The 57,283-nt window shown below is 64.2% G+C and carries 51 protein-coding genes and 1 pseudogene (1 of these 52 cut by a window edge); 34 read left to right on the top strand and 18 right to left on the bottom strand.

Going from position 1 to position 57,283, the window contains the following annotated elements; translation table 11 throughout:
• The 5 genes from FJQ54_RS04255 to gltB form a co-directional block, all read left to right on the top strand.
• Nucleotides 1-691 carry the 3' portion of a complex I NDUFA9 subunit family protein gene (locus tag FJQ54_RS04255; RefSeq protein ID WP_140927193.1) on the top strand. Its footprint begins 251 nt before the window's first position, so 691 of the gene's 942 nt are visible here — the last part of the coding sequence; its start codon lies off the left edge, out of view; its stop codon occupies nt 689-691.
• A gap of 10 nt (nt 692-701) precedes the next feature.
• Nucleotides 702-1,508 carry an undecaprenyl-diphosphate phosphatase gene (locus FJQ54_RS04250; protein ID WP_140927192.1) on the top strand — a complete coding sequence of 269 codons (807 nt, stop codon included), beginning with the start codon at nt 702-704 and terminating at the stop codon, nt 1,506-1,508.
• 160 nt (nt 1,509-1,668) lie between these two features.
• The gene (locus tag FJQ54_RS04245; RefSeq protein WP_140927191.1) at nt 1,669-3,141 is read left to right on the top strand and encodes an NAD(P)-dependent oxidoreductase; all 1,473 of its coding nucleotides are present in this window, start codon (nt 1,669-1,671) and stop codon (nt 3,139-3,141) included.
• Nucleotides 3,138-3,710, top strand: a complete 573-nt coding sequence (locus FJQ54_RS04240) for a DUF2059 domain-containing protein (RefSeq protein ID WP_140927190.1) — start codon at nt 3,138-3,140, stop codon at nt 3,708-3,710. Before FJQ54_RS04245 ends, FJQ54_RS04240 begins: the two co-directional genes overlap by 4 nt.
• Nucleotides 3,711-3,726: 16 nt before the next feature.
• Complete coding sequence (gltB, locus tag FJQ54_RS04235) at nt 3,727-8,271, top strand: glutamate synthase large subunit (protein WP_235890309.1); 4,545 nt, start codon at nt 3,727-3,729, stop codon at nt 8,269-8,271.
• Nucleotides 8,272-8,294: 23 nt separating this feature from the next.
• Here gltB and FJQ54_RS04230 read toward each other — a convergent pair whose 3' ends face one another.
• The gene (locus FJQ54_RS04230) at nt 8,295-8,981 is read right to left on the bottom strand and encodes a FadR/GntR family transcriptional regulator (RefSeq protein WP_181159969.1); all 687 of its coding nucleotides are present in this window, start codon (nt 8,979-8,981) and stop codon (nt 8,295-8,297) included.
• Nucleotides 8,982-9,234: 253 nt separating this feature from the next.
• Here FJQ54_RS04230 and FJQ54_RS04225 point away from each other — a divergent pair, with 253 nt between their 5' ends.
• The 4 genes from FJQ54_RS04225 (at nt 9,235) to FJQ54_RS04210 (ending at nt 14,722) form a co-directional block, all read left to right on the top strand.
• The gene (locus FJQ54_RS04225; protein ID WP_140927188.1) at nt 9,235-10,800 is read left to right on the top strand and encodes an aldehyde dehydrogenase (NADP(+)); all 1,566 of its coding nucleotides are present in this window, start codon (nt 9,235-9,237) and stop codon (nt 10,798-10,800) included.
• Nucleotides 10,801-10,927: 127 nt separating this feature from the next.
• Entirely contained in the window at nt 10,928-11,833 is a 906-nt protein-coding gene (locus FJQ54_RS04220; RefSeq protein ID WP_207790357.1) for a glycosyltransferase family 2 protein, read from the top strand.
• Between the two features lie 16 nt (nt 11,834-11,849).
• The gene (locus tag FJQ54_RS04215) at nt 11,850-13,091 is read left to right on the top strand and encodes a right-handed parallel beta-helix repeat-containing protein (protein ID WP_140927187.1); all 1,242 of its coding nucleotides are present in this window, start codon (nt 11,850-11,852) and stop codon (nt 13,089-13,091) included.
• A gap of 164 nt (nt 13,092-13,255) precedes the next feature.
• The gene (locus FJQ54_RS04210) at nt 13,256-14,722 is read left to right on the top strand and encodes a lipopolysaccharide biosynthesis protein (protein ID WP_140927186.1); all 1,467 of its coding nucleotides are present in this window, start codon (nt 13,256-13,258) and stop codon (nt 14,720-14,722) included.
• Between the two features lie 398 nt (nt 14,723-15,120).
• On the opposite strand, the gene FJQ54_RS04205 is transcribed toward FJQ54_RS04210, so the two are convergent.
• From FJQ54_RS04205 to murA, 4 genes are all read right to left on the bottom strand, one after another.
• Nucleotides 15,121-16,725 (bottom strand): O-antigen ligase family protein, encoded by a 1,605-nt coding sequence (locus tag FJQ54_RS04205; RefSeq protein ID WP_140927185.1) that lies wholly within the window; start codon nt 16,723-16,725, stop codon nt 15,121-15,123.
• 150 nt (nt 16,726-16,875) lie between these two features.
• Nucleotides 16,876-18,984 (bottom strand): right-handed parallel beta-helix repeat-containing protein, encoded by a 2,109-nt coding sequence (locus FJQ54_RS04200; RefSeq protein WP_140927184.1) that lies wholly within the window; start codon nt 18,982-18,984, stop codon nt 16,876-16,878.
• A 336-nt stretch (nt 18,985-19,320) separates the two neighbouring features.
• Complete coding sequence (locus FJQ54_RS04195) at nt 19,321-19,728, bottom strand: DUF2948 family protein (RefSeq protein WP_140927183.1); 408 nt, start codon at nt 19,726-19,728, stop codon at nt 19,321-19,323.
• A gap of 5 nt (nt 19,729-19,733) precedes the next feature.
• Nucleotides 19,734-21,017, bottom strand: coding sequence for a UDP-N-acetylglucosamine 1-carboxyvinyltransferase (gene murA / locus FJQ54_RS04190; RefSeq protein ID WP_140927182.1), 1,284 nt, complete (start codon nt 21,015-21,017; stop codon nt 19,734-19,736).
• Between the two features lie 64 nt (nt 21,018-21,081).
• Here murA and FJQ54_RS04185 point away from each other — a divergent pair, with 64 nt between their 5' ends.
• Entirely contained in the window at nt 21,082-21,711 is a 630-nt protein-coding gene (locus tag FJQ54_RS04185; protein WP_140927181.1) for a glutathione S-transferase family protein, read from the top strand.
• A gap of 193 nt (nt 21,712-21,904) precedes the next feature.
• Nucleotides 21,905-23,248 carry a right-handed parallel beta-helix repeat-containing protein gene (locus tag FJQ54_RS04180; protein ID WP_140927180.1) on the top strand — a complete coding sequence of 448 codons (1,344 nt, stop codon included), beginning with the start codon at nt 21,905-21,907 and terminating at the stop codon, nt 23,246-23,248.
• Between the two features lie 20 nt (nt 23,249-23,268).
• On the opposite strand, the gene FJQ54_RS04175 is transcribed toward FJQ54_RS04180, so the two are convergent.
• Nucleotides 23,269-23,568 (bottom strand): DUF952 domain-containing protein, encoded by a 300-nt coding sequence (locus FJQ54_RS04175; protein WP_140927179.1) that lies wholly within the window; start codon nt 23,566-23,568, stop codon nt 23,269-23,271.
• Between the two features lie 84 nt (nt 23,569-23,652).
• On the opposite strand from FJQ54_RS04175, the gene FJQ54_RS04170 reads away from it, so the two are divergent.
• The gene (locus FJQ54_RS04170) at nt 23,653-24,453 is read left to right on the top strand and encodes a glycosyltransferase family 2 protein (RefSeq protein ID WP_140927178.1); all 801 of its coding nucleotides are present in this window, start codon (nt 23,653-23,655) and stop codon (nt 24,451-24,453) included.
• A gap of 1,061 nt (nt 24,454-25,514) precedes the next feature.
• Here FJQ54_RS04170 and FJQ54_RS04165 read toward each other — a convergent pair.
• Nucleotides 25,515-26,972, bottom strand: a complete 1,458-nt coding sequence (locus FJQ54_RS04165; RefSeq protein ID WP_140927177.1) for an alpha/beta hydrolase — start codon at nt 26,970-26,972, stop codon at nt 25,515-25,517.
• 141 nt (nt 26,973-27,113) lie between these two features.
• Between FJQ54_RS04165 and FJQ54_RS04160 the strand changes: the two genes are divergently transcribed.
• From FJQ54_RS04160 to FJQ54_RS04150, 3 genes are all read left to right on the top strand, one after another.
• Nucleotides 27,114-27,605 (top strand): hypothetical protein, encoded by a 492-nt coding sequence (locus tag FJQ54_RS04160; protein ID WP_140927176.1) that lies wholly within the window; start codon nt 27,114-27,116, stop codon nt 27,603-27,605.
• Between the two features lie 146 nt (nt 27,606-27,751).
• Nucleotides 27,752-30,643, top strand: coding sequence for an excinuclease ABC subunit UvrA (uvrA, locus tag FJQ54_RS04155; RefSeq protein WP_140927175.1), 2,892 nt, complete (start codon nt 27,752-27,754; stop codon nt 30,641-30,643).
• 52 nt (nt 30,644-30,695) lie between these two features.
• A complete protein-coding gene (locus FJQ54_RS04150) occupies nt 30,696-31,739 on the top strand; it encodes a DUF4238 domain-containing protein (RefSeq protein ID WP_140927174.1) in 1,044 nt (347 codons plus the stop codon).
• A 76-nt stretch (nt 31,740-31,815) separates the two neighbouring features.
• On the opposite strand, the gene FJQ54_RS04145 is transcribed toward FJQ54_RS04150, so the two are convergent.
• Complete coding sequence (locus tag FJQ54_RS04145) at nt 31,816-32,094, bottom strand: GNAT family N-acetyltransferase (protein ID WP_181159968.1); 279 nt, start codon at nt 32,092-32,094, stop codon at nt 31,816-31,818.
• Between the two features lie 434 nt (nt 32,095-32,528).
• Nucleotides 32,529-32,876 carry a UrcA family protein gene (locus tag FJQ54_RS04140; protein WP_140927173.1) on the bottom strand — a complete coding sequence of 116 codons (348 nt, stop codon included), beginning with the start codon at nt 32,874-32,876 and terminating at the stop codon, nt 32,529-32,531.
• Between the two features lie 288 nt (nt 32,877-33,164).
• Between FJQ54_RS04140 and FJQ54_RS04135 the strand changes: the two genes are divergently transcribed.
• The 11 genes from FJQ54_RS04135 (at nt 33,165) to FJQ54_RS04085 (ending at nt 43,315) form a co-directional block, all read left to right on the top strand.
• The gene (locus FJQ54_RS04135) at nt 33,165-33,413 is read left to right on the top strand and encodes a YdcH family protein (protein WP_140927172.1); all 249 of its coding nucleotides are present in this window, start codon (nt 33,165-33,167) and stop codon (nt 33,411-33,413) included.
• 10 nt (nt 33,414-33,423) lie between these two features.
• Nucleotides 33,424-33,741: a TraR/DksA family transcriptional regulator gene (locus FJQ54_RS04130; protein WP_140927171.1), complete on the top strand. Its 318-nt coding sequence runs from the start codon at nt 33,424-33,426 to the stop codon at nt 33,739-33,741.
• Between the two features lie 59 nt (nt 33,742-33,800).
• Nucleotides 33,801-34,292 (top strand): DUF2721 domain-containing protein, encoded by a 492-nt coding sequence (locus FJQ54_RS04125; protein ID WP_140927170.1) that lies wholly within the window; start codon nt 33,801-33,803, stop codon nt 34,290-34,292.
• Between the two features lie 26 nt (nt 34,293-34,318).
• Entirely contained in the window at nt 34,319-34,594 is a 276-nt protein-coding gene (locus tag FJQ54_RS04120) for a DUF6489 family protein (protein ID WP_140927169.1), read from the top strand.
• Between the two features lie 115 nt (nt 34,595-34,709).
• On the top strand, nt 34,710-35,267 hold the full coding sequence (locus FJQ54_RS04115) for an ECF-type sigma factor (protein ID WP_140927168.1): 558 nt from the start codon (nt 34,710-34,712) through the stop codon (nt 35,265-35,267).
• The gene (locus tag FJQ54_RS04110) at nt 35,260-37,605 is read left to right on the top strand and encodes a protein kinase domain-containing protein (RefSeq protein WP_140927167.1); all 2,346 of its coding nucleotides are present in this window, start codon (nt 35,260-35,262) and stop codon (nt 37,603-37,605) included. Before FJQ54_RS04115 ends, FJQ54_RS04110 begins: the two co-directional genes overlap by 8 nt.
• A gap of 45 nt (nt 37,606-37,650) precedes the next feature.
• Nucleotides 37,651-38,931, top strand: coding sequence for a tRNA uridine-5-carboxymethylaminomethyl(34) synthesis GTPase MnmE (gene mnmE, locus FJQ54_RS04105; RefSeq protein WP_140927166.1), 1,281 nt, complete (start codon nt 37,651-37,653; stop codon nt 38,929-38,931).
• Nucleotides 38,932-39,115: 184 nt separating this feature from the next.
• Nucleotides 39,116-40,939, top strand: coding sequence for a tRNA uridine-5-carboxymethylaminomethyl(34) synthesis enzyme MnmG (gene mnmG / locus FJQ54_RS04100; RefSeq protein ID WP_207790356.1), 1,824 nt, complete (start codon nt 39,116-39,118; stop codon nt 40,937-40,939).
• Nucleotides 40,940-41,029: 90 nt separating this feature from the next.
• Entirely contained in the window at nt 41,030-41,638 is a 609-nt protein-coding gene (gene rsmG, locus FJQ54_RS04095; RefSeq protein ID WP_140927164.1) for a 16S rRNA (guanine(527)-N(7))-methyltransferase RsmG, read from the top strand.
• On the top strand, nt 41,638-42,405 hold the full coding sequence (locus FJQ54_RS04090) for a ParA family protein (RefSeq protein ID WP_140927163.1): 768 nt from the start codon (nt 41,638-41,640) through the stop codon (nt 42,403-42,405). The genes rsmG and FJQ54_RS04090 overlap by 1 nt, the downstream gene beginning before the upstream one ends.
• Before the next feature lie 49 nt (nt 42,406-42,454).
• Entirely contained in the window at nt 42,455-43,315 is an 861-nt protein-coding gene (locus FJQ54_RS04085) for a ParB/RepB/Spo0J family partition protein (RefSeq protein ID WP_140927162.1), read from the top strand.
• Between the two features lie 469 nt (nt 43,316-43,784).
• Here FJQ54_RS04085 and FJQ54_RS04080 read toward each other — a convergent pair whose 3' ends face one another.
• The 7 genes from FJQ54_RS04080 to FJQ54_RS04050 form a co-directional block, all read right to left on the bottom strand.
• On the bottom strand, nt 43,785-44,456 hold the full coding sequence (locus FJQ54_RS04080; RefSeq protein WP_235890308.1) for a class I SAM-dependent methyltransferase: 672 nt from the start codon (nt 44,454-44,456) through the stop codon (nt 43,785-43,787).
• A gap of 159 nt (nt 44,457-44,615) precedes the next feature.
• Nucleotides 44,616-45,860, bottom strand: a complete 1,245-nt coding sequence (locus tag FJQ54_RS04075; protein WP_140927160.1) for a dipeptidase — start codon at nt 45,858-45,860, stop codon at nt 44,616-44,618.
• 683 nt (nt 45,861-46,543) lie between these two features.
• Nucleotides 46,544-46,912 carry a SpoIIAA family protein gene (locus tag FJQ54_RS04070; protein WP_140927159.1) on the bottom strand — a complete coding sequence of 123 codons (369 nt, stop codon included), beginning with the start codon at nt 46,910-46,912 and terminating at the stop codon, nt 46,544-46,546.
• A 33-nt stretch (nt 46,913-46,945) separates the two neighbouring features.
• Nucleotides 46,946-47,548, bottom strand: a complete 603-nt coding sequence (gene coaE / locus FJQ54_RS04065) for a dephospho-CoA kinase (RefSeq protein ID WP_140927158.1) — start codon at nt 47,546-47,548, stop codon at nt 46,946-46,948.
• Nucleotides 47,545-48,417 carry a shikimate dehydrogenase gene (aroE, locus tag FJQ54_RS04060; RefSeq protein ID WP_140927157.1) on the bottom strand — a complete coding sequence of 291 codons (873 nt, stop codon included), beginning with the start codon at nt 48,415-48,417 and terminating at the stop codon, nt 47,545-47,547. Before aroE ends, coaE begins: the two co-directional genes overlap by 4 nt.
• The gene (locus FJQ54_RS04055) at nt 48,414-48,962 is read right to left on the bottom strand and encodes a Maf family protein (protein WP_235890307.1); all 549 of its coding nucleotides are present in this window, start codon (nt 48,960-48,962) and stop codon (nt 48,414-48,416) included. Before FJQ54_RS04055 ends, aroE begins: the two co-directional genes overlap by 4 nt.
• Nucleotides 48,963-49,388: 426 nt before the next feature.
• Nucleotides 49,389-50,222, bottom strand: coding sequence for a pyruvate, water dikinase regulatory protein (locus FJQ54_RS04050; RefSeq protein WP_140927155.1), 834 nt, complete (start codon nt 50,220-50,222; stop codon nt 49,389-49,391).
• 367 nt (nt 50,223-50,589) lie between these two features.
• Between FJQ54_RS04050 and hemE the strand changes: the two genes are divergently transcribed.
• The 7 genes from hemE to FJQ54_RS04015 all read left to right on the top strand — a co-directional run bounded on the left by hemE (nt 50,590) and on the right by FJQ54_RS04015 (nt 55,635).
• Nucleotides 50,590-51,615 (top strand): uroporphyrinogen decarboxylase, encoded by a 1,026-nt coding sequence (hemE, locus tag FJQ54_RS04045; protein ID WP_140927154.1) that lies wholly within the window; start codon nt 50,590-50,592, stop codon nt 51,613-51,615.
• A 573-nt stretch (nt 51,616-52,188) separates the two neighbouring features.
• Entirely contained in the window at nt 52,189-52,869 is a 681-nt protein-coding gene (dnaQ, locus tag FJQ54_RS04040; RefSeq protein WP_268920557.1) for a DNA polymerase III subunit epsilon, read from the top strand.
• Nucleotides 52,870-52,894: 25 nt separating this feature from the next.
• The gene (gene hpf, locus FJQ54_RS04035; RefSeq protein ID WP_140927151.1) at nt 52,895-53,473 is read left to right on the top strand and encodes a ribosome hibernation-promoting factor, HPF/YfiA family; all 579 of its coding nucleotides are present in this window, start codon (nt 52,895-52,897) and stop codon (nt 53,471-53,473) included.
• Between the two features lie 67 nt (nt 53,474-53,540).
• A complete protein-coding gene (locus tag FJQ54_RS04030) occupies nt 53,541-54,002 on the top strand; it encodes a PTS sugar transporter subunit IIA (protein WP_140927149.1) in 462 nt (153 codons plus the stop codon).
• Nucleotides 53,999-54,451: a PaaI family thioesterase gene (locus tag FJQ54_RS04025; RefSeq protein ID WP_140927147.1), complete on the top strand. Its 453-nt coding sequence runs from the start codon at nt 53,999-54,001 to the stop codon at nt 54,449-54,451. Before FJQ54_RS04030 ends, FJQ54_RS04025 begins: the two co-directional genes overlap by 4 nt.
• Nucleotides 54,438-54,773 (top strand): DUF1491 family protein, encoded by a 336-nt coding sequence (locus tag FJQ54_RS04020; protein ID WP_181159967.1) that lies wholly within the window; start codon nt 54,438-54,440, stop codon nt 54,771-54,773. The genes FJQ54_RS04025 and FJQ54_RS04020 overlap by 14 nt, the downstream gene beginning before the upstream one ends.
• 244 nt (nt 54,774-55,017) lie before the next feature.
• Nucleotides 55,018-55,635 (top strand): cell wall hydrolase, encoded by a 618-nt coding sequence (locus tag FJQ54_RS04015; protein WP_181159966.1) that lies wholly within the window; start codon nt 55,018-55,020, stop codon nt 55,633-55,635.
• Nucleotides 55,636-55,953: 318 nt separating this feature from the next.
• On the opposite strand, the gene FJQ54_RS04010 is transcribed toward FJQ54_RS04015, so the two are convergent.
• Both FJQ54_RS04010 and FJQ54_RS17410 read right to left on the bottom strand, forming a co-directional pair.
• Entirely contained in the window at nt 55,954-56,475 is a 522-nt protein-coding gene (locus FJQ54_RS04010; RefSeq protein ID WP_207790355.1) for a hypothetical protein, read from the bottom strand.
• Between the two features lie 44 nt (nt 56,476-56,519).
• A complete protein-coding gene (locus FJQ54_RS17410; protein WP_181159965.1) occupies nt 56,520-56,663 on the bottom strand; it encodes a hypothetical protein in 144 nt (47 codons plus the stop codon).
• A gap of 100 nt (nt 56,664-56,763) precedes the next feature.
• Between FJQ54_RS17410 and FJQ54_RS04005 the strand changes: the two are divergent.
• Nucleotides 56,764-57,283: pseudogene (locus FJQ54_RS04005) on the top strand (transposase); the annotation flags it as partial.

The following is a 57,283-nucleotide window of genomic DNA, read 5'->3' as shown; positions in this document are numbered from 1 at the left end:
CCTGCTGGACGAAAAGGGCGGGCAGAGCTTCGAGGATGTGCATGTGAAGGGCGCGGCGGCCGCCGCAACCGCCGCCGCGCAGGCGGGCGCGAAGGCGTTCGTGCACCTTTCCGCCATCGGCGCGGATGCCGCCAGTGCGTCTGCCTATGGCCGCAGCAAGGCGGCTGGCGAGGCTGCCGTGAAGGCTGCCTTCCCGGCCGCCGCCATCGTCCGCCCCAGCCTTGTGTTCGGCGCAGAGGATGGCTTCACCAACCGATTCGCCAGTCTGATCGCCTCTGCCCCGGCGGTTCCCGTGATCGCACCGGGCAGCCGCTTCCAGCCGGTGTATGTGAAAGATCTGGCCGCTGCGCTGAAGGCCATCATCGAACAATCCGCCAGCGGCATTTTCGAGATCGGCGGCCCGGAAGTGCTGAGCATGAAGCAGATTCTGGGCTTCATCGCGCAGGAAACCGGCCATGGCGAAAAGCTGCTGGTGGATGCGCCTGATTTCGGCGCGCGCCTGCTGGCGGGCCTGGGCTTCCTGCCCGGCGCACCGCTGACGAAAGATCAATATTTGATGCTGAAGCAGGACAATGTGGTGTCCGGCGCGTATCCCGGCCTTGCCGGGCTCGGTATCGCCGCCACCCCGCTGGAGGCCGTCTCTGGCCAATGGCTTGCCCGCTATCGCGCGGGCGGCCGATTCGCAGCCTGAAAGCCGCTTCATGGACAATATCGCGATTCTGCAGGCCTTCCTGCTCGGCCTGCTTGAGGGATTGACGGAGTTCATCCCCGTCTCCTCCACCGGCCACCTCATCCTTGCCTCCGAATTGATGGGCTTCACCGGCGACGGCTCGGTGGCGTTCAAGATCGCGATCCAGCTGGGGGCGATCCTTGCCGTGCTGGTCGCCTATCGGGAGCGCTTCCTGCATATCGCGCAGGGCGCACTGAGGCAGGAGCCGGCGGCGATCTCGTTCATCCGCAACATCCTGCTGGGCTTCCTGCCGGCGATGGTGGTGGGCGTGTTTGCCTACTCGGCGATTCGCGCGCTGCTGGAAAACCCCATGGTGGTGGCCATCGCGCTGATCGTGGGCGGCATCCTGATCCTGCTGATCGAGCGGCTGGTGAAGCCGCGCGTCGAGGGCACGGTGGAGGATATGCCGTGGAAAACGGCGCTGGGCGTCGGCGCGGTGCAGTGCATCGCCATGATCCCCGGCGTCTCCCGCTCTGGCGCGACGATCATGGGCGGCTTGCTGATGGGGCTGGACCGCAAGACGGCGGCCGAATTCAGCTTCTTCCTCGCGGTTCCCACCATGGCGGCGGCTACGGTCTATTCGCTGTATAAAGAACGGGATTTGCTCAGCTTCGATGATCTGGGGCTGATCGCAATCGGCTTTGTCACTGCCTTCATCTCGGCGCTGATGGTGGTGCGCTGGCTGGTGGGCTTTGTGGGCCGCCACGGCTTTGCGCCGTTCGCATGGTATCGGATCGTGCTGGGCGGGGTGTCGCTGATCTGGTTGCTCAGCAGATAATACCGAAACGGAACTAATAATCGTTCGCAAATAGCATTGAGGCGCGAAACGGGCTCGCGAGGATCGACAATAGGTCAACAATATTGACCTATCCTCTATCCAAGCAAGAAAATGGCTGTTAAGGCCCCCCGGACTTTCCGATTCCGGGGGATATCGCCAGGTGGCCAACAGCCGAATGCTCAGCTTCATCCACACAGATCAGGCCTTCCCGGAGAAGCGCTCGCCGGAAGACCGTGCGCATGATTTCCACGAGATCAGCCGCAGCTTCCTCGTCGCCAAGGCGGAAGAGCAGGCGTCGCGCTGCTCGCAGTGCGGCGTGCCCTTCTGTCAGGTGCACTGCCCCCTGAACAACAACATCCCGGATTGGCTGAAGCTGGCCGCCGAGGGCCGGTTGCGCGAAGCCTATGAGCTGTCCGCCGCCACCTCCACCATGCCGGAAATCTGCGGCCGCATCTGCCCGCAGGATCGGCTGTGCGAGGGCAGCTGCGTCATCGAGCAATCGGGCCATGGTGCCGTCACCATCGGCTCGGTGGAGAAATTCATCACCGATACCGCGTGGAAAGAAGGCTGGGTGGAGCCGCTGCAACCGCTGGCGGATCGCTCGCGCCAGTCGGTCGGTATCATCGGTTCCGGCCCGGCGGGGCTGACGGCGGCGGAACTGCTGCGCGTGCGCGGTTACGAAGTGCATGTCTATGAACGGGAGGATCGCGCGGGCGGCCTGCTGATCTATGGCATCCCCGGCTTCAAGCTTGAGAAAGAGGTGGTGGAGCGCCGCACCCGCCGGCTGGCCGAAGGCGGGGTGCAGTTCCATTTCAACACCGAAGTGGGCAGCGACGTGTCCTTCGCAGAGCTGCGCAAACGCCACGACGGGCTGCTGATCGCGACGGGCGTCTACAAGCCCCGGCCGCTGGGCCTTGCCGGTTCCGAACTGCCCGGCGTGGTGAAGGCGCTGGACTATCTGATCGCCTCCAACCGCAAGGGGCTGGGCGATGATGTGCCCGCCTTCGAATCCGGCGAACTGAACGCGCTGGGCCGCAATGTGGTGGTGATCGGCGGCGGCGACACGGCGATGGATTGCGTGCGCACCGCCATCCGGCAGGGCGCGCTCAACGTGACCTGCCTCTATCGGCGGGATCGCGCCAACATGCCGGGCTCGCAGCGGGAAACGCTGAACGCCGAGGAAGAGGGCGTGCATTTCGAATGGCTCGCCGCTCCCGCCGCCTTTGCGTCCGGTCCTGATGGCCGCGTCGCCACCGTCACGGCGCGGCGCATGCGGCTTGGCGCACCCGATGCTTCGGGCCGCCGCCAGCCGGAACCGGAACCGGGGCAGGATTTCACCCTGCCCGCCGAACTGGTGATCGAAGCGCTGGGTTTCGATCCCGAAGATCTGCCCGTCACCTTCGAAGCCCCCGATCTCGCCACCACCCGCTGGGGCACGGTGAAGGCCGATGGCGCGCGCTTTTCCACCAGCCTGCCGGGCGTTTTCGCGGCCGGAGACATTGTGCGCGGGGCCAGCCTTGTCGTCTGGGCTGTTCGCGAAGGCCGCGATGTCGCACAGTCGATGCACGCCTGGTTGAAAACGCAGGCGAGCACGGCCGCCGCAAAGAGCGCGGCCACCAAGGAGGTAGCATGACGATCCTGTTCCGGGCCGCGACTCTCGCCGCCCTTCCCGCATTGCTGGCAGCCCAGCCGCTGCTCGCTCAGACAGACGCGAAAACCGCAGCCGCCGCCGTGGTGGACATCACCAACCCCATGCCGCGTTCCAAGGCGCAGCTGGATGCGCAGCTCGCCGCCATGCGCAAGGGGGAGATGATCCGTGCCGCGCTCAACCAGAACCCCGGGTTCCGCGCGCTGGCGCAGCAGAAACCGGCCGAAGTGAACGCCACCATGGCCCGTGTCGGCGCGATGCAGGCGGATGCGCTTGGCCCGATCCAGCGCGAGATGCTGGCTGCCTCTCGTCAGGCGGCGATCGACATCTACGCCCGCGATTTCACCGTGGACGAGCTGAACGCCATCACCGCTTTCTACAAGACTCCGGCGGGCGCGAAGATGCTGGCCCGCCAACCCGCGGTGAACGCCGAAGTCGCCAAGACGATGCAGGCGAAGTTCGGCCCACGCGTGCAGGCCGCCGAAAAAGCCGTCGGCCCCAAGATCGACGCCGAACTGCGCAAGCTCGGCCCGCAGCAACCGCCCGCCAAATAGCGCGCAAAAGGTATTGATGATGCACCACCCCGCCGACATCCTGTTGCCCGAACATGCCGCCCGCCGCCGTCTGGCTGAGGAAGGGCTGTATCGCCCCGATCTCGAATCGGATGCCTGCGGCGTGGGCCTTGTCGCCGCGATCGACGGCAAGCCCAGCCGCCGCGTGGTGGAAGCGGGGATCGAGGCGCTGAAGGCGGTGTGGCATCGCGGCGCGGTGGACGCGGATGGGAAAACGGGCGACGGCGCTGGCATCCATCTGGACCTGCCCGTCGCCTTCTTCCACGATGCGATCGATCGGGCCGGACAGCGTCCGCGCCCGAACCTGTTGGCGGTGGGCATGGTGTTTATGCCGCGCACCGATCTCGCCGCGCAGGAAAGCTGCCGCTCCATCGTCGAGGCGGAGATCATCGCCGAGGGCCATTTCATCTATGGCTGGCGGCAGGTGCCGGTGGATGTCTCGGTGATCGGCACCAAGGCGCAGGCGCTGCGCCCCGATATCGAGCAGATCATGATCGCGGGGCCGGCAGACACCTCGGAAGCCGCCCGCGATGCCTTCGAAAAGCAGCTGTATATCCTGCGCCGCCGCATCGAGAAGAAGGTGATCGAAGCGCAGATTCAGGGCTTCTACATCTGCTCGCTCAGCTGCCGCTCCATCATCTACAAGGGGCTGTTCCTCGCCGAGAGCCTGTCTCTTTTCTACCCCGATCTCACGGACGAGCGGTTCGAAAGCCGCTGCGCCATTTATCACCAGCGCTACTCCACCAACACCTTCCCGCAATGGTGGCTGGCGCAGCCCTTCCGCTGCCTGGCCCATAACGGCGAAATCAACACCATCCGCGGCAACAGCAACTGGATGAAAAGCCACGAGATCAAGATGGCGGCCTCCGCGTTCGGGGACCATAGCGAGGATATCAAGCCGCTGATCCCGGCGGGCAGTTCCGATACCGCCGCGCTGGACGCCGTGTTCGAAGCCATCGTCCGCTCGGGCCGCGACGCGCCGACGGCCAAGACGATGCTGGTGCCCGAAGCCTGGGCGAAAGACGCGGACATGCCGCCCGCGCACAAGAGCATGTACGCCTATTTCGCCAGCGTGATGGAGCCGTGGGACGGCCCCGCTGCGCTGGCGATGACGGATGGCCGCTGGATCGTCGCCGGGCTGGATCGAAACGCGCTGCGGCCGATGCGCTACACCCGCACGAAAGACGGTCTGCTGATCGTCGGCTCGGAAACCGGCATGGTGTTCACGCTGGAGGAAAATGTGGTGGAAAAGGGCCGTCTAGGCCCGGGCCAGATGATCGGCATCGATCTGGGCGAAGGCCGGCTGTTCCACGACCGCGACCTGAAGGATCGCCTCTCTGCCGCGCAGCCTTATGCGGACTGGGTGGGGGATTTCACCTCGCTCGCAGGCCTCCCGGCCGCAAAGGAAACGCCCGCCTATCCCGGCGGCCCGGAGCTGCGCCGCCTGCAGATCGCGGCGGGCCGCACGCTAGAGGATATGGAACTGATCCTGGGGCCCATGGTGGAGGATGCCAAGGAAGCCATCGGCTCCATGGGCGATGACACGCCGCTGGCCGTTATCAGCGCCAACTCGCGCTCCATGGCGGATTTCTTCCGGCAGAATTTCAGCCAGGTGACGAACCCGCCCATCGACAGCCTGCGTGAATCGCGGGTGATGAGCCTGAAGACCCGCTTCGGCAACCATGGCAACATCCTCGATTCCGACGAACAGCAGAAGGGCGTGATGGTGCTGGACAGCCCCGTCATTTCCTCGGCGGAATGGGGCGCGCTGAAATCTCACTTCGGCTCCGCCGCCGCCGAGATCGACTGCACCTTCGACTATGCCGACGGCGCGGACGGCCTGCGCGCCGCCATCGCCCGCATCCGCGCCGAGGCGGAGGAAGCCGTGCGCTCGGGCAAGAGCCAGCTGTTCCTGACGGATGAGCATCAGTCGGCGGATCGCTGCGCCGTCACCATGATCCTCGCGGCCGCCGGGGTGCACACCCACCTCGTGCGCAAGGGGCTGCGCACCTTCGCCTCCATCAACGTCCGCTCCGCCGAATGCCTGGATACGCATTATTTCGCGGTGCTGATCGGCGTGGGGGCGACCACGGTGAACGCATGGCTGGCGGAAGCCTCCATCGCCGATCGCCACGCGCGCGGCCTGTTCGGGCCGATCAGCCTGAACGATTGCGTTGCCCGCTATCGCAAGGCGGTGGACGATGGCATTCTGAAGATCATGGCGAAGATGGGGATTGCGGTGATCTCCTCCTATCGCGGCGGCTATAATTTCGAAGCGGTCGGCCTCAGCCGCGCGCTGGTCGCCGATTTCTTCCCCGGAATGCCCACCAAGATCTCCGGCGAAGGCTATCACAGCCTGTTCCTCTCCGCGCAGGAACGGCATGAGCGCGCCTTCGACGAAACCGCAACGGCGCTGCCGGTGGGCGGCCTCTACCGCTTCCGCTCCGGCGGGGAACCGCATGTCTGGCAGGCGGGCCTCATCCACATCCTGCAAGAAGCCGTCGCGAACGACAGCTACAGCCATTACAAGCGCTTCTCCGACGGGCTGCGCAAGCAACCGCCCATCTTCCTGCGCGACCTGCTGGAGTTCAATTACGCCGACAAGCCGCTGCCCATCGAGGAAGTGGAAAGCATTTCGGAAATCCGCAAGCGCTTCGTCACGCCGGGCATGTCGCTGGGCGCGCTCAGCCCGGAGGCGCATGAAACGCTGGCCATCGCCATGAACCGCATCGGCGCCAAGGCGGTGTCGGGCGAGGGCGGCGAGGATGCGATCCGCTACAAGCCCTATGCCAATGGCGACAACGCCAATTCCAACATCAAGCAGATCGCCTCCGGCCGCTTCGGCGTCACGGCGGAATATCTGAACGCCTGCAACGAGATCGAGATCAAGGTGGCGCAAGGGGCGAAGCCCGGCGAGGGCGGCCAGCTGCCCGGCTTCAAGGTGACCGAGATGATCGCCCGGCTGCGCCACGCCACGCCGGGCGTGATGCTGATCTCGCCGCCGCCGCACCATGATATCTATTCCATCGAGGATCTCGCCCAGCTGATCTACGATCTGAAGCAGATAAACCCGGATGCGAAGGTCTGTGTGAAGCTGGTCTCCTCGGCGGGGATCGGCACCGTGGCGGCGGGCGTCGCCAAGGCACATGCCGATGTGATTCTTGTGGCCGGCAATGTCGGCGGCACCGGCGCTTCGCCCCAGACGTCCGTCAAATATGCGGGCACGCCGTGGGAAATGGGGCTGTCCGAAGTCAATCAGGTGCTCACGCTGAACGGCCTTCGCCAGAAGGTGAAGCTGCGCACCGATGGCGGCCTGAAAACCGGCCGCGACATCGTGATTGCCGCCATCCTCGGTGCCGAAGAATTCGGCATCGGCACGCTCAGCCTCGTCGCCATGGGCTGCATCATGGTGCGGCAATGCCATAGCAACACCTGTCCCGTCGGCGTCTGCACGCAGGACGAAGCGCTCAGGCAGAAGTTCAGCGGCACGCCGGAAAAGGTCATCAACCTGATGAGCTTCATCGCCGAGGAAACCCGCGACATCCTCGCCCGGCTGGGGGTGCGATCACTGGACGAAGTGATCGGCCGCACCGAGCTGCTGCGGCAGGTGAGCCGGGGCGCGGAGCATCTGGACGATCTGGATCTGAACCCGATCCTCGCCAAGGTGGACGCTGCCGATTCCATGCGCCGCTCCACCAAAGACGCGCCGCGCAACCCCGTGCCGGACAGTCTGGATGCAGATATCCTGCGCGATGCGGGGCCGGTGTTCGAACGTGGCGAGAAGATGCAGCTCACCTATTCGGTGCGCAACACCCACCGCGCGGTGGGCACCCGGCTGTCGGCGATGATCACCCGCAAATATGGCATGAACGGCCTCGCGCCCGGCCATGTGCATGTGCGGCTGCGCGGCTCGGCGGGCCAGTCGCTCGGCGCGTTCGCGGTGCAGGGCGTGCATCTGGAAGTGTTCGGCGATTCGAACGATTATGTCGGCAAGGGCCTGTCCGGCGCGACCATCGTCGTCCGCCCCATGGTCTCCTCGCCGCTCGCCACGCAGAAGAACGCCATCATCGGCAACACCTGTCTTTATGGCGCGACCAGCGGCGAACTGTTCGCGGCCGGGCAGGCGGGCGAGCGCTTCGCCGTGCGCAACTCCGGCGCAACCACGGTGATCGAAGGCTGCGGCGCCAACGGTTGCGAATATATGACGGGCGGCACCGCCGTGATTCTGGGCCAGATCGGCGACAATTTCGCCGCCGGGATGACGGGCGGAATGGCCTTCGTTTACGATGAAAAGAACCAGTTCGCGAAGAAGGTGAACCCGGAATCGGTAATCTGGCAGCGCTTCGCCAGCTATCATTGGGAAGATGTCTGCAAAGGCCTGATCGCCCGCCACGCCAGCCTGACGGGCAGCACATGGGCGCGCGGCCTGCTGGAAGACTGGGACCGCGCCCGCACCCGCTTCTGGCAGGTCTGCCCCAAGGAAATGGTGAGCCGCCTCTCTCACCCGCTGACGGACGAAGCGGTGACCGAAGCCGCCGAATAGGCTTAAGTCACCGGCCGGAGACGTCAGCCTTCGGCCAGTTCCAGCAGCCGCACCGTTTCCGCGATCAGTTCATGCGCCCGCTCCGCAGCCTCGTCGGCGTGGCCGTCGCGGATCGCGTCGTGAATGGCCATGTGCAGCAGGATGTCCGCCTTGGGCACCTGCTTCACTTCGTTGGTCACGGGAATACTCATGGCCAGCGCGCTTTCCACCATCGGCCCCAGCGCCTGAAAGAAGCGATTGCCGCTGGCGCGCAGCACCGCGACATGGAAGGCGATATCCGCCATCAGCGCCTGCGCCGGGTCCGCCGCCATCGCCTCCCCGGCGATGCGGATGGCGTCGATCGCCGCGCGGTCCTGATGCAGGGCCGCCTGCCGCGCGGCCTCCGGCTCGATGGCCAATCGCAGCCGTGCCAGATCCTTCAGAAGCCGCATGTCGGTGGGCGCGCCGCGCATCCAGCGCAACACGTCCGGGTCCAGCAAGGACCATAAGCTGCGCTCGTTCACGATTCCGCCAACCCGGCGGCGCGGCGAGATGAGCTTTTTTGAGCCCAGCATCTTCAGCGCTTCACGAATCCCGGTGCGGGAGACGCCGAACTGCTCGCACAAATCCAGCTCAGAGGGCAGCACGCTTCCCGCCGGATAGTCGCCGCGCACGATGGCCCCGCCGATGGCATCCGCTACGCGGGCGCTGACCAGCGATTCATTCGACATGTGAAGCGCGCCAATTTTCCATCGTAAAGTCATACATTTGCAGGCCGCATGAGGCAAGGACGAGCGGGAATTCCGCGCCATCTGCGCACTCGAGCCGATCTCTCCCGTTGATCGCCCTTGGTTGATAGCGCTATCATCTCCATATGCCGCTTCCGGGCTGGGCAGGCCGCGCGGCAGTCTTTAGAGGACCGCCCATGCGCCGCCGGTCCCATGGACCGGGGCCGGAACCAGAACAGGGACAGGAGTTTAAGACATGCTGAGCGGTGACCTCTTCATCGGCGGAGTCCGCCGCCCGGCCGCTGCCGGCTTCGTCGCGCACGATCCGTCGCTGGGCGAAGCCATCGCCGAACCGCGCTTCGCCGAAGCCACCCCGGCCGATGTCGCAGACGCCTGCGCCGCCGCCGAAGCCGCGTTCGAAGATTATGCCGCCCGCCCGCTGGCCGAACGCGCCGCCTTTCTGGAAGCCGTCGCCAGTGAAATCGAAGCGCTGGGCGATGCCCTGATCGAACGCGCGCACCGCGAAACCGGGCTGCCGCTCGCCCGGCTGCAAGGCGAGCGCGGCCGCACCACCGGCCAGCTGCGGCTGTTCGCGAAAGAGGTGCTGGAAGGCGGCGGGCAACAGCTCAGGATCGACACCGCCGATGCCGCCCGCACACCGCCCAAGCCCGATCTTCGCCTGCGCACTGTGCCGCTCGGCCCGGTCGCGGTGTTCGGCGCGTCGAACTTCCCGCTCGCCTTCTCCACCGCAGGCGGAGACACCGCCTCGGCGCTGGCGGCTGGCTGCACCGTGGTGGTGAAGGGCCATCCGGCACACCCCGGCACCTCTGAACTGGTCGCGTCCGCCTTCGAAGCCGCCATCCGCAAAACAGGCATGCCCGCAGGCGTGTTCAGCCTGTTGCAGGGCACCTCCAATGCGGTGGGCGGGGCGCTGGTCGCCGATCCGCGCATCACCGCCGTCGGTTTCACCGGCTCGCGCGGGGGCGGCACGGCGCTGATGAAGATCGCCGCCGAACGCCCGGTTCCCATCCCCGTCTATGCCGAAATGTCGGCGGTGAACCCGGTGATCCTGCTACCCCATGCCCTGAAGACGCGGGGTGCGGCGCTGGCGCAGGGCTTCGTCGGCTCGCTCACCATGGGCGCGGGCCAATTCTGCACCAATCCGGGCCTGCTGCTGGCCGTCGCCGGGCCGGATCTGGACGCGTTTCTGGCCGAAGCGGGCGCGCAAGTCTCCTGCGCCGCGCCGCAGGTGATGCTCACCAGCGGCATCCACGCCGCCTACAACAGCGGCAAGGCCGCGCTCGCGGCGGCGGCCACCGAAGTCGCGCTCGCCCCGGAAGCGGGCCAGCCCACGCGCGGCAGCGCCGGGCTGTTCACGATGACGGGCGCGCAACTGCTGGCCGATATCGGGCAGGCGCATGAAATCTTCGGCGCGACCTCGCTGGTGGTCGCCTGCGCTTCGCTGGAGGAGTTGGCCATGGTTCTGCGCGCGCTGGAGGGCCAGCTCACCGCCACGCTGCACGCCGATCCGGCCGACTATGAGGCCGCAGCAAAGCTGCTCCCCATCCTTGAGCGCAAGGTGGGCCGCATCCTCGCCAACGGCTGGCCCACCGGCGTGGAAGTCACCCATGCGATGGTGCACGGCGGCCCTTACCCGGCCACCTCGGATGGCCGCAGCACCTCGGTCGGCACGCTGGCGATCGACCGCTTCCTGCGCCCCGTCAGCTATCAGGATTTGCCCGAAGCCCTACTGCCCACCGCCCTGCGCGGCGAAGGCGCGGACGGAACCCCGGTTCGCCTGAACGGCGCGCGCCGGGTGTAGGCTAATCTCTGTCAGGGCATCTGCCGCTCAGCTCAACAATCTGTATCAACCGTCCGCCGCTCCGGGCATGACAGGTCGTGCCGCCTCGCCTATCAACGACAGGCAAGGCAACGGGGCTAAGGAACGAATGGCAGAAGATTCCAGCATTTCCGTCGTCATCCCGGCCTATAATCGGGAAGCCACCATCGAAACCGCCGTGCGCAGCGTGCTGTCGCAAACCCGCCCGCCGCTGGAAGTGATCGTGGTCGACGATGGCTCGGCAGACGCCACCGCCGCCCGCGTCGAAGCCATCGCCGATCCGCGCGTGCGGCTGATCCGCCAGCCCAACGGCGGCATTTCCGCCGCCCGCAACAGCGGTATCCGCGAATCGCGCGGCAACTGGATCGCCTTTCAGGATTCGGATGACGAATGGCTGCCGCGCAAGCTGGAGCGGCAACTGGCAACGCTGGCCGCTGCCACGGATGATCCCGTCGCCGTCTACTGCGGCCTGCTGATCACCGGCACGGCGGACGATCCAGCCACCGGCCGCACCGGCCGCCAGCGCATCGCCTATCACCCCGATCCCGCCGTCACCCATGTCTCCGGCCATATCCTCCCCACGCTGATGGCCACCAACCCCATCAGCACACAAACCCTGCTCGCCCGCCGCCAGACGCTGATCGACATCGGCATGTTCGATACCAGCCTGAAATCGCTGGTGGATTGGGATATCGCCATCCGCCTTGCCGAACAGGGCAGCATCGCCTTCACCGATGAGCCGCTGGTGATCCAGCGCTTCACCCCCAACAGCATCACCCGCGATCGCGCCAAGCGGGTCGACAGCTGGATCGCCCTGCTCAACAAGCACAGTGCCCGCTTCGAACAGCATCCGAAGGCGCATTTGTTCCACCTGCACCGCATCGCGGGCAATCTGCGCCACATGGGAGAGCACAAGCGCGCCGCCCCATGGTTCGCCGAAGCCCGCAGCCTCGCCCCGCTCGATCCGCGCATGGCGCTGCTCTCGATCCTCAACGCCCTCGGCATCTCCCGCTAGCGAAAGGCCCCAGCCCATGCCGTGCCCCCGTTCGTCGCCGCTGTTGTTCGGCCTGCTGCCCGCCCTCATCGGCTGCAGCAGCGCAGACGCCCGCGACATCGCCGTTTCCTCAGACGCCCAGTTGAACAGTGCGCTGGCCACCGTCCGCGCCGGAGACCGGATCATCGTCGCGCCCGGCGCTTACGCCCCGCTCATCATCAACGGCCGCAAGCTGTCCGGCGCGCCCGTCACCATCAGCGGCAAGGGGGCCGTGTTCCCCAACGCGCAGATCATCGGCTCCTCCGGCTGGACACTGCAGGGCGTGGAAATCGGCGGCTCCTACGATGAGCGCGGCCGCATCGTCCGGATCGAGAACAGCCAGTCCATCCGTGTCAGCAACAGCCTGATTCGCGGCCAGAACATCAACAATGATCCATGGGACGATCGCGGAATCGGCATCGGCCTTCGCAACACGGATGATGTGGAAATCCGCAACAACCGCTTCCGCGAAGTGGCGACCGCCATGCAGGTCAGCATCAGCCGCAAGATCGTGGTCGCAGGCAACAGCTTCGCCTACATCCGCGAAGGCCTCAACTGGGTCAGCGTGGATGACGGCACGATCCGCTGCAACCGCTTTTCCCACATGATGCCCAATTACGGGCTGAAGGAACATCCCGACGCGATCCAGTTCTGGGGCGCGCGCGACGTGAGCAACAGCAACAATACGCTGATCGAAGGCAATTTCCTGAACCTCGGCGGCCCGCGCGCCGTGCATGGTATCTTCGGCGGCGGCACCCCCAAGCCGGAAGTCGATCCGAAGTTCCGCCTGCGCAACACCATCGTGCGCGACAATATCTATTACGGCTCGGCGCTCCACGGCATCTCGCTGAGCGGCGCAGACAATGTGCTGATCGAACGCAACACGGTCCTCGGCTCAGACCATGTCGAAACCCAGCCGGTGCCGCAGCGAACCACAGACGGCCGCAACTCCAGCGCCCTCATCCCCAAGATCCGCGCCGTCGGGGCCACCTCCAGCGGCCGCATCAGCAGCAACATCTCCACCTCCTTCACGATCCTCGAAACCGTCGAAGGCAGCAACAACCTCACCGCCCAGGCGCGTGGCAACAACGGCACGCCCCTGCGGAAAATCTTCCTGAACCCGCCCAAAGGCTCGGAACCACCGCTGGAGGCATTCATCGTCAATCCCGACTCCGCCGCAGGCAAGGCAGGGCAGGGCGCCCGCCTGATCTGCGGCGCGGAACTGCCGCCCGCGCCTTAGGCTCCGGGGCCTTCTCATGCGCCGGTGCGGTCGGGGCGATCAGATTCGAGTGCCCCCATCCACCCCCCGCCTCAACCAACTTCCCGCTTGAGCCTGACGCCCCGCCCCGCCATAGAAGGCCGCGTGTGCGTGTGCAGCACGATGGGGCAGATCAACAGATAACAATGGATAATTCCACCCCGCCCAAAGCCGGTCTCGCCCGCGCCGCCGCGCTCGGATCGGGGGCCGCAGCCTTGTCACGCGGCCTGCGCGCGCTGATCGGCATCGGCACAATCAGCCTGCTCTCGCGCTTCCTCACGCCCACCGAATTCGGCCTGTTCGCGCTGATCTTCTTCCTGATCACCTTCACACAGGTGTTCGCCGATTTCGGCCTGCGCATCGCGCTGGTGCAACAGAAAGAGGTCTCGCGACTGGAGCAGGACAGCGTGTTCTGGGCCTCGCTGACGCTGGGCACGATCGCCGCCGGGCTGATGTTCGCGCTGGCCGGCCCCATCGCCAGCCTGTTTGATGAACCAAGGCTCACGCCTTATGTCCGGGCCATCGCGCCGATCCTGATTCTCGTGGCAGCCCAGGGGGTGCCCATGTCGATGCTGGAACGCGAGTTCCGCTTCCAGAGCATTGCAAAGGCTGAGTTCGTCGCGGGCCTTGCGGGCGCGGTCGTCGCGGTCGGGCTGGCGGCAGGCGGGGCCTCGGTGTTCGCACTGCTGGCCCAGCAATATGCGATCTGCCTCACCATCGTCATCATGTGTTTCCGCACCAGCGGCTGGCGTCCGCGCCTCGCCTTCTCGCTGGAAGCGCTGCGCCCTCTCATAGCCTACAGCAGCTACATCACGCTGGCGGGCGTCCTGGGGATCATCTCCGGCTATGCCGAACGCCCGGTCGTGGGCAAGAAGCTGCCACCCGCCGATCTTGGCTACCTCACGCTTGCCCAGCAGATCATCGTCTCGCCGGTCAGAACCGTCACCACCTCGATCCGGCGCACCATCTTCCCGATTCTGTCGTCGCTGCAGGCAGAACCCGCCCGTATCGCCTTGGGCTACCTCACCACGCTGCACGCCACCTTCATCATCATGGCACCGGTCTTGTTCGGGATCTGGGCAATGGCGGTCCCGATCACGGATCTGCTGCTGGGGCCCAAATGGGCCCCGGTGGCGGACGTGCTTGGCCCGGTCGCCATCTACACGTTGTTGAGCACGGTGCTCGAGCTGAACAACGCCGTGCTGTCCGCGCGCGGTGTCGCCCGCTTCCAGTTTCACTGGAACATGATCACAGCGGTGACGAGCCTTGTCTGCATCTATTTCGCCGCCGATCATGGCCTGATGGCGGTGGTATGGACACGCTTTGCCATGCAGTTTCTGTTCGTGCCGATTCACAGCCACATTCTGGCCCGGATGATCGGCATCAACCTGCTGCATATCCTCTCCGCCATTTGGCGGCCCATCCTTGCCGCCGCGCTGATGGGGATGGCCGTTCTGGCGCTCGATCAGTGGCTCACCGGCCATATTCCCCACACCATCCTGCGCCTGCCGCTCAGCGTCGCTACCGGCGTGCTTCTATATGCGGTCTGTATCTGGGTGATCGACAGGAAGGGCTGCACGGATATCCTGCGCCGGGTCAGGGAACGAATCTGATGACGAACAGCAAGACGAGCCGCAGCGGAGCTTTGGTGTCCACCGGGGCAGACCCGTCCGCCATCCAGACAATGCCGCCGACTGGCCGGCGCTGAAGGCGGCCCTCAGCCAGGCGCCGGCTTCGCTCTGCCTTCAGGAAAATCCCAACTGGCGGCCTGTATCGCTGCGCAGGAGGGCGCGACCCTGTCCCCGCTGCCGCGCCCGGCGTCCATGATGTCTCCGCGTGAGCTTCCCGCCCAATGAGCGCTATATGCGACAAGGGCAGGCAAGGGAGACGAGTTCCTGAACGCCGTCCGCACGGACAAGGGCCGCCGCGTGCTGGCCGCCCTGCTCATTGCCGGTCCGTCGGCGTATGTCGTGGTGGTGGACGATGCCGATTTCGTCAGCCGCCGCCGGCCTCACACTCGGAACGAAGATCGCAAGGGCATCAGGGCAACCGGCTTCGGGATCGGCTGCTTCAGGGCCGCAGCCTCTTTCAGCTCAATGCGCCGGAACGCATAGACCGCCCCCACCAGCATCATCATGAAGGGCATGTTGCCGGTGAAGCTGATGGTGTAAGAGGTCAGCACCAGCCCGCCCACGGCGACGGCGGCTGGCCCCATCAGGCGCACGGTCTCGTCCTTTGCGGTCACATACATGCGCACACCATAATATGCGGTTGTAATCAGGAAGCCCATGAAGGCGGCGAAGGCCAGCACGCCGAAATCCAGCAGGAAGTTCAGCCACAGGCTGTCGATGATGTAGCGATCATTGACGTATCGGCCGGCGATCTTGGCCGAGATGCCCCCGCCATGCCCGAACGGGTTCGTCTCCAGCGCAGCCCAGCCCTTCTGCCACTGCATGTCCCGGCCCCGATCGCTGCCCCGCGTCTGCGCCCCGCCGATGGTCATGATCTGCAGACGCTTGCTGGACGCGATCAGAACCCCCAGCATCAGGATCCCCACTGGTACCGCTATGAAGATACCAGGCGCCACCATGTCGGCCTTGCTGGTCGGATTCAGAAAGCGCCTCAGCGCATACAGCCCGATCATGCCGGCACACACCAGGATGAAACCAGACATCCCCGTTCGCGTGTTGGTCATCCAGATGATCACCAGGTTGAGCAGCAGGAGCGCACAGGCCCAAAAGCGCATCCAGCCCCGGTTCTCGATCGCCTTGTGCAGGATGAAGGGCGTCACCATCAGGATGAACTGCGCGTAATAGAGGTGGACGGCGAACACCCCGCGCGCGCGATAGCGATCATCGCCGACACGCACCTGTTCCTGCATCAGCGCGTTGAACAGCGGCCCCTCGATCTTCAGGAACGAGGGGATATAGCCGAACCAGATCGGCCGGCGCTGGATATATTCCAGCACCGTCAGCACGAAAACGAAGCAGGTCGCCCATAAGGTGATGCGGATGAAGCGCGCGAAGGTCTCCCGGTCTCCGAACAGCCAGACCGCCACCACGAACGGCATATTCCACAGCAGGAACCATTCCAGCACCATCACGAAGGATGTGCCCGGTGTCGGCGACAGCAGGCTCGTCGCAAAGGCAAGTGCCCAGAAAACACCCAGAAACCACATGGCATGCTTGCTGTAGGCCAGCGCTTCCAGCACTTCGCCACGAGCACGGCTGGATTGCGCGAATTGCAGCGTCACCACGAACATCATGATCAGCAGCGTCAGCCGCGGCGGGGTGATCCACGGAAGGCCGGGAATGGCGACCGCCAGATACGACGGCCAGATCACCTCCAGTGCGGCATAGATCAGCAGAATCTTCGTCAACGCCGGCCGAAGGTCCGGCTCCGTATCGTCCAGCAGCCACAGCGAGATCAGGAACAACACCCCCACCAGCATGAAGAAGGGCTGCACCACCAGCGTGCCGAACACGGCCAGCCAGAAGCCCATGAACATCGCCACGAGGATCAGCGCGAAGATCGCGACATATTTCGAAAGCCTGTGCCGCAGGTCGTCCACCCGACGGGTGTAGGGCGGCAGGATTCTGTCGCGAAGGCCGATCATGCCGTCGTCATAGCGAAAGGGGAAAGCCGGGGCCAGACGTAAACCGGTAAACAAAGGTAGCTTAACGCGGCTGCAACAAAGGAAGGAGCGCGCGATCCCATCGGCCCGCGCGCTCCCGCCATTGTCAGCCTGTTCTTCAGAAGGCCACGATCAGGAACCGCTGTGGACCGCCAGTGCGTCCAGCATGCCCTGGATCCTGCCGAGTTGACGGTCTCCGTGCGGGAATACCGCCAGCATACCCGCGCCCGCGCTCCGCGCCTCCGACGGATCCTTGGTCACGAACTCCTCAAGCTTCGGCGTGTCGGCCATCGGCCGCGCAGCCAGCAGATCCTCCCACGGAGTGCCGCCGTAGGTTTTGTCATACACCTTGAAGTTGTTGTATGTATTGGCATCCGCCAGAACCAGCGGCACTCCCGAGCCGATATTGTCATGGGCCTCGACATTCGTCGCCTTGTTCACAGCCATTCTGGGCTTGTAGCCGCCGCTGCAACGCCCGTCTTCCGAGCGGATGCTGTTGTTGCGTTCACCCCATGGCGACACCAACACCACATTGCCCACCAGCTTCACGCCATCAGCAACGCCCACCGTGATCCCGTGCGGAGACGCGCCGTAATAGACATTGCCGCGGATCTCGAGATTCCGGTGCGGGTAAGCGTTCAGCTCGGTACTCAGGAACAGGCCCTGCACCGCGCGGCAACCGCCAAGCATCATCACATTCTCGATCAGCCGGGCATTGCTGACACCGGCCACCTCGTTGCGGTTCCAGAACTGCACCGCGTCCGGATGTTCCTTCAGGGCATAATTGGGGTGGATCTCCGAGAAATAATTGCGCTCCAGCAACAGGTTATCGACCGCGGCGACGTTCAGCCCCTCGCGCACATACTTCATCGTGCCATAGCGGATCGCCACGTTGGACGAGCGCTGCACAAAAGCAGCCAGCCGCAGGTCAGAGATGGTCACATCCTGCACGGTGATGTTCGAGGCGAAGCGGATGTGAATCCCGGTGTTCCCGTTATTCCACGGGTCGGTGTCATTTTCCTCGCTGGTCAGAAGGCTGGATGTGAGCACCATGTTGGATGCCCCCACGAACGACACCAATATGCCCTCGGCGCTGGAAACCTGAACCCCGCTGATCACAATGTTCTTCGAATTTGCGAAGTTCATCTGGGTGAACACCGGCTTTTCGTCGGTGGCGGCGATCAGATAAACGCGCCCCTTGCTGTAATCGCGATTGATCCAGCTCAGCGCGGCATAATTGCCCGGATGGATGCGGATGATCGCGCCAGACAGGTTCAACGCTTCCGCCAGCGCCGCGCGCAGCTGCGCCAGGTTATAGACATCGAAGGTCTTCTCCACGGCCGGCAACTGGCCGTTCTGCGCCGGGGTGGCCGGTGTGGAAACCTCCTCCACCGGAGCCGCCGGGCTGGTCACCACAGGCGTTGTGGGCAGGGTGTCGGTGTCCGTCGTGCCAGAGGTGTCCACGCCGGAGCCGCCGCTGGCTTCGCCGCCGGTCACGGCATCCACAACGGTTTCCACCACGTCCTTCACGGTGTCGACCACCTCATTCACCACCTCGGTGACGGTGTCGATCACGTCCTGAACCACTTCCTTCACCACCTCGGCGGGCGTCGAAGTCGCTTCCTCGGCGGGCGTCTCCGGCCCGCGCGTCGGGTCAGTCTCAGACGCGGTCGGGGTGGTCGGCTCGGGCGTTGTTTCGGCCACGGGCGTTGTTTCGGCCACGGGCGGGGTGGTGATCTCCGGCGCGGGCGTCTCGGCGACAGGATCGGCCGGCACGGTCTCGACCACGGCCGGCAGGTTCACAAGACCCGGCGCAATTTTCGCGAGCAGCGCACGGAGCGTATCGACGTTGATCCCGGACAGGAAGGTGCCGCCCAGATAGGCAGCGCTGTCGCGGCTGTCTTCCTTCGTCACCAACACCATGGAGGCCGGCACCACCGTCGAGGAAGGGACAACGGCCTGCACCGGAGCAGCAGCCGACGCAGCGGCAGCCGGCGTCACGGTGACGGCGGGCGTTGTCACCACGGCCTTCGCAGTGGAAGCGGCGGCCGTCGTGCGAACAGCTGAAACGGCCGTTCCGGATCTGCTGGAGAGAGAGGTCACGCCAAGAATAATGCCGCTATCGCGGGCGACATCCTCGTAACCAAGATCGTCCTGAACGAGGGTTTGCGCCATTGCCGAGCCCGAGACAGCGGCAAGCATCGTCGCGCCGCACAATGCGGCACCCTTCTTGAACAACATTTAGCAACCCTTTGTTTTATATTTTTTTACGACCCGTCACACAAATTCACGGCTGCATGACAGCCTCAAGAAAATTCGACATGACGAGCGGCGAACCGTTCTTTTTTGCCGCCGAGTCGTGGGCGCGCTCTTCGGACGAGACATGACCTTTCCGACACAATTGCCTCAACAATCAGCCGATTCGGCCAATTCAGTATCTGCCGAAGGCGGCCACGAATCACCCCCCGAACAGGGCCGCCCATCGTTTGCGCGGCACCGCCCGTCGTGCTTTCAAGTCAGGAATCAGCCTGCCCCGACACCTTGCCGGACAGGAATCAGGCAGGGGTCAGGCGCCCCTCAATCCTGCCCGTGCCCCGGCACCGCCAGCGCACCCCACGCGCCGGACATATCTTCCAGAATCACATCGATCGCATCCACCCGCAGCCGCAGCGCCGTGCCGCCGCCGAATGCCAGCACCAACTCGCCGGGCACGCTCTCCGTCACGGCCAGCAGCGGCAGCACGGCATGCCGCTCGTCGGGCCATTCACGCCGCGCCACTGCCAGCACGCCTTCGAAGCGCAGGGCGCTGCGCACCCGCGTCGGCTCCTTCGCCTCCCAGCGATAGCGGTTGCCCAGCAGCACCAGCCGCCGCCGCTTCGGCTCCCACGAGACGTCCATCGCCTTCACGGCCATGTCCTGCGCGCAGGCCGACAGGATCTTCAGATCCTCGCCATCTTCGGCCCTCAGCAGCAGAAGCTCGGTCATCGCGCTCAGTCCCCGTCCACCCGTTCGATGTCCGCCCCCACGGCCTGCAGCTTTTCCTCCAGCCGTTCATAGCCGCGATCCAGATGGTAGACGCGCCGCACGATCGTCTCCCCCTCGGCCGCAAGGCCCGCGATCACCAGGCTCATGGAGGCGCGAAGGTCGGTCGCCATCACCGGCGCGCCATGCAGCTTCGGCACCCCGCGCACCACGGCGGAGCGGCCCGTCACCGTGATATCCGCCCCCATGCGCGCCAGCTCGGGCACATGCATGTAACGGTTTTCAAAGATGGTTTCCGTCAGCACCGAAGCCCCGTCCGCCACCGTCACCAGCGCCATCAGCTGCGCCTGCATGTCGGTCGCCAGCCCCGGCCATGGCGCGGTGGTGGCCGTCACCCCGTGCAGCCCGTTGGCGCGGCTCACCTTCAGCCCGCCCTTCACATCCTCGAAGGAAACTCCGGCCGCCTCCAGCACCGGCAAGGTCGATCCCAGCAGCGCCCGGTCGGCCCCCAGCAGCACCACTTCGCCGCCGGTGATGGCCGCGGCGCAGGCATAGCTTCCCGCCTCGATCCGATCGGGCATCACCGCGTAGGTCGCGCCGTGCAGCCGGTCCACACCGTCGATCACGAGGCGTTCCGTGCCGATGCCGGAAATCCGCGCGCCCATGGCGACAAGGCAATTGGCCAGATCGACAATCTCCGGCTCGCGCGCGGCATTTTCCATCACCGTCTGGCCCTTGGCCAGCACGGCGGCCATCAGCACATTCTCCGTCGCCCCCACGCTGACGACGGGGAAGATGATGTGCCCGCCGGTCAACCCGCCCTTGGGCGCCTTCGCCCGCACATAGCCCGACGTCAGCTCGATCTCCGCGCCCAGCGCCTCAAGGCCCTTCAGATGCAGATCGATCGGCCGGTTGCCGATGGCGCAGCCGCCCGGCTGGCTGACCGTCGCCACCCCCTCGCGCGCCAGCAACGGCCCCAGCACAAGGATGGAGGCGCGCATCTTCCGCACGATGTCATAAGGCGCGGTGGTGGAGGTCATCCGGCTGGCGGAAATCGTCATCACCCGCCCAAAATCCTCCGGGCGGGAGCCTTGCGTCTGCGTGGAGGCCCCCAGCACGTTCAGCAAATGCCCGAAGGTGTCCACATCGGCCAGCCGGGGCAGGTTGCGCAAGGTCAGCGGCTCATCCGTCAGCAAGGCGGCGGGCAGCAGCGTCAACGCCGCATTCTTCGCCCCGGAAACCGGGATTTTCCCCTTCAGCGGGCGTCCGCCCGAAATGCGTATCTGGTCCATAGATCAGGGTGATTAGCCGCTGCTGCGCGGCTAGGCGAGTGGCTATGCACCGCAACGGGAGAAGATGATGGATTTGTGGCACTGCGCAGATGCCCGCTCGTTCCGCCCGCTGTGGATGCTGGAGGAGATGGGCCTGCCCTATACGTTGCACCTGCTGCCCTTTCCGCCGCGCTGGCAGCAGCCGGATTATCTCGCCATCAACCCGCTGGGCACCATCCCCTTCCTGAAAGACGGGGCCGCCGAACTCACGGAAAGTAGCGGCATCCTGCACTATCTGGCGGCAAAACATGGCCCCACCCCGCTTGCCGTTACGCCGGATGAAGCGGATTTCGCGCTCTACACCAACTACCTGTTCCAGTCCGACGCCACCTTCACCTTCCCGCAGACCCTCGTGCTGCGCTACCGCCTGCTGGAGCCGCCGGAGAAGCGCCAGCCCGCCGTGGCGGATGCCTATGCCAAATGGTTCCTCTCCCGCATGGGCTGGGTGGAAACGCATCTGGCAGACGGGCGGGAGTGGCTGGCCGCTGGCCGCTTCACCGCCGCCGACATCGCCGTCGGCTATGCCTGCCTGCTGGCGGGCACGCTGGGCCTGCTGGCCGATCTGGGGCCTGAAACACGGGGCTGGTGGGGCCGCTGCACCGCCCGCGATGGTTACCGCCGCGCCCGCGCCGCCCAGTCCACCCCGGCCGCCTGAGCTGCCCGGCGTCCATTCGTTAACGCCGCCACCTCCCTACCGTTAACCCTTTCACAGCAAAGACTTTCCGCTCGTCAATCCTTCCACGGATTCACGCATTAACCTGCGCAAACCGCCGCCCCGGCCGACGTCCTCATGTCAGCCGGGTCGCTTGGTCGCACCGCGGCAGGTTCATTCCAGCGGAGTCCGCCCCATGTTCATTTCAGCCGTCCGCCCAGTCCTCCACGTCGCCCTAGTCGCAGCCGCGCTTGCGGCCCCTGCCGCGGCCGAAGCCCGCACCTTCAACGCCGCCAACCGCGCCGATCTGTGGAATGCCCTCACCGCTGCCACTGCCGGAGACACCATCCTGCTGGCGCCCGGCCATTATGGGGATTTCAGCTTCACCAAGTTCAAATACAGCGGCGGCTTCGTCAGCATCCGCTCCGCAGACGCCTCGAACCGGGCCGCCTTCGGCAAGATGACGCTCGGCACGGCGACCGGCCTTTCCATCAGCGGCATCGACGCGCAGTCCAGCGCCAACCCGGTGGTCTCCATCACCGGCCAGAACATCCGCTTCACCGGCAACCGCATCCGCGGTGCCAACATCAACCGCGACCCGTGGGACGATGGGCAGGGCGGGATGCATGTGCGCTTCGCCAGCAACATCCTCGTCGGCTCCAATGATTTCGAGGATCTGCGCGTCGCCATCTATGTGCAGCGCTCGACCAACGTCCGGGTGCTGCACAACAGCATCGGCTATGTGCGTGAAGGGCTGAACGTCGCCGCGCTGGCCGGCGGCGAAATCGCCAACAACCATTTCCACAATTTCCAGCCCAACTACAGCCTGGGCGAACACCCGGACGCGATCCAGTTCTGGACAAGGCAGGAAACAGTCGGCGTCACCGATGTGAAGATCCGCAACAACTTCATGCAATTGGGGCTGAACGGCGCGGTGCACGGCCTGTTCGTGGGAAGCGAAGCTCCCAACGTCTATCACCGCAATCTGGAAATCACCGGCAACGTCTATTGGGGCTCTGCGCTGCACGGCATCACCCTGGCCGGCACCATCGGTGCCAGGCTGTTCAACAATGTGATCGTCGCCTCGCACTGGGCAGACAAGAATAACAGCTCGCTGCGCACGCCGGACGGCCGCACCGGCGGGGCGATGCAGCCGCAGATCCGCGTCTCCACCGTCTCGCAGGTAGAGGTGGCGCGGAACATCACCATGAAGGGCATCGGTGTCAGCGAAGATTCCACCTGGGCCGACAATATCGACCTCTACGATACCGAAAGGAAGATCGGCGAAAGCTGGGAATCCGTGTTCGGCGGCCGCCCGACGGAAAAAGACCCGCCGCTCAGCGCCTTCCTCACCCTCAACCCGTCGTCCGCACGCACGCGGGGCATCGGCCTGCTCAGCACCTTCTCTTACGGGGTCGTCACGCTGGATCCGGTTAAGGCGGAAAACTGGGGCGCAGCGCAAGACGCGACCACCCCCGCCACGATCCTGAAGGCCATCTCCGGCAACCTGCCCGCGGCCGTGCGCGCCGTCACCAACTGATCGGGATACCCCCCCCGGCCTCAGGCCGGGGGGTCAGCCCGGCCCACCACATCGGCCAGCAGCAACGGCCGATACAGGTGCGGGAACAGCGCCCCGCCGCGCGACTCCTCCCACTTCAGCGCCGGATCGTCCGCCACATCCACCTCCGCCAGCACCAGCCCGCCTTCCCCGGCGAAATGCCGCTTCAACGTGCCCTCCAGCTGCGCCGCCGCAGACAGATGGATGAACCCGTCCCGCAGATCGTCGGCAGAGCCCTCGAACCGCCCGTCCGCCTCGAAGGCTACCCATTCGCGGGCACGAAAAATCTTGAACAAAGCCATTCCCGTCTCCTGCCGCTGCCCACGCATCCGCGCAAGCTTTCGCCCGAGCTTTCGCAACGCCTCACCAGCCGCTAGGGGGCAAATATGCCCGAACCGCGCTGGACGATCGTGATCCCCTATTTCAACGAGGAACAATGGCTCCCCGCCACCCTCGCCAGCCTCAGCGCGCAAACCCTGCGGCCGTTCCGCGTGGTGCTGGTGGACAACGGCTCCACAGACGCCACCACCGCGCGTGCGCAGGAATGGGCGGAAACACAGCAGGGCATCGAAACGACCCTGCTCACCCAACCCATCCCCGGCCAGGTGCACGCGCTCAACATGGGCATCGCCGCCGTCCGCACCGAATTCATCGCCATTTGCGACGCCGACACAATCTACCCGCCCCACTATCTGGAAACCGCCACCCGCCGGCTGGAGGCCGCCGCCCCCAGCACCATCGGCTTCATCGCCCATGATACCGGCCCCAACGCCCATAGCGGATGGGAACGAGCCGGCCGTTGGCTCTACACCCACATCATCCCCAACCTCCTCACCCATCAGGCGCATGGCGGCGGCTATGCCCACCTGTTCCGCACGGCCCCCTACAAAGCGTCGGGCGGCTATGACCCTGCCCTCTGGCCCTATGTGCTGAAAGACCATGAGCTGGTGCACCGCCTGTGGAAACAAGGCCGCATCAGCTACGCCACAGACCTGTGGGTCCAACCCTCCCCCCGCCGGGAAGACCGCAAGTCCGTCCGCTGGACCCTGCCCGAACGCATCCTCTACCACGCCACCCTGCCGAGCCAGAAAGACTGGTTCTTCTACCGCTTCCTGCAACCCCGCTTCATCGCCCGGGGCCAGAAAGACACCGTGCTCAGGCAGCAGAACTGGAGCAGTCCGGCGTAAGGTGGGCGTGGAGTTCGAAGGGGCTCTGCCCCTTCACCCCGGCAGGGAAATGATTTCCCTGCACCCTCAAAATTGGCGTTGCGCGCGAACTGCAACGTCGTGGACGTGATCAGATTCCATTGCCTGCGGCGCCACGTGGCTCTCTCCCCGCCGGGGAGAGAGGTGGAGAGAGGGGAGCAACGCCGGGCCTGATCCACCGCCCTCAGCACCCCCTCCCAGCCTCCCCACCCGCTCAGCCTGAGTCCTGAGCTTGTCGAAGGGTCGAAGGCCCCTGAGCAAACCCACTACCCTCACCACCAACCAGAACCGTCACCCCGGACTTGATCCGGGGTGACGCGTGGAGAGGCAAAGTGGCCCACCCCAAAAGCCCCGCAGGCAATAAACCCCCAACCTCGCGCCAAGCAGATGGCCCCACCCACTCCCTTGCAGCGGGCTAAAAACTAAGGCGGTGCAGGGGCGTCACGCCCCTGCCGGGGTGAAGGGGCAGAGCCCCTTCAAACGTCAGTCATAGCCCCACCCTTGCCCCACCACCGCCGCCGGTGCATCAGCCACCCATGCCAGCGGGTGTCTTTCTTCTCCACGGTCATGGCCGCACCGGCCTTTCGATGGGCTTTCTCGCGTCCGAACTCGGGCATCAGGGGTTCGCCACGGCCGCCCCCAGTTACGGCATGCGCCGATCGATGGCGGAGATTCTGGATCATATCGCCCCGCGCATGGCTGCATTCGAGGCGACGCTGGATGGCCCGATGCACATCGTCACCCATTCGCTGGGTGGGCTGGTGGCGCGGGCGCTGATTTACCGGCAGCGGCCGAAGCGGCTGGGGCGGGTGGTGCAGCTTGGCCCGCCCAATCAGGGGTCGGAGCTGGCGGACGCCCTGTATGACGCGCATCTGTCGAACGCGCTGCTCGGCCCGGTCGCGCCCTATCTGCGCACCAACCGGCCCAGGGCCGACGAGGCGATCTTCGGCACGGTCGATTATGAGCTGGGCGTGGTGGCGGGCGATGTCAGCGTGAATCTGGTGCCGGAAAGCCTGCTGCCGCGCCCGAACGACGGCAAGGTCTCAGTTGCGGCCACCCGGATCGACGGCATGGCCGATCATATCGTCGTCCATGTCGCCCACAGCATGTTGCCCTTCCACCCGGACAGCGTCGCCCAGGTGCTCGCCTTTCTGGCCGATGGCCGCTTCCGCCATCCCGACTGAGGCGCGCTCGATCACGCCCGGCAGCCGCGCTTCATAGTCCGGCGGGAACACCCAGTAAGACAACCCGCTCGCCCCCGGCCCCGCCGCCAGCCCGCGTGCCTGTGCGCCCTTGCCGAACATCAGCTGCAGCAGCACGTCGCTGGCGGCCCATGGGTCCATATACCAGAAGGCGTGCGAGCGCGCGCTCACGCCGTGCAGGTCGCCGGGGCGCACCCGCACGATCTCCAGCCCCAGTTCCTTGTTGGCCTGCTGCAGGAAGCGCAGATCGCCGGGGGAAAGCTCGCGCAGGTCCGGCCGCCCGGCGCGCGATCCCCGGTTCATCACTTCGGATAGCCGCAGCGCGCTGTCCTCCATGTTCAGGCTCACCGTCACCCGGTCCGGCAACCCGGCATAATCGCGCAGGTCCCCCACGAACCCGCGCAGATCGGCATCCGGCGCGGCATGGTGCACCTGCCCCAGCTTTGGGTTCAGCCCCGTCGCGCGCGACCAGCTGCCCACCCGCGCCAACCCGTCAGAGGCAACCGTGCCGCCGGCGGAATAGCTCAGCACGTCGATCTTGCGGGCGCGAGTGTGGGTGGCCAGCAGCTCCACCAGCCGGGCGAACTGCGGGGCCGCGCCAAAGGCGGTGCCGATATCGCGCGGATAGACAAGGAAATTCTCGGCAGTCGGCCATGCGAACAGCAGCACCACGGCATTCTGCCCGGTGAAGTGGCGCAGCTGTGCCGCCTGCCCGGCGGCGCGCTCCACCGTGGAGTTCGCGCCATGCACATAGATGATGATGTCCGGGTCCAGACTGCGGCCCAACGCCTCGTCCACCAGCCCCAGCCAGGCGCGCATGGAAGGGTCCAGCACCGGCCCGGCAGGTGGCACCGCCTCGTCACCGGGCAGTGACGCAAGCTCCCGCATCTGCTCAAGGATCAGCTGCGGCCGCCGCTCGCCGTCCTCGCCCATCGACCATTCATAAACCCGGTCCCATGTCGTGCCCTGATCGCCGATGCGGATCGTCGTCACCCCCAGCAGCAGGTCACGCCCCGGGGTGATGGAATGGATGCGATCGTTGCGTGGCCCCAGCGGCAGCCGGTTGGTGGCATAGAACAGCTCGATCCGGTTGTCGTGCCGAAGATTGGGGTTGGCCTGAAACAGCTGAGAGCCGGATTTCGCAAAGGCCGCAGGCACCGGCATCAACCGCATCGGCGGGTTGTGGAACGCCATCAATATCGTGATCAGCAAGCCCAGCAGCGCCACAAATCCCAGCCAACGCCAGATGCGGCTGCGCTTTTTCTTCGGCTGCCCGTCGGGGAGAGCTGTTTCGGTCATGCCCGGCTGCATGCCGCAGCGCCCGGTCGCCGTAAAGCGCGGAATGCTTCCGTCGATTCCGTCCAAGACGCGCCCGCCTGCATCAGGCATTCGCCATGGTGAAGAGGGGTCTACGCCACAGCACGGAAAGTGTGCCTGAACATGTTGTTTCACTTGTCGACAGACGCCGAAGATCCCGAACGGGTCGCCCGGATTCTGGCCGAACTGATGGGCGGGAAGGCCTCGCCCTGTCCTCGCGTCGCCGAAGGCAGCTGGTTCGCCCATGCCGATGACGCCACGAACACGCTGGTGGAAGTCTATCCGGCCGGCACGCTGCTGGTGGAAGGCCCCGAAGGCATGGTCGGCCTGCCCGGCCCCACCCGCCGCCGCTCGGCGCTGCATTTCGCGCTGGGCACCCCGCTTTCGCCGGAACAGGTGCATGCGCTGGCCGCGCGCGAAGGCTGGCCAGTTGAAACCTGCACCCGCCAGGGCATGAGCGGCGGGCGCTATCATGTGATCGAGCTGTGGATAGAGGGCGTCCGCCTCGCGGAAATCCTCACGGAGGATATGCAGCAGGCGTATCTGGATTCCGTCCGGCTGGATTGCTGGGCGCAGGCTCCGGCAAGCAGCGGCGAGCGCGCAAGAGCCGCGTAAAGGAGCCGCCTGAAGGGTTCGTCACGGGCGCCCTGCTGGCCGGGCGGGGCGCCAACCCTCTTCCCTTTTTCCCGCCCAGCCCCCACTTCTGCCGCGCCGCCGCGCCCTCTTCCCTCGCGCCCGGAACATAGGTAGAACATACTTTCATGAGCCTCACCCACATCTCCGTCCGCGGCGCGCGCGAGCACAACCTCAAATCCGTGGACATTGATCTGCCGAGGGACAGGCTGATCGTCATCACCGGCCTCTCCGGCTCCGGCAAATCCAGCCTCGCCTTCGACACCATCTATGCCGAGGGTCAGCGCCGCTATGTGGAAAGCCTGTCCGCCTACGCCCGCCAGTTCCTTGAGCTGATGCAGAAGCCGGATGTCGATCATATCGAGGGCCTCAGCCCGGCGATCAGCATCGAGCAGAAAACCACCAGCCGCAACCCGCGCTCCACCGTCGGCACCGTCACCGAAATCTATGATTATATGCGCCTGCTCTGGGCGCGCACCGGCGTGCCCTACAGCCCCGCCACCGGCCTCCCGATCTCCGCGCAGACGGTCAGTCAGATGGTGGATCGGGTGCTGGCGCTGCCCGAAGGCACAAGGCTGATGCTGCTCGCCCCCGTCGTGCGCGGCCGCAAGGGCGAATATAAAAAGGAAATCGCCGAGTGGAAAAAGGCAGGCTTCCAGCGCCTGCGCGTCAACGGCGAGGTGGTCGACATCGAAGACGCCCCCACGCTGGACAAGAAATACAAGCACAACATCGACGTCGTGGTCGACCGCCTCGTCGTCCGCGCAGACATCGCCAGCCGCCTCGCGGAGAGCTTCGAAACCGCCCTGAAACTGGCAGACGGCCTGGCCGTCGTGGAAATCCTCCCCTCCCCTTCAGGGGAGGGGCCGGGGGTGGGGGTGGCGGGCAAGCCCGACGTCAACGAAGTGATCACCTTCTCGGAAAAATTCGCCTGCCCCGTCTCCGGCTTCACCCTGCCCGAAATCGAACCCCGCCTCTTCTCCTTTAACGCCCCGCAGGGGGCCTGCCCCACCTGCAACGGCCTTGGCGAACGGCTGTTCTTCGATCCCTTCCTCGTCGTCCCCAACGAAGCGCTCAGCCTGAAAGACGGCGCGGTGGTGCCATGGGCCAAATCCTCGCCGCCCTCGCCTTACTATATGCAGGTGCTCGGCTCCGTCGTCGGCGCGCTCGGCGGCACGCTGGACCAGCCATGGGCGAAGCTGCCCGAGGAAACCCGCGAAGCCATCCTGCACGGCACCAAGGGCAAAGCGATCCCGCTCGTCTTCGAAGACGGCCGCAAGCGCTATGAAGTGAACAAGCCGTTCGACGGCGTGCTGGCCAACCTCGACAAGCGCTTCCGCGACACCGAAAGCGCATGGATGCGCGAGGAACTGGGCCGCTACCAGTCCGCCGCCCCGTGCGAAGCCTGCGGCGGCGCGCGGCTGAAACCCGAAGCGCTCAGCGTGAAGATCGCGGGCGAAAGCATTTCAGACAGCACCCGCCGTTCCGTCGCGGATGCCGCGATATGGTTTCAGGCGCTGCCAGCCCATCTCACGGCGAAACAACAGGAAATCGCCAGCCGCATCCTGAAGGAAATCAACGAGCGGCTCGGCTTCCTCGTCAACGTCGGCCTCGGCTATCTCAGCCTTGATCGCACCTCCGGCACGCTGTCCGGCGGCGAATCCCAGCGCATCCGCCTCGCCAGCCAGATCGGCTCGGGCCTGTCCGGCGTGCTTTATGTGCTGGATGAACCCTCCATCGGCCTGCACCAGCGCGACAATGACCGGCTGCTGGAAACGCTGAAGCGCCTGCGGGACCTCGGCAACACCGTGCTGGTGGTGGAGCATGACGAAGACGCCATCCGCACCGCCGATCATGTCGTCGATATGGGCCCCGGCGCGGGCCGCAACGGCGGCAACATCATCGCCGAAGGCACGCTCGCCGATATCCTGAACAACCCGAACAGCCTCACAGGCGATTATCTCTCCGGCCGCCGCAAGGTGGAGGTTCCCGCCACCCGCCGCAAGGGCAATGGCAAGCAACTCAAGGTGAAAGGCGCGCGCGCCAACAACCTGCAGAACGTCAGCGCCGCCATCCCGCTCGGCACCTTCACCTGCGTCACCGGCGTCTCCGGCTCGGGCAAGTCCAGCTTCGTGATCGACACCCTCTATCCGGCGGCCGCCAAGGCGCTGAACGGCGCGCGCCTGCACGCCGGCCCGCACGATGAAATCACTGGCCTCGAACATCTGGACAAGGTGATCGACATCGATCAATCCCCCATCGGCCGCACCCCGCGCTCCAACCCCGCCACCTACACCGGGGCCTTCACCCACATCCGGGACTGGTTCGCCGGCCTGCCGGAATCGCTGGCGCGCGGCTACAAGCCCGGCCGCTTCAGCTTCAACGTGAAAGGCGGCCGCTGCGAAGCCTGCCAGGGCGACGGCATGCTGAAGATCGAAATGCACTTCCTGCCCGATGTCTATGTCCAGTGCGACGTCTGCCACGGCAAACGCTACAACCGCGAAACGCTGGAAGTCCTGCACAAGGGCCACAGCATCGCCGACGTGCTGGACATGACGGTTTCAGACGCCGTGAAACTCTTCGAAGCCGTCCCCCCCATCCGCGACCGGCTGAAAATGCTGGAAGAAGTCGGCCTCGGCTACGTCCACGTCGGCCAGCAGGCCACAACACTCAGCGGCGGCGAAGCCCAGCGCGTAAAGCTGGCCAAGGAACTCAGCCGCCGCGCCACCGGCCAGACCCTCTACATCCTCGACGAACCCACCACAGGCCTCCACTTCGAAGACGTCCGCAAACTGCTGGAAGTCCTGCAAGCCCTCGTCGAGCAAGGCAACACGGTGGTCGTGATCGAACATAATCTGGAAGTCATCAAAACCGCAGACTGGGTCATCGACCTCGGCCCCGAAGGTGGAGCAGGCGGCGGCACCATCGTCGCAACCGGCACACCAGAACAGATCGTGAAGTCCGGCAAGGGCTTCACGGGCGGGTATTTGCGGGGACTGTTATCCAATTGCAATCCTTGAGTTTATCTGGAATTCTACCACTATAGTTTCCCTTCAATTTGAGTAGAGTTTCATGTCCGGTAAAAGACAGCACTACCTACCACAGTTTCTTTTGAGGAGATTTGGAAAATCCGCCTCAAAAAAGGTCACTCAGGTAAGGGTGATCCGTTTGACAAGAAATTACATATCGAGCACAGAAAATGTCGGACTTGAAGGGCATTTCTATTCTAGCTCTGATCCAAAGCATGCAGAAATTGATAAAGATATTACAAACAGCGAGGGTTATTTCTCTGACTTGGCGTCCAGAGCGGAAGCGAACTCTGAATCAGTCGATTCACGAGAGATTTGCGAGCTTGCAGCGCATCTGTCTATCCGATCCGCGTCCATCCGCCATGTATTTCCGCGTTTAATACGCGAACTCATGGACGAGATCATATCAGAGATCCGTACAGAGGCAGGCGCTAGGCGGTTTATAGGGATGGACACTCACCCCTTGCCACCAGAGATAAAAATTCGTGTGAGCGAGGTTTATGACACGAAATCCGATATTTTAAAAAATATCGGCATTTCACGCCATGATTTTTACCTATTGTGCAGACGCCTTCTCGACGAAAATTTTTCAAGCATTCATCAAGACATTGTTAAATTAATAGAACTATTTAAAACTTTACCTATTAATGATATTGTTTCTAGCGGTCATTTAGATGCACTTTTGCATCATCCAGTTCCTATTAATAGAATAAGATGCTTAGAAACATTTTCATGGAAAATTGTAACGACTAATAGTGATTTAATTCTTCCAGATTGTGCGGTTGTTGGCGTGGACGAATCCGGTCAGTTTATGCCAATGGTGCTTATTGACAATGACAGTCTCCGAAGTGTTTTCTTTCCTCTCTCAAGAAGACGCTTGGCGGTCGGCTTCCGTGGGAGTGGATTTGATATTGGCGACGACATTTTGATGTCGATTGCCTCAGCCTCATGTGAATACTTCGTCGCACACCCAACCCTACAGGATGCAGTCTCATACGCACCAGCGATCGGGACTGGTGCCAAGTATTTCCTGAAAAGGGAACTGCGACGGGGAATTGCAGCAATGCTTCCGATGGCCGCCGACTAGGATAGCCGGGTGCCATCTCCTGGCCAACATAGCGAAACTCAGCATCTGCCGACCATCGCTGCGGAGAGCCCGCAGGTTAGCGATTCGCCCTCGCCGCAACCACCTTCGCCACAAACGAACACTCGGCCACCACAGCCAACCCCCGCCGCTCCGCATCATCCAGCGCCGCGTTCACCAGCCGCCCGCCCACGCCTCGGCCGCCGATTTCCGGCGGCACCACCGTGTGCGGAAAGACGATCCTGTCGCCCAGCAGCCGATATTCGGCGAAGGCGGTCACGCCGTCCACCACCAGCTCATAGCGGCTCCGGCCGACATTGTCGGTCACGCCACTGCCCACGTCTCGAAGCTGTTCCATGCCCCCAGCTTGCCACCCGGCCGCCGGTCCCGCCAGCCCAATCGGACGGACATGGAAAATCGGGCGGCCCGGCGAACCCGCCGCCCCAAAAACAGGGCCACAAAAACAAAGCGGCGTCGCAACCTCCGCGACGCCGCTTCCTGCCACCGCCGGCAGTCAAACCCTGTGCACGCAACAATTACGCAACCGAACAGGCCAGGATAAGGCGGGTACGCAACAATGCATCCGGCCCCAAACAACTGGCAATCAGCCTGCCACCTGTCAATTCGCCGATCAACCGTTCGTCGCAACTTTTCCCACTTGGCGCGAAAATTGCTGGCACACTGTTGCATGCAAACGTCAGACGGCCCGGCGGAGAGGGGGTCCGCCGGGCCGTCCTTGTGTTTCCGCCGGGAGAGAGAGGGGATAATCCCGGCGAAATCGCGAAACTTTGCTTAACGCGAGGCCAGCGCCTGCTGGCTCAGAATGGCCGCGATCTGCGTGCGGGCCGAAGCCACCGCATCCGCCACGCAAAGCCGATACTCGGCCGCTTCCGCGCGATCCGTCAGGTTCACGCCGCCTTCTGCGCACATCCGCCCGGCCATTGCAGCCACCCGGCTTTCGACCGCCTTGCGGCCTTCCGCGCGGGTCAGGTCGAATTTCGAAACTTCGATCCGCGCTTCACGGCCACCGCCGGCCACAGTGCCAGCCGCTGCCGGGCCGGCTGCAATTCCAAGCATCACGCCCGAAGCCACAAGTGCCAGCGCCAGGCTCTTCACCGAGTTCATCATGTTCGTCGTCATCGTAACCGCTCCTGTTGATCCAGAGATGCCAACAGCAATGCATCCGCCGTGCCAACTGTGATCGGTTGGATGAACTTTCGTAATATCAATATGTTATGAAATTCCACCCGTTGCGACTGCTTAACATCAGATGAACGTTTCACAAATTTTTGGTTCATATTCCCAACATTCGGTAGATTTCCCGATGAACATTCTGCCCTCATGCCAATCCGACGCTCTGGCTTGACGGGGATCAACGACGGGCGCACCCCTGTCGCCCATCATCGTCCCCAAAAGGAGGACTTACCGATGACGCACATTCCCCAATCCCTGCATGATATCTATCCGGCTGACGCAGACCTGCTTCGCAACCTGAAGGCCGAAGACGCCCACTTCCGCCATCTCGCCACCCGCCTCGATGAACTGGACGCCGCCGTCCACGCCATCGATCTCGGCGCAGACCCGGCATCAGACGAACGCGCCGAAGCGACTTCGCGTGAACGCCTCGCCATCCTCGACGAGATCGCCGCCATCGTCTCCGCTGCCCGCGTCGCCTGAAGGACCAATCATGACCAGCACAGCTGAAATCCGCGCCACTCTGGAAGCCCGCCTGAAGGAGCTGGGCGCCGAAGTGGAAAAGCTCGAAGCCGAAGGCGGCCAGCCGCTCGACGCAGACTGGAGCGAGCAGGCCAACCAGCTGGAAGAACTGGAAACCGCCGAGGGGCTGGAACAGGTCCGCCTGTCCGAAGCGCGCGCGATCAACGCCGCCCTGCAACGCATCGACAATGGCAGCTACGGCGTCTGCGCCAGCTGCGGCGGAGAGATCGCCCCGGCGCGGCTTGCTGCGCAGCCCACAGCCACGCTGTGCATCAGTTGCGCCGCCTGACCACGGCCGGGAACCGGCAACTCTTGACTCGGGGTCCGCAAAACCGCAGCCATTGCAGCATGTTCCCGCTGAACGACGAAAACATCCCGGCACTGGCCCAGACGATCCAGCTGGCAATCGCCCCGGTGTTCCTGCTCACGGCGATCGGGGGCTTTCTGTCGGCCATCACCACCCGACTCGGCCGGGTGATCGATCGCGCCCGCAAGCTGGAATCCACAGACCCGAAAGATGATGTGGAGCGCAGCCTCATCATTTCCGAACTTTCCAGCCTGGACAGGCGTATGCTGCTCGCCAATCGTGCGGTCGGCCTCTCCGTCTCCTCGGCGCTGACGATCTGCACGCTGATCGCCGTGCTGTTCGTCTCCGCTGTCAGCCCCTTCCACCCGGACCAGCTGGTGCCGGTGCTGTTCATCCTCGCCATCCTGCTGCTGATGGCCGCGCTCCTCATGTTTGCGCTGGAAATCCGCATTTCCATCCGCACCGTCCGCGTTCGCGCGGAACTGATCTATCAGGCCCCCCGCCCGCCGGGCGACATCAGCTTCCGGAGCTGACCACTGCAACCGAAGGGAGAGACGAGATGAAGTTCGAAGTCGAGATCGAAGCCACCCCGGCAGAGGCCCGCGCCTTCCTCGGCCTGCCGGATCTCACCCCGCTGCACGAAGCCTGGGTGGAACGCATGAAGGCGCTCACCTTCGAAGGCCCTTCCTCAGATGACTGGCAGAAGCTGATCAAGACCTGGACGAGCGGCGTCCCCGGCGTGAACGAGGGCATCGAAGCCTGGGGCAAGATGATGATGACGGCGATGACCCCGCCCGGCACCAAGGCGGACAAGAAGGACGAGAAAAAGGGTTAAAACCACCGAAGGTGTAAAAATCTTCATGGTTCACCGCGAAATCGCCCCTCTGCGTTCTTGAAGCCACCGCCACCGGCTCATAACCTGCCATCCGATTCAGGTCGGAAGGGGGCCGATGGACGCACGTCTGCAAGTCGACGCGCTGATCCGCGAATGGCGCGGCGGAGATACGGCCGCACGCGATCAGCTCGTGGAGCTACTCTACCCGGAATTGCGCACCATCGCCTCAGCCCAACTGAGGCGCGAACGCCATGTCTCTTTCTCGTCCGGCGATCTCATCAACGATGCAATCCTGCGGCTGGTGAAGATGGGCCGGATCGACATCGCCGATCGCGCCCATGTCATCGCGCTGGCCGCCCGACTGATGCGCAACATCCTGATCGACCACGCCCGACAAAAGGGGGCGGACAAGCGCCATCATTACAAGGTCGAACTGAACCCCGATATCGACGGCGAACAACGGATTGACCTGATTGCCCTCGAAACTGCGCTGAGACGCTTGGGGGTGATCGACATGCAATTGGCCGAGCTTGTGGAAATGCGCTATTTCGGGGGGATGCCGCTGGGCGACATCGCCCAGGTGACGGGCCTGTCAGAGGCCACGCTGAAGCGGCGCTGGCGAACAGCGCGCGCATGGTTGCAGGACGCGGTCGAAAACCCGATCGATGGTTGAGCCGGGCAACCCCGAAGACCCGCGCCTGCCTATCGAACGCGAGGCGCTGGCCCTGTTCGATGAACTGCTGGACGTGCCCGAAACCAGCCGCGCCCGCTGGATCGCAGACCGCACGGCCAACAGCGACGTGCGCGCCCGGCTCGAATCCATGCTGGAGGCAGACCGCATCGCCTCCATGGGAACGGGTAACGCACAGGCCCTGCGCACCGGCGCAGCCGCCATCGGCATCGGCGGAGACGGTCAGCTTCCCGATCGCATCGGCCAATACCGGATTCTGGCGCTGATCGGCCGGGGCGGCATGGGCGCAGTCTATCGCGCCACGCGCGACACCGGCGATTTCGCCCACGAAACCGCCATCAAGGTCATCAAGCCCGGCCTCCTGTCCGACGTGCTCACCCAGCGTTTCCGCGCCGAACGCCAGACGCTGGCCACCCTGCAGCACCCCAATATCGCCCGCCTGTATGACGGCGGAGAGACGGAGAGCGGCAGCCCCTATATCGTGATGGAGCTGATCGAGGGGCTGCCGGTCGACAAATGGGCCAACCAGCAGTCGCTGGACACGCCCGCGCGCGTTCGACTTGTGGAAACAGGCGCAAACGCAATTAGTTACGCCCATGGCCGGCTGGTGATCCACCGCGACATCACGCCTCTGAACCTGCTCGTTCAAACCGATGGCACGCTGAAACTGATCGATTTCGGCATCGCCCGCCCCGCCGACGCGGAAGGCGCGACCACCGCAACGGATATCGTCGGCCTCGGCCGCCTGCTGAAGCGCCTCATCCCCGAACCGGAACCGGAACTGGCCGCCATCATCGCCCGCGCCACCGCCCCGGCCGAACAGGCCTATCCCACGGCAGCCGCACTCGCCGCCGATCTCGCGGCGTGGCGCAGCGGCCAGCCGGTCGCAGCTATGAGCGGCGGCGAACTCTATCGCCTGCGCAAATTCGCCGCCCGCAATCGTATCGCCGTTGCGGCCAGCGCCCTCGCCCTCGCCGTCCTCGTCGGCGGCCTGATCGCCGTCAGCGTCGCCAACGCCCGGATTCGCCGCGCAGAGGCAGAGGCAGAAGCCCGCTTCGAACAGACGCGGGCCATCGCCAACGCCCTGCTGTTCGACGTCTATGACGATGTCAGCAAGGTGCAAGGCGCAACCAGGGCACGGGAAACACTGGCGAAAACGGCAATCTCTTATCTGGAGGCGCTCGCCGCCATGGAAAGCGCCCCGCCCGATGTCCGCGCCGAAGCCGGACGCGGCTTCGTCCGCCTCGCCGAAGTCACCGGCGGCGGCCAGCAGCAATCGCTGGGCCGCTATGCAGACGCCAACGCCCTGCTAAGCCGCGCAGAGGCGCTGCTTGCCCCCGCCTTCGCCGCCGACCCGCAGGACCGCAGCACTGCGCTTGCCTTCGCGACGCTCAGGCTCGAACAGGCGGGCACCAACCTCTACAACAACAACAAGGCAGATGCCGCCCGCGCGCAGGCCGCGGAAGCCGAACAAGCCGTCGCCGCCTTCACCCGAGCAGACGCAGAAGCCGCCGCTCTCGCCATCACGGCCATTCAGGCGCAAGGCGACAGCTTCGGCTGGAACGACGATTACGCGGCCGCCCTCCCGCAACATCAGCGCGCCGAAGCGCTGATTGCCGCCCTCCCGCCGCAAATCCAGTCCGATCCAGAAGTCCGCTCGGCCCGTTCCGCCAACCTCCGGTTGCTGGCGGAAGCGCATCACAAGCTGAAACAGGCCCCGGAAGCCCGCGCCGCGCTGGATCAGGCCGTGGCGATCAATCGCAGCCTGCTGGCCGAGAAGCCGGAAGACCCGGCCCTGCTGCGCAAACTCGCCGTCTCGCTGTGGTACAGTGCCGTCGTCCACCGCACCAACGAACAGGATTCACAAGCCCGCACCGCCATCGAGGAAGCTGTCCGCCACGCCGACCGGATGGCCGCGATGGACACAAATGATGCAGGCGCGTTGCAGATGCAGGCCATTACCGGTGAAGTTTTGGCGCAAGTCCACGCAGATCGCCGCGACGCCGCCGCCAGCAAAGCTGCAACAGCACGAGTGCTGGCCGCGCATGACCGGCTGGTGGAACTGGCGGGCAACGCCCCCGGAGCCCGCCGCTCCCGTACCGCCGCGCTGCGCACCAGCGCAGGAAACCTCTACAATCTCGGCGATATCCCCGGCGCCTGCCGCGCCTGGCGCGACACGCTCGCCAGCTATCGCGCGCTGGAAGCCGAAGGCAATCTTAGCGAACTGGACCGGAAGAACGCCCTGCCGGAAACGCGCGATTACATCCGCAACTTCTGCGAAGGCGGCACCCCCAGATCGGCCTGGCCCAAGTCGCTTTAGCCTCGCTTCCCTCACCACAGCCTTGCCGCTAAACGCCAGTGCATCATGGCAGCTCCGATCTTCGCCCTCTCCTCCGGCCCGCCACCCGCCGGAGTCGCCGTCATCCGCCTGAGCGGCGAAGGCGTGTTCGATATCGTGCGCCAAATCAGCGGCTCCCGCCGCCTGCCGCCCACCCGCGAAGCCCGGCTCCGCACGCTGCGCCGCCCGCACGATCAGGCACCACTGGATCAGGCATTGGTGCTGATCTTCCCCGGCCCGAACAGCTTCACCGGAGAGGACAGTGCCGAACTCCATTGCCACGGCAGCCCGGCCGTGGTGGCCGCCGTACAGGCCGCGCTCTCTGCGCTGGGCGCGCGCCCGGCGGAAGCCGGGGAGTTCACCCGGCGCGCCTTTGAATCCGGCCGCCTCGATCTCACGCAGGTCGAAGCTTTGTCAGACCTGATCGTGGCCGAAACGGAACTGCAACGCGAAACCGCGCTTGCGCAGGCAGGCGGCCGCCTGCGCGACCTCGCCGACAGCTGGCGCGACCAGTTGATCGGCATCATGGCCGAAATCGAAGCCCAGCTGGACTTTTCCGACGAAGGCGATGTCGAAGCGAGTAATGTCTATGCTGAGCGGATGCGCGGCGGCCCACTCACACGACTCGTCGACAGCATGGAGGCCGCACTCCACTCCGCGCCTGTTGGCGAGCGCATCCGCCATGGCCTTACCATCGCCGTGACTGGCCCGCCGAACGCAGGCAAGTCCAGCCTGATCAACGCCCTCGCCCGCCGGGATGTTGCCATCGTGACGCCGCACGCGGGAACCACGCGAGATGTCATCGAAGTCCACCTCGATCTCGGCGGCCGCCCGGCAATCCTGCTGGACACGGCAGGCCTGCGCGAGACGAGCGATCCGATCGAAGCCGAAGGAATCGCGCGAGCGATAGCCCGCGCCGAAAGCGCCGACCTCGTGCTGAACCTCGCCCCCGGCGGCAATGTCGTCAATCGGATCGACGAGACCGGGGAAACGCCGGGATTTCACAGCGGACGCCTCCATCTCTCCGCCAGAACGGGAGCAGGACTCGCGGAACTGGAAGCCTGGCTGACGGAATGGGCAGAAGATCACATCCCCTCTGGCGAACCCCCAGCCATCACCACAGCGCGCCAACAGCATCTGATCGCGGAAGCGCTGGGTGCGCTGAAGTCAGCCCAATCCAAAGCCGACCCTGTTCTCACCGCTGAAGACCTGCGCGCCGCCGCTCACGCCCTCGGACGCCTGTCTGGCAGGATCGGCCCAGAGGTCATTCTGGGCGCGATTTTCTCCCGCTTTTGCATCGGAAAGTAGACGCATCGGCCCAGATTGTTCCACGTGGAACATTGTGGGCCGCGAAAATGTTCCACGTGGAACAATTGGAATTATGCATGTGAATTGAATAGGCTGGCTGCCCATCATTCAACGAAATATCCGGTCTGAACCGCGCTGGCCAGGACCGATTGTTCCACGTGGAACATTCCGCTAAGAGGTGCGCGTGAAATCCCATGACGTCATAGTGATCGGCGGCGGTCATGCCGGCTGCGAGGCGGCCTGCGCTGCTGCGCGAACCGGCGCGCGCGTTGCTCTGGTGACCTTCGCGGCCGACAATATCGGCCAGATGAGTTGCAACCCGGCGATTGGTGGGCTGGGCAAAGGCCATCTCGTCCGCGAGATTGACGCTATGGACGGCATCATGGGCCGCGCCGCAGATGCGGCCGGTATCCAGTTCCGCCTTCTCAACCGCAGTCGGGGCGCAGCCGTGCAGGGACCGCGCGCGCAAGCTGATCGCAAGCGCTACGCCGCCGCGGTCCGCGCGCTCGTCGCTGACTCCGGCGTGGAGATTGTAGAGGCAGAAGTCACGGATCTTCTTGTCGAAGACGGACGCTGCACCGGCGTTGAAACAAGTATAGGTCCGCTCCCGGCTCGGGCTGTTGTACTCACGAGTGGAACCTTTCTCGGCGGCGTGATGCACATCGGCGAGCGCCAGATCGCTGGCGGCCGTGTTGGTGAGGCGGGCGCGTCCCGCCTCGCCCTGCGCCTCCGCGCTCTCGGGCTGCCGATGGGGCGCCTCAAGACCGGCACGCCACCACGGCTTGACGGGCGAACCATCGACTGGGCCAATCTCGAAGTGCAGTCGGGGGACGCCCAGCCTGCCTATTTTTCAAGCCTGACGACTCATTCGGACGTGCCGCAGGTCGATTGCTATATCACCCGCACAACGCAACAGACGCATGACGTGATCCGGGGCAATATCGGCCTCTCGCCGATGTACGCCGGACGCATCGAAGGTGTCGGCCCGCGCTATTGCCCCTCCATCGAGGACAAGGTCATGCGGTTCGGCGACCGCGACGGCCACCAGATCTTCCTTGAACCGGAAGGGTTGGATGATCCACTGATCTATCCCAACGGCATATCCACCAGTCTTCCCGAACTGGTTCAAGCCGCGATTATCCACTCAATACCCGGACTGGGGGCTTGCCGGATCGCCCAACCGGGCTATGCGGTCGAATATGATTACCTCGATCCGCGCGCGCTGGATTCGACGCTTCAGTTGCAAGCCCTCCCCGGCCTCTGGCTGGCGGGGCAGGTGAACGGCACGACTGGCTATGAAGAGGCGGCAGCACAGGGGCTGGTCGCGGGACTGAATGCAACTGGGCGACACTGGGTGCCAGACCGAGCGACCAGCTATATTGGCGTTATGGTCGACGATTTGGTCACGCACGGCGTTTCCGAACCCTATCGCATGTTCACCTCCCGGGCGGAATTCCGTCTTCGCCTTCGGGCCGACAATGCCGACCTGCGCCTGACGCCGATTGCCCGGCAATTGGGATGTCTTGGCACCCGCCGCTCATCCATTTTCTCGGACCGACTGGCGGCGGTTGAGCAGCTGACAACAGCGCTGAAAGACACGCGTGTTCCGGCCGCCGCGATCCCGGAAGTAAAGGGTGATGGAATCGCCCGAAGCCTGTGGGAATGGGCGCGTTTTCCGGGTGTCGACTGGACGGTTCTGCAACGCGCTGCGCCGCAACTCTCTGCGGAACCGAATGTTGTCGAGACAGTGCTGACGGACGCTTCATACGCCGTCTATCTGGATCGTCAGGAACAGGAAGTGGCTCGCGTTAGGCAGGATGAAGCTGTGATTGTTCCACGTGGAACAATTTTTCGCGACATCCCCGGTCTTTCCAATGAAATGGCCGAGCGTCTTCAGAAGGCGCAACCGGAAACGCTGGGGCAAGCTGCGCGCGTGCGGGGTGTAACTCCGGCGGCTATCACCGCCCTGCTCGCCTGGATCCGCAAGACGCAGCTTTCCGCCGCCTGATTGGCCTTCCGTCCATTCCGGCTGCGAAAAGCTGTGGATGGATGGAGATAGCGCTTTCCACCGCCGCCCGATTGTTCCACGTGGAACATTATGGATCGCCAGACGTTCGAAGCTGAATTTAATGTTCCACGTGGAACAATTCAGCGGCTTGAGCGCTACGAATCGCTGCTGATCGAGTGGCAGGAACGGATGAATCTCGTCGGCCCCGCCACTCTCGGCGATGTCTGGGGCCGCCATTTTGCCGATTCCGCGCAGATCACCCGCCTCGTGCCCAAGGGGCAAAGCTGGCTCGACATCGGGGCCGGCGGCGGCTTCCCCGGCATGGTGTTGGCCGCGCTGGATTGGGGCAAGATGGTGCTGGTCGATTCCATCGCCAAGAAGTGCCGATTTCTGGAAGCTGTACGCGACGAATTGGCTCTGCGCGATTCCGCCACGGTGATCAACGGCCGGGTTGAGCAACTCCCGACGCTGGGCGTGGACGTCGCCACCGCCCGCGCCGCCGCGCCGCTTGCCACCCTGTTCGACTGGGCCATTCGCCATGTCCGCCCGGGAGGGCAGTTCGTCTTCCTGAAAGGCCGCCGCTGGGCCGAAGAGGTTGACGAGGCCGAGGGGCGCTTCATCTTCGATCTTGAAACCCACGAGAGCCTGACCGATCCCGAGGCCCGGATTCTCGTCGCCCGAAACCTGAAGAGGCTCTGATGCGAACCATAGCAGTCGCGAACCAGAAGGGCGGGGTCGGCAAGACGACCACTGCCATCAATCTTGCCACCGCGCTGGCGGCCAGTGGGCACCGCGTGACCCTTCTGGATTTCGATCCGCAAGGCAATGCCTCCACTGGGTTTGGCATTCCACGCGACCGGCGCAACCCCTCCAGCTATGACCTGTTGTTCGATCCTGAACTGGCGGCGGAAGCGGCACAGGAGACGCTGGTTCCGGGGCTGTTCCTCGTGCCCGCAGTCGAAGGGCTGGCGGCAGCGGAAATCGAGCTGTCTGGCCAGCCGAACGCCGCCGGGCGGCTGAAGGCAGCGATCCAGAAGTTGCCCGCCTGTGACTGGCTGTTCATCGATTGCCCGCCCTCCCTCTCGCTGTTGACGCTGAACGCGCTGGTCGCGGCCGATGGTGTGATGATTCCGTTGCAGACGGAATTCTACGCGATGGAGGGGTTGTCCCAGCTGTTGAAAACCATCGAGCAGGTGCGCGCACGGCAAAATCCCCGACTGGATATCGAAGGCGTGGTGCTGACCATGCACGACCGGCGTAACCGGCTGTCTGACCTCGTCGCAGCGGATGTGCGCGCGGCGCTGGGTGCGCGGGTGTATGAAACGATGATTCCGCGCAACGTGCGGCTGTCCGAAGCGCCCAGCCACGGCATGCCCGCGTTGCTCTACGATATTCGTTGCCCGGGATCGGAGGCCTATATGGCGCTGGCGCGGGAAATGATCGGCGCGGCCGCGAAAGCGGCCTGACATGTTGGTAAGAGTTCAAAGCCACAAGGGGGACGCAGTGGAGGGTTATATGACGGTGAAACGTGCAGGACTGGGTCGCGGGCTGTCCGCCCTTCTGGAAGAAATGGGGTCCGCGCCGCCGGTAGCGACCAATGACAGCAAGGCAGCAAGCCTGCTGCCAGTCGCCTCGATCAGCCCGAACCCGGGCCAGCCCCGGCGCACCTTCGACGAGATCGCGCTGAACGAACTGGCGGATTCCATCCGTATAAAGGGTGTGCTCCAGCCCATCCTCGTTCGCCCTTCGGCCGAGGGGCGCTACGAAATCGTCGCCGGTGAACGGCGCTGGCGCGCCAGCCAGATGGCCGGGCTGCATGAAATCCCGGTTGTGATCCGCAACTTCAGCGATATCGACGGCTTCGAAGCCGCCATTATCGAGAATGTCCAGCGCACGGACCTGAACCCGATTGAAGAAGCGCAGGGGTATCAACGCCTTATCGCCGAATTCGGGCATACGCAGGAAATGGTCGCCTCCGTCACTGGTAAGGCGCGCAGCCATGTCGCCAACCTGCTGCGGCTGCTGGATTTGCCTGACGATGTGCAGACGCTGGTGAAAATGGGGCTGCTGACGCTGGGCCACGCCAAGGCGGTGATGCAGGCGAAAGACCCCAGCGCTCTGGCAAAAGATATTGCAGCACAAGGACTTACTGTTCGCCAGGCGGAAGAAGCGGCGCGCCGGAGCCAGGGGATTACCGCCCCCAAGGCGCAAGCCTCAAGCCGCCGGGATCCGGAGCTGGATGCGCTGGAATCGCAACTGTCGGACTCGCTTGGGCTGCAGGTGGCGATCGAAGCGCGCGGGAAGCGGGGGACTGTGACGTTGCGCTTTTCCGATCTGGATCAGTTGGATTCGATCATTGCCCGGTTGCAGGGGTGAGGTTTTTGAGGGGGCGCTGCTCCCTCAAACTCCCCTGGCAGGGACATGAATCCCTGCACTCTCGATATCTGCATTGTGGCCGATCTCCGCCGTTGTGGGGGTATTGGATTGATTACCTGCGGCGCGGGGCCTCTCTCCCCGTTGGGGAAGGGGGGTGGCAATGTCGGGGTTGATCCACCAGCATTTCCGCTACCACAGCGTCATCCCGGACTTGATCCGGGATCGAGGCTGGTCTTTGGCCACGTTGGAGAAGAGAAGCTGGACCCCGGATCAAGTCCGGGGTGAGGGGGTGGCGTTAAGGCCTGAAGCGCCGCAGGCATTGAAATCCAGCCTCGCGCCAAGCGGATGGCCCCCACCCCCAACCCCTCCCCTAAAGGAGGAGGGGCTAAAAAACTAAGGGGGTGCAGGGGCGTCACGCCCCTGCCGGGGTGAAGGGGCAGAGCCCCTTCGTTCTAAGCGCCACGCCCGCTCAGTTCGCCTTGCAGGGGCGGATGGTGCCGGGGTCCGGGCGGAAGGTGGGTTGGAAGACGGTGAGGTAGCGGCCGTTTTCGAGGCGGTTGAAGGCGATCTGTTGGTAGCCCGCGGCGGCGAGTTCGCAGCGGAGCAGCGCTGGCGGGGTGCCGTGGCGCGCCGTCGGGCGATCTGAATCGAGGATGGCGAGGCGGCCGCCGGGTTTCAGATCGTCTTGCAGCCGCCAGAGCAGCGCGAAGGGCTCGGAGATTTCGTGATACATGTGCGCCATGAGGGCGAGGTCTACGCTTTGGCTGGCGAGGTTGGCGTCGCCTGCGTCTCCGAGGGTGAAATCCACGTTGGTGAGGCCCTTGTCTGCGCTGCGTTTGCGCAGGCGGGCGAGATAATCCGGGATGATGTCGTTGGCGACGATCCTGCCCGTTAGGCCGACCACGGGGGAGAGGCGGATGGTGTAATAGCCGGAGCCTGCGCCGATATCGGCGATGTGCATGCCGGGGCGAATGCCGAGGCGTCGGATTACGTCTTCGGCCTCGCCGTCATTGTCTCGTGCGTCTTCGTCGGACCATGTGGCGGAGGCAATGCTGGCCACGGGCCTGTCCGGCGCGGGGAAGGCGGGGCCGATGGGCGCTTTGACCGGGCGGATTTCCCCGGTGCCTGGGCTGGATTGCATGACGCTCTGCGCAACCGGCGGGCTGTCGCAGGCGCCAAGCAAGAGCAAGGGGAGAGCAGCGCGCCACATGGCCTGACAGGTTGAGACCGGGCAACCAAAGGTCAAGCCGCTTTTCGACGAATGGTGTTGGCCGAAGCTGACGCCTTTGTCTGAGGGTGCTCAGCGGGTGGCGGATTTGGACAGCTGTTTTGCGACCTTTTCGTTCGCGCGCAGGACGCGGAGGAAATTCTCGCTCGACAGCTTCTTCAGATTTGCGTCCGACCAGCCGCGCCGGGCCAGTTCCGCGAACAGCGCCGGATATTTGGCGACGCTTTCAAGGCCCTCGGGCAGGTCTGGCACGCCATCGAAATCTCCGCCGAGGCCAACATGATCATATCCGGCGACCTTGGCGACATGCTCGACATGATCCGCGACCATCGCCAGCGTGGTGACGGGGCGCGGATTGGCGGCGTCCCACGCCTTCATCGCTTCGGCCGAATCGGGGCCTGCGGCCTTGGCGGCGGCGTCGCGCCGGGCCTGCCATTCGATACGGGCCGGGTTGATGAACTGCGGCACGAAGGTGACCATGACGATGCCGCCGTTGGCAGGCATGCGCTTCAGCACATCATCCGGCACGTTGCGCGGCACGTCCGCCAGCGCACGGGCAGAGCTGTGCGAGAAGATCACCGGGGCCTTGGTGATATCCAGCACCTGATTCATCACGGCCGGCGAGACATGCGACAGGTCCACGAGGACGCCCAGCCGGTTCATCTCGGCGATGAAGGCCGGGGCCTCTTTGGCGATGCCGTTGTGCAGCGGGGTGTCGGTCGCGCTGTCGAACAGGCGGGTGTTTTTGCTGTGCGCCAGCGTCATCGAGCGGACGCCCTGTGCATGGGCCTTGCGCAGCGTTTCGATATCGTCGTTGACCTGATTGGCCCCCTCGATCGCGACGATCCCCGCCAGCTTGCCCGCCTTCACGGCCTTCACGGCTTCATCCGCCGTCAGCACATTGGCGAACACGTCCGGCCGGCGCTGGGCAAAGCTTTTGGCAATGCCGATCTGCTCGAACGTCTGCTTTACGGCTTCGTCAGGCGAAAGGCTTGCGGGCACGTAAACCGACCAGAGCTGGTAACCCAGATGTCCCTTGCGGATCCACGGGATGGAGGTGTGGCCCACCGTCGGCTCCCCGGTGGCAAACGCGCTGGTGGAGACGACCGTGACCGGCTTTTCGAGATCGGCCGTCTTCGCGCCCTCCAGACCGTAGGCCAAACGCAGCGCATAGGGCCAATCGTTGTGGCCATCGGCGACGGGGGCTGCCTTCAGCACCGCCTCCACACGGGCGTCTGTATCGGTGGGGTTCGCGGGCTGGGCCTGGGCACAGGCGGCGGCGAACAGGGCGGTTCCGGCAAGGATGAAGCTGCGCATGACCCGTTGATGGGACGGCGAACAAGCGAGGTCAAGCGAGCTTCGCGTTGAGACGGCGATTGAAGCGGGTTGGGGTTTAGGGGACGTGTGGAATCCGGGGGGTAGTGGACTCGGATTGTGGGGGAATTTGGCTGGATGGAAGGTGGGCGATGGGGGCGGATTCTGGGTTGGGCTGGGGTGGGGATTGCGGGTGGTTCTTCGATGTCTCTTTGTGGTGACTTCTTGGAAGGTGGCGCTTTGAACGAAGGGGCTCTGCCCCTTCACCCCGGCAGGGGCCTGACGCCCCTGCACCCCCGGAAGTTTTTAACCCCTCCTATGCAGGTGAGGGATTTTGTGGGGGTTCTCCGCTTGGCGTGAGGTTGGGAATTAGGTGCCTGCGGCGCTTTGGAGAGTGTCCTGCGTTCTCCCCACGTGGCCCCCCAACTTTGATCCGGTGCGGCGGTTTGGGTGGTGGTAAGTCCGTTATAGCCTTCGGCGCTTTTCGGTGCGCTTCTATGATGTCAGTGGATTAGGCCAACCGCTGACACCCCCTCTCCAACTCTCCCCCTTGCAGGGGGAGAGAGACACGTAGCGTCGCAGGCAAGTAAAGTGGATCACTCAAGCGGCGCTGAAGTTGTCGCGCGACGCCAATGTTGAGGGTGCAGGGAAATGATTTCCCTGCCCGCCGGAGGCAAAGCCTCCTCCTACCCGCCCTCGCACCAGCGCAAGCCCGCCTCGACGTCGGCGGGTGAGAAGGCGCGGACGTCCATCATTGGGGTCAACAGGTCCAGCAGTTTCACCGATCCGCCCAGCAGGACGCTGTCTGTCACCACGGCGACGCGTTCGAAGCGGTGGAACCAGTCGAGGTGGGCGAGGCGCATTTTCAGGCTGTGAAGCCCGGCTTGCAGCCCGGCGTGGGACCATGCGCGGGCGTCTACAAAGTAGTTCAGCCTTTCGTGGCTGGTGAGCGCCTCGGCTGCGTCGGCGTAGAGCTGGTTGATTTCGTCTATGGTCAGCGTTTCGCCCAGCCGGATGCCGATGGTGCCGGGTGATGTTTCGATCCGCTCATACATTCCGCCGTCCTCCCCGGAACGTTGCGCCTGCTATCAGCCGCCTTTGTGCCCTTTTGCGACTCGGGCGATTGCCTGCACGGTGCGGAAGGTCAGCAGCCGTCCGCGCCCGGTTTCGATCACGATATCGGCAATTCGCCGTTTTTCCGAATCCGGCATCTGATGTTGCAGCACGTTGCGGAATTTCGCCTCTGTCATCCCCGGCCGGGCCAGCACGCGGGCGCGCTGCACATGGAAGGGGGCCGACGCGACGGCGATCATGTCCACATGCTTCCAGCCTTCGCCTTCCAGCAGCAGCGGGATATCCAGCACGATGGCGCGGCGGCTGCGATATTTGCGGCGGAAGGCCTGCTGCAGCTTGCCCACGGCCGGGTGGACGATGCGTTCCAGCCGCTTCAATTCCTTAGGCTTCCCGAACACCGCCGCGCCCAGCTTCGCCCTGTCCACGCCTGCCTTGCCGGTGGTGCCGGGGAAGGCGGCCTCGATCGCGGGCAACGCCACGCCGCCCGGCCCCTGCACCTGCCGCACCGCCGCATCGGCATCGAACACCGGCACGCCCAGATGGCGGAATTTGGAGGCGACCTTGGATTTTCCCATGCCGATGGAGCCCGTCAGCCCGATCACAACCGGCCGTTTCATGCCTGTCCTCCCGTCAGCAGGGCGCGCAGTTCCGCGTCACGCTCGCGCGGGGGTTTTACGCCGAAGAAATGCTCGAACGCCACGGCCGCCTGCCCCACCAGCATCTCCAGCCCGTCGATGGTGCGCAAGCCCAGCGCGCGCGCCTGCGCCAGAAGCGGCGTTTCCAGCGGGGCATAGACCATGTCGAACACGATCGTGTCCGGATAATAAGCCGACAGGTCGATGGGGACCGGGTTTGCGCCGCCCATCCCCATGCCGGTCGCGTTGATCAGAATATGGCTATAGCGTTGAACCGCCTCGCCCTCGTTCGGGTTTCGGATCGGCCCCAGCGCCTCCAGCGAATTGCCGGTTCCGAATGGCGCGCCCGCCAGTTCGGCCAGCGCATCGGCCCGCGCCGGGGAGCGGTTGAAGATGTCGAAATCCCGATATCCGGCCTCGATCGCCCCCAACACCGCCGCCCGCGCCGCGCCGCCCGCGCCGATGATCTGCGCATAAGTCGCGACATGGCCGGGATAGCCGCCAATGAGATGGCGCTTCAGCGGCTCCGCCACACCCGCGACATCGGTGTTGAAACCCAGAAGTTCGCCGCCGCCGGTGCGGACGATCGTGTTCACCGCGCGCAGCTTTTCCGCCAGCGGATCGAGCCGGTCCAGAAATGGAATCACCGCTTCCTTGTGCGGCATCGTGACATTGCAGCCCGCCCAATCGGGCTGCGCCCGCCGTTCCGCGAAGAAAGTGGGCAGGTCATCCGTGCGCATATGTGTGGCACGATACTCTCCCTCCAGCCCCAGCGCCGAGAGCCAGAAGCCGTGAATCAACGGCGATTTCGATTGCGCGATCGGGTCGCCGATCACCTCTGCCCGCTTCAAATCCGCAACTCCCCGGCTTCGCGCAGCCACCCCAGCACCGCCAGCAAGGGCAATCCCCGCACCACGAACTGGTCACCCTCGATCCGCGTGAACAGTTGCGCCCCCAGCCCCTCCAGATGATAGCCGCCGACGCTGGACAGCACCTGTTCTCCGCACGCCGCCACATAATCCTCCAGCCAATCCTCGCTGAAGTCCCGCACCGTCAGCGTCGCCACCTCCACATGCCGCCACAAGGGCTGACCGTCCTGCGCGACCATCGCCGCGCTCACCAGCCGATGCACCCGCCCACGCAGAAGCCTGAGCTGCGCCCGCAACCCGTCCAGAGTCCCCGGCTTCTCCAGCCACACCCCGCGCTCCAGCTCCAGCATGGAATCGCTGCCCAGCACCATGAGACCGGGGCGCGACCGGCTCAGCTTCAGCGCCTTCATCTCCGCCAGCCGATCCGCCACATCGCGGACCGGGCTGCCGCGCATCGCCTCGGTTATCGCCGCTTCGTCTATCCTTGCCGGGACGGCTTCGAACTTCACGCCTGCTGCGGTTAGCATGGCTTTTCTGGAGGCGCTTTCGCTGGCTAGGATGATCATGCGGTTTTGCCTCCGGCGGGCAGGGCTCTGCCCTGCACCCGGCAGGGAAATGATTTCCCTGCACCCTCTGAATTGGTGTTGTGGATTTGGTGTTGGGGTTGCGGGTGCTGGTTTGGTTTTCTGCCTGCGGCGCTTTCGGTTTTACGTGTGGTTACAGGGGTTGACTTAGCCCAGCGTTGCTCCCCCCTCTCCATCTCTCCCCCCAACGGGGCGAGAGAGCCTTCGGTGCGCCGCAGGCAATCAAAGCGGATCATCCGCACGGCGTTGGAGTTCAAGCGCAACGCAAAGTTAGAGGGTGCAGGGAAATCATTTCCCTGCCCGCCGGAGGCAAAAAACCAAAAAGAGAGAGTTCCATGGACGGAATCCTCAGCCGCCACGCCCACCGGCTCACCCCACCTCACGCCGCATCCCCAGCAGGTTCATCAGCTCCGCCGCCGTTTCCTCGATGCTTCGGCGGGTTACGTCGATCACTGGCCATCCCCGGTCTGCGAACATGCGGCGGGCGCTGTTGAGTTCGTCGGCGACGGCGTCCGGGTCTGCGTATTTCGCGGAGATCCCGGCGGTGTCGTGGCCCAGGATGCGGGCGCGGCGGACTTGCATCAGCCGTTCGGGGGCGACGGTGAGGCCGACGATCAGGGGCTTTTTCAGTTCGAACAGTTCCGGCGGGATGGGGCGGTTGGGCACCAGCGGGATGTTCGCTACCTTGTAGCCCCGGTTGGCGAGATAGACGGAGGTGGGAGTTTTGGAGCTGCGGGAGACTCCTGCGAGCACAAGGTCTGCGTCTTCCCATTCGTGCGGCAGCAGGCCGTCGTCATGCTCCATTGTCCAGTGGATGGCTTCGATGCGGCCGAAATAGGCTTCGTCCATGCGGTGCTGGCCGCCGGGGCGGCTTTCCGCGCGGGTGCCCAGCATGCGTTCCAGGCCTTCGATCACCGGGTCCATCACGGCGATGACCGGCAGGCCCAGCGCGGCGCAGCGGGTTTCCAGCCGGGCGCGCACATTTCGGGCGACCAATGTGTAGAGCACGAGCCCGGGGGTGCGGGAGACTTCGTCCAGCACGCGATCCAGATGACCTTCGGAGCGGACCATCGGCCAATAATGTTTCACGGCGTCGACATCGGCGAACTGCGCCAGCCCGGCTTTCACCAAGCTTTCCAGCGTTTCGCCGGTGGAGTCTGAAACCAGATGCAGGTGGAGCCGTGTCACATTTTCCTCACCCATTCCTCCTGCCCCAGCGCCTGTGGACAATCCACCGGAAAAACCCGGCGAATCTGGGAAGGAATCGATGAATGGTGGCCCGTTTCCCCGTCAAGCGGATATGCCGCCGATTGCATCAGACGGGTTCAGGCCCTGTTATCCGTTTGTGGACGGGGGCCGACGCATTTTCCACAGCCGCTGCACAACCCGGAATCCGTGAAGAGTCTTAGCCGGTTGCGAAGCCCCCGGATTGTGGAGCGCCCTGTGGACAAGATTCCATCCCCATGATTCACCGCCCTACTTCTGAAACAATCCATTCATTAAAGAGTCTTTGAATTGAAGGGGACCGGGCCGTTTGCGTGGGCGAGAAGCCGCCGATAGAGACGAGCGAATGAACCCGGAAATCCCCCGCGCCCTCGCCGTCCTGAACGGGCAGGCCCTCTCCCCCCCACCCGTCTGGCTGATGCGGCAGGCGGGGCGATACCTGCCGGAATATCGCGAACTCCGCGCGGAAAAGGGCAGCTTCCTGAAGCTCTGCTATGACAGCGAGGCGGCGGCTGAAATCACCCTGCAGCCCATCCGCCGCTTCGGCTTCGATGTCGCGATCCTGTTTTCCGATATCCTGATCGTGCCGCACGCCATCGGGCAGGATCTCAGCTTCGCCGAAGGCGAGGGGCCAAGGCTCGCCCCGCCGCTGAAAGAGGCGGACCTCGCGTCGCTGGCCCCCGCCCGCCACCATTATGACGCGATCTGGGAAACGGTGCGCAAAGTCCGCAGCCGGTTGGCACCGGACAAGGCGTTGTTCGGTTTCGCCGGCTCGCCCTACACCGTCGCCACCTACATGGTCGCCGGGCAAGGCTCGAAGGATCAGGCCGACGCCCGGTTGATGGCCTATGCCGACCCGGCGCGTTTTCAGGCGCTGATCAGCCGCATCGAAGCCGAAACGCTGCACTATCTCTCAGGCCAGATTGAAGCCGGGGCCGACGCGCTGATGCTGTTCGACAGCTGGTCCGGCAGCCTCGCACCAACGGAGTTCGAACGCTGGGTGATCGCCCCCACCGCCCGGCTGGTGGACCAACTGCGCGCCCGGCACCCACAAACTCCGATCATCGGCTTCCCCCGAGGCGCCGCCGAAAAAGCCCCCGCCTACGCCCGCGAAACCAGAGTTTCCGCACTCGCCATCGACGAATCCACCGACCTCCACTTCATCCTCGCCAACACGCCCGACACGCTGCCGCTGCAAGGCAATCTGGACCCGATGGCCCTGAAAGCGGGTGGAGAGCCGCTGTCCCGCGCGATGGCCGGGTGTCTGGAAGCGATGGCCGGGCGGCCGCATATCCTGAATCTGGGGCACGGGATCGACCGCTTCACACCCATCGCGCATGTGGAGCAGCTGTTGGCGGAGTTGCGGGGGTAGGGGACGTAACGCGGCGTTGATCTGCCTCCGGCGGCCGGGCTCTGCCCGGACCCGGCAGGGAAATGATTTCCCTGCACCCTCGAAATTCACGTCGCGCTTCAACTGCAGCTTCGTGCGTGTGATCAGATTCGATTGCCTGCGGCGCTACGCAGCTCTCTCTCCCCGTTGGGGAGAGAGATGGAGAGAGGGGAGCAACGGTGGGCCTGATCCACTATCCTCTCCACCCCCACAACGTCATCCCGGACTTGATCCGGGGTCCAGCTTTCTTGCCCGCAAGGTTGGAGAAGAACAGCTGGACCCCGGATCAAGTCCGGGGTGACGGGTGGAGAGCGCGGGACAAGCCCCAAAGCGCCGCAGGCCATAAACCTCCAACCTCGCGCCCAGCGGATGGCCCCCACCCCAACCCCTCCCCTGAAGAGGAGGGGCTAAAAAACTCAGGGGGTGCAGGGGCGTCACGCCCCTGCCGGGGTGAAGGGGCAGAGCCCCTTCGTTTCACAACCGCCGGGGCTGACAACCCGGCCTCAGCGCCCATCACCCCCCGGATACCCCTTGCAGCCCTGCCCAAACGCGCGGATAAGTCGGAAAATGCGCGAGATCGTGTTCGATACCGAGACGACGGGTCTGGACCCAAGGGATGGGCACCGGCTTGTGGAATTCGCCGGGATCGAGCTGTTTGAGCGGGTGCCCACGGGGCGTCATCTGCATCTGTATGTGAACCCGGGCCGTTCGATGCCGGCTGAAGCGCAGGCTGTGCATGGCCTGTCAGAGGATTTTCTGGCGGATAAGCCGCGTTTCGCGGCGGTGGCGGCCGAGATTCTGACGTTTATCGAGGGGGCCACGCTGATCGCGCACAATGCCGCGTTCGACATGCGCTTTTTGAATTACGAACTGGAACTGTGTGGCCGGGGCGCGATCGGCAATGCGCTGGTGGTGGACACGCTGGAGCTGGCCCGCAAGCGCTTTCCCGGCGCGAAACATTCGCTGGATGCCTTGTGCCAGCGTTTCGGGATCGACCGGTCTCACCGCGTGCTGCACGGCGCGCTGATCGACGCCGAGCTGCTGGCTGACGTGTATGTGGAGCTGACGGGCGGGCGGCAGATCGGCTTTGATCTGGCCGTGACAGCGGAGGTTCAGGTGGATGGGCCGACGAAGGTCTGGCCCCGGCGGCAATGGGCCGTTCCCCTTGCGGAACTGGAAGCGCATGCCGATTTCGTGGGCAGGATGAAGGAGCCGCTCTGGCTGAAGCACAGCTGAGCGGGAGAGAAAGAGGAGAGAGACGATGGACATCCGGGTTGCGGGCCACCAGGTGGAAACGGGGCAGGCTTTCCGGGTGCATGTGGATGAACGCATGCAGACCATAAGGGAGACCTATTTCAAGCGCTCCATCGGCGCGACGGTCACGCTCAGCCCTGGCCCGCATGACAGTTTCCAGTGCGACATCGTGATGCATGTGATGCAGGGCGTGGTGCTGAAGGGATCGAACCGGGCGGCGCTGGCTAACACCGCGTTCGATGGCGCGGCGGACAAGATCGAGAAGCAGCTGCGCCGCTACATGCGCCGCCTGAAAGACAAGACGGGCGGCCTCTCTCTCGCGGAACTGCCGCTGGCGGACGTGCCGGACAATGCTGAGTATCGCATTTTCGAGGCTGCAGCGGACGAGGTCGAGGCCCCGGATGCGCCGCTGACCATCGCCGAAACGCGGGTGGACATTCCTGATGCCAGCGTGTCCGACGCGGTGATGATGCTGGATCTGCGCAACACCACCGCGCTGCTGTTCAAGAACAGCCGCACGGGTGATCTGAACATGGTCTATCGCCGGGAAGACGGGAATATCGGCTGGGTCGAGCCGAGAAGCTGATCGGAACGACTGCCCGTCGTGTATGGGCGGGCGGCGATTGAACAGACAGGATCGACGGACAGGATCAATGGAATTTCGGGATTTGCTGGCCCCTTCGGCTGTGGCGCTGGATGTTCACGCCACGACGCCGAAGGCGGTGTTCGACCGGGCCGCGGCCATGCTGGCCACGGCGACGGGCATAACGGAAGAAGCGATATCGGCGGCCCTTGCAGAGCGGGAGCGGCTGGGCACCACCGGGTTCGGGGGCGGCAGCGCCATTCCCCATGGCCGGGTGGCGGGCTTGCGCGGCATGGCCGCCGCCGTGGTGCGCACGGCACATCCGCTGGACTGGCATGCGCTGGACGGCCTGCCGGTGGACCTTGTGGTGGTGCTGATCGGCCCTGAAGAAGCCGGGGCGGATCATCTGAAGAGCCTCGCGCTCGTCAGCCGCACACTGCGGGACAAGCAGCTGGTGGCGAAGATGCGCGGCGCGGTGGAGCCGGGGGCGCTGTGGACGCTGCTGGCCGGGCCGCAGCGGCGGGCGGCATGAACATTGGTCCGGACCATCTGCGCGGGCTGGAACGGCTCTATGCCCAAGCGCCGGTGAACCAGATCTTCCGCTCCCGCCTGACCATTCCAGAGGCGGGGAAGGCGGAAATCCGCTTCGAAATCACGCCGGATATGTTCCACGCCGCAGGCGCGGCACATGGCACCATCTATTTCAAGATGCTGGATGACGCCGCTTTCTATGCCGCCAACTCCATGGTGGAGGAGCAGTTCGTGCTCACCACCCAGTTCAACCTGTTCCTGACGCGGCCGGTGAAGGCAGAGGCGTTGCGCGCGGTGGGCCGCTGGGTCAGCGGCACGCGGCGGGTGATCATCGCCGAAAGCCGCCTGCTGGATGCCGATGGCGAGGAAGTGGCGCGCGGGCAGGGCACCTTCATGCGATCCCGCATCCTGCTGGCGGATCTGCCGGGTTACAGCGATGGACCTGCCTGAACACCGGCTTCCCGCCAGCACGCAGGTGCCCGCGCTGGTGCGGCAGGTGCAGGGCGCGGGCGGTTTCGCAACCGTTTTGCACAAGGGCAGCCTATGGGGCGCGGCGCTGCTGCTGGTGCACCGCCATGGCCCCTTCGTGGGGGCCTATGAGAAGCTGCCGAGCCTGAGCGGAGCCGACAATTGGCGGCTGGCGGCGGAGGGCGAACAGCCGGTTTCCGAATTCGTTAACAAACAGAGGCGATTCGACCCCGATCTGTGGGTTCTTGAACTGGATATCGCTGCACCAGAACGCTTCGTCCCGGGATTCCCCGCCGGGCGTTGACCCTTTCGCCCATATGAACGACGGGCGGCCCGTGCACTGTGACGGGCCCGTGATACCCCATAGAAGGGTCGGCCGGTCTGGGTTCCTCCGGAAGGATGGGGCCCGGCAGGGCACCGGCCATTCCGGGCAGAATGGCTGGCTTATCAAGCGCGGTTCGCGCGGGTTCCAACACCGGATGGCTTCGTTTTTTCAGGCCCTCTGCTCTTGGCCCGCAGCCCCAGGAACCGCGGGTACCGAGTCTTTAATGCGCAACAAGTTCCGGGTGGCCGGCATTTCCGCCGCTGCTGTCTTTCTTCTGGCCGCGGGCGAAGCGCCCAACGGCGACATTGCTTTTCTGAACGATATCCCGACCGCTCCCGCAGAGGCATTCCATGTGCCCACGGTGGAGATGGTGGATGAATCCCACGAATTCGCCGAACCCAATCTGGGGCTTGTGATGCCGGAAGCCGGCACGCTGACCCAGTTGGTGAGCGAAGTGCGCAACTCCGGCGAACCGGAAATGTCCGCAGAGCTGAAGTGCCTCGCCTCGGCGGTCTACTTCGAATCCAAGGGCGAACCGCTGGATGGCCAGCTGGCCGTGGCGCAAGTCATCATGAACCGCGTGGAATCCGGCCGCTTCGGCGCGGGCGTCTGCGGCGTGGTGAAGGCCCCCAAGCAATTCAGCTTCGTGCGCGGCGGCACCATCCCCACCGCCACCAACATGGCGCAATGGGCAACCGCCAAGGCCATCGCCCTCATCGCCCTGTCTGACAGCTGGCACGAAATCGTGCCAGACGCGACCCACTTCCACGCAACCCGCGTCAGCCCCGGCTGGAAACTGCGCCGCGTGGCAACCGTCGGGCAACACGTCTTCTACCGGTAAACCCCGAGGGACGGGAATGGAGGCAGGGCTGGAACCATCAGGTTCCGGCCCCGTTTCTGTGTGGCCCGGGGGCGGGTTTTGCGCGCCGCGCTGTCAGGGCTTTGACCTTGAAACGCGGCCTTGCGGTTTTTTGCCTCCGGCGGGCAGGGAAATGATTTCCCTGCACCCTCAAAATTGGCGCTGCGCCTTAATGCCCAGTGCCGTGCGTGTGATCCACTTAGATTGCCTGCGGCGCACCGCAGCCCTCTCCCCCTGCAAGGGGGGGGGTATAGTGATAGCGTCTGGAATGTGGTCGGATGACCACGTGCTCAGCGCGGATCAACCCTCTTTGAAGCTGCCACCATCCTGAAATGTGTAATTACCATCATGGCATTTGATTAGGTCAAATTTTTCACCATCGCTGTCAATGGTAAGTTCATTTTCAGATAAATTGATTATTGTATAAACATACATATTTGGATTCTTGTTTATAATCATATTCAATTCATCATCATCTATGTTGTATTTTATTGTTCTGTTGTGAGTTATGATTCTTCCATCTATTTTCCACTTCCCCTCAATGCCCTCTCGACCATCGCCGCTGGCAAATCTTCCATCTGCAGAATACACAATCACAAAGTCCGATGCGCAACGTTCGTTAGCTACCCCCCAAATACCTACGAGATTCCGGTGAGCGATATTTGAGGTCGCATCGGCATACTTTATATCGATATTCGGACCATCTTTCAGCGACGTACCAGAGTTCTTTCCTAAGGCGAATGCGGATAAAGCTACCACTGAGATCGCAACAAATCCTGAAATAGCTATCGACAAAATTGAAATTTTCACAATATCTTCCAAATTACAGATTTATTTATAATTTTGAATCGACAATTCGGAAATTTCTAAAATTTCATCTCACCTTTTTCACGATCCATTGCATTTTCATTTTCTAAAATTTCATCTTCCCATAATATTCTAAAATCAATCATGTTTATCTTTATCTCCGGTTGATTGAAATTTTCAGAATCTGAAATTGATGCGCTCATTCGATTTGTAGACATTGTCCGCCGTCAGCACCAATGGCACAGATTTGAGGTTGTGATTTAAGGAGGGTTGGGGCTTCGTCGTAGTGACGAAGGAACGAAGATGAAGGCCCAACCCTCCTTGAAAAAATCGCCGACCAAGGCCCCTGCTGAGCGGGTGGTGAAGGACATTCGGCGGCAGACGCGTCGCCATTTCTCGGCGGAGGACAAGATCCGCATCGTGCTCGATGGGCTACGCGGCGAGGACAGCATTGCCGAGCTGTGCCGCAAGGAAGGCATCGCGCAGAGCCTGTACTACACCTGGTCGAAGGAGTTCATGGAAGCTGGCAAGCGCCGCCTGGCCGGCGACACCGCTCGTGCCGCGACCACCGGCGAGGTGCAGGACCTGCGCCGCGAGGCCCGGGCCTTGAAGGAATGCGTGGCCGACCTGACACTCGAAAACCGTCTGCTGAAAAAAAGCATGATCGCGGATGGGGGCGACGACGAATGAGGTATCCCGCATCCGAAAAACTCGAGATCATCCGGATCGTCGAGCAGTCGCACCTGCCCGCCAAACGCACGCTGGACAAGCTCGGTATCGCCCGCCGGACGTTCTATCGCTGGTATGACCGCTACCTTGAAGG

Source organism: Sandaracinobacter neustonicus (assembly GCF_006385875.1).
GTDB lineage: Bacteria > Pseudomonadota > Alphaproteobacteria > Sphingomonadales > Sphingomonadaceae > Sandaracinobacteroides > Sandaracinobacteroides neustonicus.
The sequence above is the reverse complement of the archived record's forward strand: the minus strand, read 5'-3'. Positions and strand labels throughout refer to the sequence as shown.

Bases quoted from the DNA above. Each gene is read 5' to 3' on its own strand.
- FJQ54_RS04145 (WP_181159968.1), bottom strand. From the start codon at position 32,094: ATGGAACAGCTTCGAGACGTGGGCAGTGGCGTGACCGACAATGTCGGC.
- FJQ54_RS04160 (WP_140927176.1), top strand. From the start codon at position 27,114: ATGTTGTTTCACTTGTCGACAGACGCCGAAGATCCCGAACGGGTCGCC.
- FJQ54_RS04220 (WP_207790357.1), top strand. From the start codon at position 10,928: ATGGCAGAAGATTCCAGCATTTCCGTCGTCATCCCGGCCTATAATCGG.
- FJQ54_RS04085 (WP_140927162.1), top strand. From the start codon at position 42,455: ATGACGGTGAAACGTGCAGGACTGGGTCGCGGGCTGTCCGCCCTTCTG.
- rsmG (WP_140927164.1), top strand. From the start codon at position 41,030: ATGGATCGCCAGACGTTCGAAGCTGAATTTAATGTTCCACGTGGAACA.
- FJQ54_RS04195 (WP_140927183.1), bottom strand. From the start codon at position 19,728: ATGACCGAGCTTCTGCTGCTGAGGGCCGAAGATGGCGAGGATCTGAAG.
- FJQ54_RS04120 (WP_140927169.1), top strand. From the start codon at position 34,319: ATGAAGTTCGAAGTCGAGATCGAAGCCACCCCGGCAGAGGCCCGCGCC.
- murA (WP_140927182.1), bottom strand. From the start codon at position 21,017: ATGGACCAGATACGCATTTCGGGCGGACGCCCGCTGAAGGGGAAAATC.
- FJQ54_RS04070 (WP_140927159.1), bottom strand. From the start codon at position 46,912: ATGTATGAGCGGATCGAAACATCACCCGGCACCATCGGCATCCGGCTG.
- FJQ54_RS04125 (WP_140927170.1), top strand. From the start codon at position 33,801: ATGTTCCCGCTGAACGACGAAAACATCCCGGCACTGGCCCAGACGATC.
- FJQ54_RS04215 (WP_140927187.1), top strand. From the start codon at position 11,850: ATGCCGTGCCCCCGTTCGTCGCCGCTGTTGTTCGGCCTGCTGCCCGCC.
- mnmE (WP_140927166.1), top strand. From the start codon at position 37,651: ATGGCAGCTCCGATCTTCGCCCTCTCCTCCGGCCCGCCACCCGCCGGA.
- FJQ54_RS04170 (WP_140927178.1), top strand. From the start codon at position 23,653: ATGCCCGAACCGCGCTGGACGATCGTGATCCCCTATTTCAACGAGGAA.
- gltB (WP_235890309.1), top strand. From the start codon at position 3,727: ATGATGCACCACCCCGCCGACATCCTGTTGCCCGAACATGCCGCCCGC.
- FJQ54_RS04185 (WP_140927181.1), top strand. From the start codon at position 21,082: ATGATGGATTTGTGGCACTGCGCAGATGCCCGCTCGTTCCGCCCGCTG.
- FJQ54_RS04135 (WP_140927172.1), top strand. From the start codon at position 33,165: ATGACGCACATTCCCCAATCCCTGCATGATATCTATCCGGCTGACGCA.
- FJQ54_RS04140 (WP_140927173.1), bottom strand. From the start codon at position 32,876: ATGACGACGAACATGATGAACTCGGTGAAGAGCCTGGCGCTGGCACTT.
- FJQ54_RS04240 (WP_140927190.1), top strand. From the start codon at position 3,138: ATGACGATCCTGTTCCGGGCCGCGACTCTCGCCGCCCTTCCCGCATTG.
- FJQ54_RS04230 (WP_181159969.1), bottom strand. From the start codon at position 8,981: ATGTCGAATGAATCGCTGGTCAGCGCCCGCGTAGCGGATGCCATCGGC.
- FJQ54_RS04110 (WP_140927167.1), top strand. From the start codon at position 35,260: ATGGTTGAGCCGGGCAACCCCGAAGACCCGCGCCTGCCTATCGAACGC.
- FJQ54_RS04025 (WP_140927147.1), top strand. From the start codon at position 53,999: ATGAACATTGGTCCGGACCATCTGCGCGGGCTGGAACGGCTCTATGCC.
- FJQ54_RS04205 (WP_140927185.1), bottom strand. From the start codon at position 16,725: ATGATCGGCCTTCGCGACAGAATCCTGCCGCCCTACACCCGTCGGGTG.
- FJQ54_RS04250 (WP_140927192.1), top strand. From the start codon at position 702: ATGGACAATATCGCGATTCTGCAGGCCTTCCTGCTCGGCCTGCTTGAG.
- FJQ54_RS04020 (WP_181159967.1), top strand. From the start codon at position 54,438: ATGGACCTGCCTGAACACCGGCTTCCCGCCAGCACGCAGGTGCCCGCG.
- FJQ54_RS04015 (WP_181159966.1), top strand. From the start codon at position 55,018: ATGCGCAACAAGTTCCGGGTGGCCGGCATTTCCGCCGCTGCTGTCTTT.
- FJQ54_RS04180 (WP_140927180.1), top strand. From the start codon at position 21,905: ATGTTCATTTCAGCCGTCCGCCCAGTCCTCCACGTCGCCCTAGTCGCA.
- FJQ54_RS04175 (WP_140927179.1), bottom strand. From the start codon at position 23,568: ATGGCTTTGTTCAAGATTTTTCGTGCCCGCGAATGGGTAGCCTTCGAG.
- FJQ54_RS04080 (WP_235890308.1), bottom strand. From the start codon at position 44,456: ATGCAATCCAGCCCAGGCACCGGGGAAATCCGCCCGGTCAAAGCGCCC.
- FJQ54_RS04115 (WP_140927168.1), top strand. From the start codon at position 34,710: ATGGACGCACGTCTGCAAGTCGACGCGCTGATCCGCGAATGGCGCGGC.
- FJQ54_RS04075 (WP_140927160.1), bottom strand. From the start codon at position 45,860: ATGCGCAGCTTCATCCTTGCCGGAACCGCCCTGTTCGCCGCCGCCTGT.
- FJQ54_RS04055 (WP_235890307.1), bottom strand. From the start codon at position 48,962: ATGCTAACCGCAGCAGGCGTGAAGTTCGAAGCCGTCCCGGCAAGGATA.
- coaE (WP_140927158.1), bottom strand. From the start codon at position 47,548: ATGAAACGGCCGGTTGTGATCGGGCTGACGGGCTCCATCGGCATGGGA.
- FJQ54_RS04225 (WP_140927188.1), top strand. From the start codon at position 9,235: ATGCTGAGCGGTGACCTCTTCATCGGCGGAGTCCGCCGCCCGGCCGCT.
- FJQ54_RS04030 (WP_140927149.1), top strand. From the start codon at position 53,541: ATGGAATTTCGGGATTTGCTGGCCCCTTCGGCTGTGGCGCTGGATGTT.
- FJQ54_RS04165 (WP_140927177.1), bottom strand. From the start codon at position 26,972: ATGACCGAAACAGCTCTCCCCGACGGGCAGCCGAAGAAAAAGCGCAGC.
- FJQ54_RS04050 (WP_140927155.1), bottom strand. From the start codon at position 50,222: ATGGGTGAGGAAAATGTGACACGGCTCCACCTGCATCTGGTTTCAGAC.
- FJQ54_RS04130 (WP_140927171.1), top strand. From the start codon at position 33,424: ATGACCAGCACAGCTGAAATCCGCGCCACTCTGGAAGCCCGCCTGAAG.
- FJQ54_RS04090 (WP_140927163.1), top strand. From the start codon at position 41,638: ATGCGAACCATAGCAGTCGCGAACCAGAAGGGCGGGGTCGGCAAGACG.
- uvrA (WP_140927175.1), top strand. From the start codon at position 27,752: ATGAGCCTCACCCACATCTCCGTCCGCGGCGCGCGCGAGCACAACCTC.
- FJQ54_RS04150 (WP_140927174.1), top strand. From the start codon at position 30,696: ATGTCCGGTAAAAGACAGCACTACCTACCACAGTTTCTTTTGAGGAGA.
- FJQ54_RS04200 (WP_140927184.1), bottom strand. From the start codon at position 18,984: ATGTTGTTCAAGAAGGGTGCCGCATTGTGCGGCGCGACGATGCTTGCC.
- FJQ54_RS04210 (WP_140927186.1), top strand. From the start codon at position 13,256: ATGGATAATTCCACCCCGCCCAAAGCCGGTCTCGCCCGCGCCGCCGCG.
- hpf (WP_140927151.1), top strand. From the start codon at position 52,895: ATGGACATCCGGGTTGCGGGCCACCAGGTGGAAACGGGGCAGGCTTTC.
- FJQ54_RS17410 (WP_181159965.1), bottom strand. From the start codon at position 56,663: ATGAGCGCATCAATTTCAGATTCTGAAAATTTCAATCAACCGGAGATA.
- hemE (WP_140927154.1), top strand. From the start codon at position 50,590: ATGAACCCGGAAATCCCCCGCGCCCTCGCCGTCCTGAACGGGCAGGCC.